This is a genomic window from Virgibacillus sp. FSP13 (assembly GCF_054048505.1).
The window spans coordinates 112,054-154,951 of sequence record NZ_JBSVKG010000007.1 but is presented as its reverse complement, the minus strand read 5'-3'; the positions used below and the strand labels follow the sequence as shown (position 1 = coordinate 154,951).

The 42,898-nt window shown below is 38.4% G+C and carries 40 protein-coding genes (1 of these 40 cut by a window edge); 26 read left to right on the top strand and 14 right to left on the bottom strand.

Going from position 1 to position 42,898, the window contains the following annotated elements:
• The first annotated feature begins 451 nt into the window (after positions 1–451).
• From ACW2QC_RS08750 to ACW2QC_RS08740, 3 genes are all read left to right on the top strand, one after another.
• Positions 452–1,003: a GbsR/MarR family transcriptional regulator gene (locus tag ACW2QC_RS08750; protein ID WP_457543581.1), complete on the top strand. Its 552-nt coding sequence runs from the start codon at positions 452–454 to the stop codon at positions 1,001–1,003.
• A 159-nt stretch (positions 1,004–1,162) separates the two neighbouring features.
• Entirely contained in the window at positions 1,163–2,110 is a 948-nt protein-coding gene (yhaM, locus tag ACW2QC_RS08745) for a 3'-5' exoribonuclease YhaM (RefSeq protein ID WP_457543595.1), read from the top strand.
• Between the two features lie 55 nt (positions 2,111–2,165).
• Positions 2,166–2,354: a sporulation YhaL family protein gene (locus tag ACW2QC_RS08740; RefSeq protein ID WP_457543580.1), complete on the top strand. Its 189-nt coding sequence runs from the start codon at positions 2,166–2,168 to the stop codon at positions 2,352–2,354.
• Positions 2,355–2,437: 83 nt separating this feature from the next.
• On the opposite strand, the gene ACW2QC_RS08735 is transcribed toward ACW2QC_RS08740, so the two are convergent.
• The 3 genes from ACW2QC_RS08735 to ACW2QC_RS08725 all read right to left on the bottom strand — a co-directional run bounded on the left by ACW2QC_RS08735 (position 2,438) and on the right by ACW2QC_RS08725 (position 5,033).
• Positions 2,438–3,337: a peptidylprolyl isomerase gene (locus tag ACW2QC_RS08735; RefSeq protein WP_457543579.1), complete on the bottom strand. Its 900-nt coding sequence runs from the start codon at positions 3,335–3,337 to the stop codon at positions 2,438–2,440.
• A 114-nt stretch (positions 3,338–3,451) separates the two neighbouring features.
• Positions 3,452–3,640 (bottom strand): hypothetical protein, encoded by a 189-nt coding sequence (locus tag ACW2QC_RS08730; protein ID WP_106498102.1) that lies wholly within the window; start codon positions 3,638–3,640, stop codon positions 3,452–3,454.
• Between the two features lie 847 nt (positions 3,641–4,487).
• Entirely contained in the window at positions 4,488–5,033 is a 546-nt protein-coding gene (locus ACW2QC_RS08725) for a DUF3267 domain-containing protein (RefSeq protein WP_457543578.1), read from the bottom strand.
• A 167-nt stretch (positions 5,034–5,200) separates the two neighbouring features.
• Between ACW2QC_RS08725 and ACW2QC_RS08720 the strand changes: the two genes are divergently transcribed.
• On the top strand, positions 5,201–5,542 hold the full coding sequence (locus ACW2QC_RS08720; protein WP_457543577.1) for a DUF1878 family protein: 342 nt from the start codon (positions 5,201–5,203) through the stop codon (positions 5,540–5,542).
• A gap of 117 nt (positions 5,543–5,659) precedes the next feature.
• Here the strand turns inward: ACW2QC_RS08720 and ACW2QC_RS08715 are convergent, their stop codons facing one another.
• Positions 5,660–6,154, bottom strand: coding sequence for a GbsR/MarR family transcriptional regulator (locus tag ACW2QC_RS08715; protein WP_457543576.1), 495 nt, complete (start codon positions 6,152–6,154; stop codon positions 5,660–5,662).
• A gap of 446 nt (positions 6,155–6,600) precedes the next feature.
• Between ACW2QC_RS08715 and ACW2QC_RS08710 the strand changes: the two genes are divergently transcribed.
• The 3 genes from ACW2QC_RS08710 (at position 6,601) to ACW2QC_RS08700 (ending at position 9,680) form a co-directional block, all read left to right on the top strand.
• Complete coding sequence (locus ACW2QC_RS08710) at positions 6,601–7,815, top strand: quaternary amine ABC transporter ATP-binding protein (RefSeq protein WP_457543575.1); 1,215 nt, start codon at positions 6,601–6,603, stop codon at positions 7,813–7,815.
• Positions 7,808–8,644 carry an ABC transporter permease gene (locus ACW2QC_RS08705; RefSeq protein WP_457543574.1) on the top strand — a complete coding sequence of 279 codons (837 nt, stop codon included), beginning with the start codon at positions 7,808–7,810 and terminating at the stop codon, positions 8,642–8,644. The genes ACW2QC_RS08710 and ACW2QC_RS08705 overlap by 8 nt, the downstream gene beginning before the upstream one ends.
• Positions 8,645–8,726: 82 nt before the next feature.
• A complete protein-coding gene (locus ACW2QC_RS08700) occupies positions 8,727–9,680 on the top strand; it encodes a glycine betaine ABC transporter substrate-binding protein (protein ID WP_457543573.1) in 954 nt (317 codons plus the stop codon).
• 459 nt (positions 9,681–10,139) lie between these two features.
• On the opposite strand, the gene ACW2QC_RS08695 is transcribed toward ACW2QC_RS08700, so the two are convergent.
• From ACW2QC_RS08695 to ACW2QC_RS08685, 3 genes are all read right to left on the bottom strand, one after another.
• Positions 10,140–10,511: a YtxH domain-containing protein gene (locus ACW2QC_RS08695; RefSeq protein ID WP_457543572.1), complete on the bottom strand. Its 372-nt coding sequence runs from the start codon at positions 10,509–10,511 to the stop codon at positions 10,140–10,142.
• Positions 10,512–10,796: 285 nt separating this feature from the next.
• Positions 10,797–11,318, bottom strand: a complete 522-nt coding sequence (locus ACW2QC_RS08690) for a tryptophan transporter (RefSeq protein ID WP_457543571.1) — start codon at positions 11,316–11,318, stop codon at positions 10,797–10,799.
• A gap of 118 nt (positions 11,319–11,436) precedes the next feature.
• Complete coding sequence (locus ACW2QC_RS08685; RefSeq protein ID WP_457543594.1) at positions 11,437–11,862, bottom strand: HIT family protein; 426 nt, start codon at positions 11,860–11,862, stop codon at positions 11,437–11,439.
• A 597-nt stretch (positions 11,863–12,459) separates the two neighbouring features.
• Here ACW2QC_RS08685 and ACW2QC_RS08680 point away from each other — a divergent pair.
• Positions 12,460–13,203: an ABC transporter ATP-binding protein gene (locus ACW2QC_RS08680; RefSeq protein ID WP_457543570.1), complete on the top strand. Its 744-nt coding sequence runs from the start codon at positions 12,460–12,462 to the stop codon at positions 13,201–13,203.
• Positions 13,196–14,407, top strand: a complete 1,212-nt coding sequence (locus ACW2QC_RS08675) for an ABC transporter permease (protein WP_457543569.1) — start codon at positions 13,196–13,198, stop codon at positions 14,405–14,407. Before ACW2QC_RS08680 ends, ACW2QC_RS08675 begins: the two co-directional genes overlap by 8 nt.
• A 96-nt stretch (positions 14,408–14,503) precedes the next feature.
• Here ACW2QC_RS08675 and ACW2QC_RS08670 read toward each other — a convergent pair whose 3' ends face one another.
• Complete coding sequence (locus ACW2QC_RS08670) at positions 14,504–15,676, bottom strand: M20 family metallopeptidase (RefSeq protein ID WP_457543568.1); 1,173 nt, start codon at positions 15,674–15,676, stop codon at positions 14,504–14,506.
• Between the two features lie 116 nt (positions 15,677–15,792).
• On the bottom strand, positions 15,793–16,227 hold the full coding sequence (locus tag ACW2QC_RS08665; protein ID WP_457543567.1) for a ferritin-like domain-containing protein: 435 nt from the start codon (positions 16,225–16,227) through the stop codon (positions 15,793–15,795).
• Between the two features lie 110 nt (positions 16,228–16,337).
• On the opposite strand from ACW2QC_RS08665, the gene ACW2QC_RS08660 reads away from it, so the two are divergent.
• From ACW2QC_RS08660 to ACW2QC_RS08645, 4 genes are all read left to right on the top strand, one after another.
• A complete protein-coding gene (locus ACW2QC_RS08660) occupies positions 16,338–16,991 on the top strand; it encodes a phosphatase PAP2 family protein (protein WP_457543566.1) in 654 nt (217 codons plus the stop codon).
• Positions 16,992–17,074: 83 nt separating this feature from the next.
• Positions 17,075–17,818: a cell wall-active antibiotics response protein LiaF gene (liaF, locus tag ACW2QC_RS08655; RefSeq protein ID WP_457543565.1), complete on the top strand. Its 744-nt coding sequence runs from the start codon at positions 17,075–17,077 to the stop codon at positions 17,816–17,818.
• Positions 17,819–17,832: 14 nt separating this feature from the next.
• Positions 17,833–18,870 (top strand): histidine kinase, encoded by a 1,038-nt coding sequence (locus tag ACW2QC_RS08650; protein ID WP_457543564.1) that lies wholly within the window; start codon positions 17,833–17,835, stop codon positions 18,868–18,870.
• 16 nt (positions 18,871–18,886) lie between these two features.
• Entirely contained in the window at positions 18,887–19,516 is a 630-nt protein-coding gene (locus tag ACW2QC_RS08645) for a response regulator (protein WP_457543563.1), read from the top strand.
• A gap of 75 nt (positions 19,517–19,591) precedes the next feature.
• Here ACW2QC_RS08645 and ACW2QC_RS08640 read toward each other — a convergent pair whose 3' ends face one another.
• Positions 19,592–20,092: an antibiotic biosynthesis monooxygenase family protein gene (locus ACW2QC_RS08640; protein ID WP_457543562.1), complete on the bottom strand. Its 501-nt coding sequence runs from the start codon at positions 20,090–20,092 to the stop codon at positions 19,592–19,594.
• Positions 20,093–20,274: 182 nt separating this feature from the next.
• On the opposite strand from ACW2QC_RS08640, the gene ACW2QC_RS08635 reads away from it, so the two are divergent.
• From ACW2QC_RS08635 to ACW2QC_RS08615, 5 genes are all read left to right on the top strand, one after another.
• On the top strand, positions 20,275–22,452 hold the full coding sequence (locus tag ACW2QC_RS08635) for a transglycosylase domain-containing protein (RefSeq protein ID WP_457543561.1): 2,178 nt from the start codon (positions 20,275–20,277) through the stop codon (positions 22,450–22,452).
• Between the two features lie 148 nt (positions 22,453–22,600).
• A complete protein-coding gene (gene hemE, locus ACW2QC_RS08630) occupies positions 22,601–23,635 on the top strand; it encodes a uroporphyrinogen decarboxylase (RefSeq protein WP_457543560.1) in 1,035 nt (344 codons plus the stop codon).
• A gap of 47 nt (positions 23,636–23,682) precedes the next feature.
• Positions 23,683–24,624, top strand: coding sequence for a ferrochelatase (hemH, locus tag ACW2QC_RS08625; protein ID WP_457543559.1), 942 nt, complete (start codon positions 23,683–23,685; stop codon positions 24,622–24,624).
• Positions 24,621–26,018, top strand: coding sequence for a protoporphyrinogen oxidase (gene hemY / locus ACW2QC_RS08620; RefSeq protein WP_457543558.1), 1,398 nt, complete (start codon positions 24,621–24,623; stop codon positions 26,016–26,018). Before hemH ends, hemY begins: the two co-directional genes overlap by 4 nt.
• A gap of 85 nt (positions 26,019–26,103) precedes the next feature.
• Complete coding sequence (locus ACW2QC_RS08615; protein ID WP_457543557.1) at positions 26,104–26,442, top strand: hypothetical protein; 339 nt, start codon at positions 26,104–26,106, stop codon at positions 26,440–26,442.
• A gap of 23 nt (positions 26,443–26,465) precedes the next feature.
• Here ACW2QC_RS08615 and pepF read toward each other — a convergent pair whose 3' ends face one another.
• Positions 26,466–28,283 carry an oligoendopeptidase F gene (gene pepF, locus ACW2QC_RS08610; RefSeq protein ID WP_457543556.1) on the bottom strand — a complete coding sequence of 606 codons (1,818 nt, stop codon included), beginning with the start codon at positions 28,281–28,283 and terminating at the stop codon, positions 26,466–26,468.
• 272 nt (positions 28,284–28,555) lie between these two features.
• The gene (yhfH, locus tag ACW2QC_RS08605) at positions 28,556–28,684 is read right to left on the bottom strand and encodes a protein YhfH (RefSeq protein ID WP_106498078.1); all 129 of its coding nucleotides are present in this window, start codon (positions 28,682–28,684) and stop codon (positions 28,556–28,558) included.
• A 97-nt stretch (positions 28,685–28,781) separates the two neighbouring features.
• Here yhfH and ACW2QC_RS08600 point away from each other — a divergent pair, with 97 nt between their 5' ends.
• The 4 genes from ACW2QC_RS08600 (at position 28,782) to ACW2QC_RS08585 (ending at position 33,082) form a co-directional block, all read left to right on the top strand.
• Positions 28,782–29,513: an MBL fold metallo-hydrolase gene (locus ACW2QC_RS08600; RefSeq protein WP_457543555.1), complete on the top strand. Its 732-nt coding sequence runs from the start codon at positions 28,782–28,784 to the stop codon at positions 29,511–29,513.
• A 78-nt stretch (positions 29,514–29,591) separates the two neighbouring features.
• A complete protein-coding gene (locus ACW2QC_RS08595) occupies positions 29,592–30,587 on the top strand; it encodes a lipoate--protein ligase (RefSeq protein WP_457543554.1) in 996 nt (331 codons plus the stop codon).
• A gap of 237 nt (positions 30,588–30,824) precedes the next feature.
• Positions 30,825–32,378 carry a fatty acid--CoA ligase family protein gene (locus ACW2QC_RS08590; RefSeq protein ID WP_457543553.1) on the top strand — a complete coding sequence of 518 codons (1,554 nt, stop codon included), beginning with the start codon at positions 30,825–30,827 and terminating at the stop codon, positions 32,376–32,378.
• Positions 32,379–32,557: 179 nt separating this feature from the next.
• Positions 32,558–33,082, top strand: a complete 525-nt coding sequence (locus tag ACW2QC_RS08585; protein WP_457543552.1) for a competence protein ComK — start codon at positions 32,558–32,560, stop codon at positions 33,080–33,082.
• Here ACW2QC_RS08585 and ACW2QC_RS08580 read toward each other — a convergent pair.
• Positions 33,030–33,419 carry a hypothetical protein gene (locus ACW2QC_RS08580; RefSeq protein ID WP_457543551.1) on the bottom strand — a complete coding sequence of 130 codons (390 nt, stop codon included), beginning with the start codon at positions 33,417–33,419 and terminating at the stop codon, positions 33,030–33,032. The two genes, ACW2QC_RS08585 and ACW2QC_RS08580, sit on opposite strands and share 53 nt — an antisense overlap.
• A gap of 220 nt (positions 33,420–33,639) precedes the next feature.
• On the opposite strand from ACW2QC_RS08580, the gene ACW2QC_RS08575 reads away from it, so the two are divergent.
• The 4 genes from ACW2QC_RS08575 (at position 33,640) to addA (ending at position 42,694) form a co-directional block, all read left to right on the top strand.
• The gene (locus ACW2QC_RS08575; RefSeq protein ID WP_457543550.1) at positions 33,640–34,302 is read left to right on the top strand and encodes a TVP38/TMEM64 family protein; all 663 of its coding nucleotides are present in this window, start codon (positions 33,640–33,642) and stop codon (positions 34,300–34,302) included.
• 55 nt (positions 34,303–34,357) lie between these two features.
• Positions 34,358–34,909 (top strand): signal peptidase I, encoded by a 552-nt coding sequence (gene lepB / locus ACW2QC_RS08570; RefSeq protein ID WP_457543549.1) that lies wholly within the window; start codon positions 34,358–34,360, stop codon positions 34,907–34,909.
• Between the two features lie 561 nt (positions 34,910–35,470).
• Positions 35,471–38,962 carry a helicase-exonuclease AddAB subunit AddB gene (addB, locus tag ACW2QC_RS08565; RefSeq protein ID WP_457543548.1) on the top strand — a complete coding sequence of 1,164 codons (3,492 nt, stop codon included), beginning with the start codon at positions 35,471–35,473 and terminating at the stop codon, positions 38,960–38,962.
• Positions 38,963–42,694 (top strand): helicase-exonuclease AddAB subunit AddA, encoded by a 3,732-nt coding sequence (gene addA, locus ACW2QC_RS08560; protein WP_457543547.1) that lies wholly within the window; start codon positions 38,963–38,965, stop codon positions 42,692–42,694.
• A 128-nt stretch (positions 42,695–42,822) separates the two neighbouring features.
• Here the strand turns inward: addA and ACW2QC_RS08555 are convergent, their stop codons facing one another.
• A protein-coding gene (locus ACW2QC_RS08555; RefSeq protein ID WP_457543546.1) for a spore germination protein crosses the window boundary here: on the bottom strand, positions 42,823–42,898 show its 3' end. 167 nt of this gene lie beyond the right edge of the window; the window shows 76 of its 243 coding nt (coding positions 168–243); its start codon lies beyond the right edge, outside the window — the gene reads right to left on this strand; its stop codon occupies positions 42,823–42,825.

Genomic DNA, 42,898 nt, shown 5'->3' with positions numbered 1-42,898 from the left:
CATTTAGAAAATACTGTTCGCATTTCTTGATAAATAATGATAAACTATTTCCAGATAATCATTATTTTTATATGCTTTAAGAGGTTGTTCAAAAAGTCACCAAATAATAAGCGGGCAAATCTCTTCGTTGGCTTTCAAGGAACTTCTGCTAAAACCACCCACGTCAATAGCCAACGCAGAAGTCAGCACGTCCTGTGCAAGCCCCCTTCTCATGTACCTATTTATGTACACTCCGGGGCTCAGGAGCTATGCCGTCTCGACCTTTGACGCACAGGACAAGGAAGGCTACGAGAGCGATACATCGCACGAAGAAAAAGTGTATTTCTTTTTCGAGGATGTGCAAATGTCGACGTTGGCTATTGACATGACGTTCTTAGTAGATCTTGCTTCAAATTGGCAACTTTTTTGAACATGCACTTTAATGATTAATAACCAGGTGGAGGGAAATCCATTGTCAGAGGAACAGGTATCAAAGGATTGGGAAAAGTATGAGGAAACAATTGAAAAGTTCATTCAGGTTATCGCCAAAAACATGAATTTGTACGGCATAACTTCATCTGTTGGACGATTATATGGCGTGTTATACTTTGCGGAAAAACCATTGACGTTAGATGATATGCGAGAAGCTCTAAAAATGAGTAAAACAAGTATGTCAACAGGTGTTCGAGCGCTTTCAGAGATGAAGATGGTAGAATCAACGTTTAAAAAAGGTATCCGCAAAGATTTATATCAAACAGAAGATGACTGGTATAAATCATTTACATCCTTGTTTGGCAACAGATGGCGTCAACATACTGAAACAAACATTGAAGAAGCGGATGAAGCAGTTGAAGAATTAGAAAACATTTTGCAGGCAACAAATGATGAGTCATTAAAAATAAAAATTAACGATGATATTGATCGGCTGCGTTACGCACAAAATTATTATAAGTGGCTGATGAAGTTCATCCGGGTGATGGAATCAGGCGAAATTTTCAACTACATTCCAAAAAATAGTGAATAAATAATCTGGAAGGATTGACAGTAAAGCAAACGATTTTAGCAACTATTGCCTGGCGTCTGTTTAAGGTCAATCCTTTTATATTTTAAGATTATAGCATAAGAATAACTTCAGCGCCCACTAGACGAGACAAATGCTGATTTTTCTGGGGGAGGAAGAATGATGGCAAAAGGTATAGGATATTCGAATATAGGTGACTCGATTGATGACTTCATGCTCATTAAAGATGCAACAAGGGGTGTTACGAGTAATGGGAAGCCATTCCTTACACTAATTTTACGTGATGCTACAGGGGAAATTGAGGCGAAATTGTGGGATGTGTCAAAAGAAGATGAAGCACTATATATTCCAGAACAAATTATTAAATTAAATGGGGAAGTCAATCAATTCCGCGGGAAACCCCAATTGAAAATTATGGGAATTCGCATTGCACAAGCGACGGATGGTGTGCAAGTTTCCCAATTTGTTGAAAAGGCCCCCGTTGCTAAAAATGAACTAATGGAGAAGCTTACAGAGGCAGTCTTTGAAATGAAAAATCCAGCAATGCAGCGAATTGTGCGAGCTTTTATCAAAAAATACCAGGAAGCATTGTTAACTTATCCTGCAGCATCCAAAAACCATCATGAATATGTTTCAGGGTTAGCACATCATATCGTCAGTATGCTGGCACTCGCAAAAGAAGTACATAAATTGTACCCAGATGTAAACAAAGATTTATTATACGCCGGAATTATTTTACATGACTTAGGCAAATTGAAGGAATTATCAGGGGTTGTCACGACAAAATATACGATTGAAGGAAAATTACTTGGGCATATTCCGATGATGGTTGAGGAAATTGGTCATGTTGCAAAAGAATTGCAAATTGAAGGGGAAGAAGTACTGATTTTGCAGCATCTTGTTCTAAGCCATCATGGCAAAGCAGAGTGGGGAAGTCCAAAGCCACCGCTGGTTCGAGAAGCAGAAATATTACATCTAATCGATTTAATCGATGCTAAAATGAATATGCTAAATCGATCCTTATCGAAAGTTAAACCTGGTGAATTTACCGAGCGATTATTTGCTATGGACAATCGGCAATTTTATAAACCGTTGTTTGAAAATGAATAATTCCAACCCTTTGTACATATACATGTGGTAGATGATGGACAAGGGGGACAAGTAAATGATCGCTGGAGTGCCTTGGTGGGTATTTATGATAATTCTTTTTATCTTTTTGAGCGGATATATGGCCTTTCGAGCAATACGTGCCGAAAAGAAGTTGGAGCATCAATTTATTGAGCGTGAGGGAAATGTGTATATAGAACGAATGGAAGCAGAGCGAAAAAATAAACAGCAACGAAATATGTCCTAAGAACGAATTAGATCTCATATATTTTTCTTCTCACTCACATAAAAAGGAGGCAGTGCATCGTAGCACTTGCCTCCTTGTTTGTTTTATTTATCTTCTTTTTTTGAATCATCTTTTTTGTCGTCAGCACTTTTGAAGAGCCCTTCAAATTGTTCATCTTCTACTTTAATATCTGCATCTTCAAGCAGACCAGAAATTTTCTCTTGTGCTTTCTGTGGATCAACTTTTTGATTTAGAATTTCACGACGAATATCGTCTTTATTATCTTTAAATTTGCCAATGTCCTCATCTTTTTTACGCTTGTCCGTTACTTTAATGATATGGTAACCGAATTGTGATTTAACAGGATCACTAATTTTACCTTTTTCTAGGCTATATGCAGCATCTTCAAAAGCGGGATCCATTTTACCAACTGAGAAGTAACCAAGATCGCCGCCTTTCTCAGCAGTTGCTTTATCGGTTGAATATTCTTTTGCTAATTTAGCAAAGTCTCCACCCTCATCAAGCTTTTTCTCCACTTCTTTTGCTGTCTTTTCATCATCAACCAAAATGTGTTGTGCTTTTATTTCCGTTTTCATACGTTCATAACGCTCTTTTAATTCCTCATCGCTGATTTTAATGTCTTCTGAAATTGCAGCTTCTTGTAAAAGGCTTAGGCGCAATTTGTTACGGAAATCATCTTCGTCTTTAATTCCTTGTTGTTGTAAGGCCATTTCGAATTGATCACCTAATTGATCTTTTGCCTCTTTAACTTGCTTATCTATTTCCTTATCCGATACATCATATTTATCCTCTAAAACTTTTTCTGTTACCAACTGGTTTAATACAACGTCACCGTATTCGTCTTTTAAGGCTTGGTAAAACTCATCTTTTGTTACATTGCCTGCGTCTGTTTCAACAACAGCTTCTGAATCATCACCGTTTGAACAGGCAGATAAGCCAAGGACGCCAGCTGAAAGTGTAAGTGCAATTGCTAATTTTTTCATTAATCGAACACTCCTAATCTAATTGTTTCCATTGATTTTTAAAGCTAATGATAAATATACCACATTTTAGTCCAAAAAAAAAATAGTCCTGCAGTTCGATTTTTTTAACTATACTTACACACCAACCACATTTAATACTTTTACATAAGAAGAGATGAGTAAGACAATAATCATAATATTTATCATTCGAAAAACACGGGATTGTTTATGTTGGTTCATTTCCATCTTTAGGCAAAAACTATTTGTTAATGAATTGAAAATCAACAGAATAAATAGTGCATAAACTGCAAAAGCAATAATCACATGTAAAACCTCCTAATAAGACATAGCATATGTTACGAATTATGTAATTATAGTATCATATTTATAACTGTACCAAAATATAGCCGCTCTGAACAGTATAGATTGTCCATTTTCCCGAGTAAAAAGAAGCGTTGTTATTTTGGGTAACGTATTCGATACAAAGTTGAAATGATATGCTTTATCTGAAGGGCTGTCTGCTAAAGGCTCTTTTTAATGTTTGTTGCTTTTAAAATTTCGTAGTTGATATAAAATGCGACACAACTTGAAATGATGGTTGGTGCGTTTACCCGCTCCGGAAATACACTACGCTTTCCGCGGGTGGCTGCTGAGCCTCCTCAGGCCAACACGACGTTGGTCACGAAGGCGTTGCCACAGGACGTGGCGATCTTAGCCTTTGTTCCCCTTTCGCTCTGCGGGGTCTCACCTAGGCCTTTTCTCCCGCCGGAGTCTCCGTGTATTTCCTCCGCTAGTGTTGCATTTACTAACTATAGTAGTACGTGTTCTATAAAGTCGCATCCTACCACTTCACTAGTCCGGGGGAGCGGAGGGTGGTGACTCCTGCGGGAACAGCACGTGTCCGAAGACCCCAAAGAGTGGTTGGAAAAGGATGGTCGACTAATACCGTCCTTTGCGGACAACGTCGACATACCCCTCGCCGGGGCAAGGAGGCTGAGGCCGTGCCCGCGGAAAGCATCCACCCGGAGCGATCCCGGACGGCGGGAAATGCACGTACTTATAGAAAAGAGCCCAGCAGTTACGTCGCATTTTATATCTATTGTGAAAAAAACAACTATTAGAAAACAGCCATTCCAAAAAAACAGGACCTGCAATCACGTTGCAGATCCTGTTAATCTTGTGCTTTTACTAATATGGCAAATCCATCATGTTCATTTTCGATAAATGACTTTTTTGGTGCTTTTATAATATGAACAACGTATAAAAAGTCAGTAAACGATATACCGATATGAAAGGACGTAAATATTAAAATATAAACATAATAATCAACAAAATAATAGCTAGCTACAATACCTGGTATCGTAACAAAAAGAGTTGGTGCTAAAGAAACAAACAAAGATAATGGCTTTGATAAATATGCGATTGGATGGTACGTTAACTTTGGTAACAATATTTTTTTTGATTTAAAATTCTTTTTTGTTCGTTTATTGGTTAGAATTAGTGGTAAAATATGCATAAACGAATGTATGATAGGCAACATGATTAAAGCAATGCTGAATGGAATAATACCAGCTTCATTAACTTTCGTTGTTCCATGGATAATGGATAATGGTACATAAAGGAAAATAAACGCCATTATACTGATCAAAAATGAAATAAAATAGATACGGGTTAATCCGAACTCTTTCTTTAAATTAATTGATTTCCAGCAGTTCATTTTTGACCCCTCCTTGCTAAACATTCGTGAAAAATCATCGTAAGTCCACGAAGAATAATAGTATGTTTTTACATAAAAAGCAATAGGTTTTTAACATAAATTTTATCTTTTTTTTCTGCTGATTTCACTCAATCATTTCCTGGTATAAAAAGGGGGAGAAATAGCGATTGAACAACTTAAAAAAAGACGATACGACAGCCTTTCATTTGCAGTTATTATCAAAGCTTATTGACATTAATCAATATCCCTTTATTAAATTAATCATTGAAAATAATATTACGTATCGGGAGTACTATGAACTTTTTCAATTATTAGATATGTTGAATGAAAAATTCACCTTTCAAAAGGAGGAGGGGTTTTTAGATTTCACTTCACTGCTGATCCATTTTGCTGGAATGCTTACTGAAAAATTAGATCCTACTAAAACTATTTTTGCATTAAAAAAAGAAGGCTATTTTCCTTCTCTCATGAATGAATTTATTCGAATTGTAGAATGTGATGATATATAGTATAGGATGGAGTGTCCCAAAAGAGGGAAATTGCGGGTGAAAACGGTTCCTTTTGGGACATGCTGTTTTATTATCTATATTCATGCGTGGCGATTCATAATTTTAAACAAATTTTGTTTATGTATCCTCATTTTTCATGTCCCTAAATGCTTTTTCAATTTGTTGATGAAATTCAATAATATGAGTTAATTGATTTTCAATGGAAACGAGTTCTTTATTTCCTTCCTGGTTTACTAGTTGTGATTTAACCCCCTCAACCATTTCTTCCAATGAATCACGCTGATGGTTCGTGGCATCAATCCATTTGGTTATGGAAGCATTCATAAATGATTTAAATAAATGTGTATTTGCTTGATATAAATCTTTTCGTACCCCTTTTCTCCACACACGTGTAACAAGATTCAAATCTAGTAAACTTCTAACACTTGTACTCATAGATGTTTTGCTTTTTCCTAATGCCTCGCTCATTTCATCCAATGTCATGGGATGCTCTTTCAAATATAAAAAAGCGAACAGACGCGCTTCAGATGAAGATAAATCAAACATTTCGATTGTTTTGGCAAACTCACTGATAATTTTATTTGTGATTGCTTCATTTCGTTGTTCGAACATAAAATCCTCCTAAAAGCGTTGCTATATAAAAGGTTACAACAAAATGAAAAATATTGAAAATAGACAATTGGATAGGAAATGGGAGTAATTTTAAGTAATTAAAAGGAATCTCAATAAAAAGTCCGTACAGAATAAACTGTACGAAAAAAACATACAAAATCAGCGGAATTTAATGTTTGAAATGATGAAGGGTTTAGATATATAGTATTAAGAGTGAACGATGCGGCATCGATAATTCTATTCGAGGGTGCTTCATGTTCAAATCTAATAGAAAAGTTTTAAGACTATTGTCCTTTATTTTAAAAATAGCATTAAAACAGTTCTTTAGTAGGGGTCAAAATTTACTTGAGTTTTTAATAGCAGATAAACAACTACTGTTTTCTGTATTCTTTGAAAACTACTTCTTCAAAGTAAAACTAGAATTATAGAATTTGTGAGGTGAAAAAATGAGTAAAATTAAGGTTAATAACTTAACAAAGATTTTCGGCAAGCGTCCGAAACAGGCCATCAAATACCTTGATCAAAATAAAACAAAAGATGAAATTCTTGGATTAACCGGGATGACAGTTGGTGTTAATCAGGCATCATTTGAGGTTAATGATGGCGAGGTCTTCGTTATTATGGGGCTGTCTGGAAGTGGTAAATCTACACTTGTCCGCATGCTTAATCGCTTAATCGAGCCAACTTCAGGTGAGATTTGGCTTGGTGATGAAAATGTGGCGAGTATGAATAAAGAGCAGCTACGGAATATGCGCAGAAAAAAGATGAGTATGGTTTTTCAAAATTTTGCTCTCCTTCCCCATAAGACGATACTAAGAAATACTGAATATGGATTGGAGATACAAGGGGTAGATAAAGAAGAACGTGAGAAAAAAGCGCGTGAAGCACTTGAACTGGTTGGTTTGGGAGGTTATCTGGACAAATACCCAAATGAACTTTCCGGCGGCATGCAACAGCGTGTTGGCTTGGCAAGAGCATTAGCAAATGATCCGGATATTCTTCTAATGGATGAAGCATTTAGTGCACTGGACCCATTAATTCGGAAAGATATGCAGGATGAGTTAATGGATTTGCAGCAATCCGTGAACAAAACAATCATCTTTATTACACATGATTTAAATGAGGCATTACGTATCGGTGATAGGATTGCTTTAATGAAAGACGGTTCCATCGTACAGGTCGGTACAGCCGAAGAAATTTTGATGGATCCGGCCAACGATTATGTTGAACGCTTCGTTGAGGATGTTGATCTTTCAAAGGTACTTACGGCAGAACATATTATGAAGCGTGCTGAAAGTATATCTGTTGATAGAGGTGCAAATGTTGCACTAAAACTGATGAAAGATAATGGTGTTTCGACAATTTATGTTGTTGATAAGAAGAAAAAGTTACTTGGCTATGTAACGGCAGACCAGGCAGCTGATGCCACTAAAGGGAATATGAGTTTGAAAGATGTTTTGACAACGGACATACCGACAGTTAAACAGGATACATTGCTATCTGATATGTTTGAACCGATGTCTAATGATAAGGCGCCGCTTTCCGTTTTAGATGACGAAGGAAGACTGGTCGGAATTGTTGTTAGAGGTTCCGTTATTGGTGCGCTTGCTGGTAATGGTCAAGTGTTAAACGGAAATGGGGGGGAAGAAGCAAATGGATAATGAAGGAGCACTATTTCCAAAGCTCCCATTAGATGAATGGGTACAATCATTAGTTGACTTTTTGACTACTTACTTGGCGGCCTTTTTTGACACCATTTCAGCAGTTGTTGAATTTATCACGGAGAACTCTGTTTGGTTGTTGGAACTTGTACCTGCGTTGGTGTTAATTGTGCTAATTGCATTGCTTGCATGGTGGGTTGTAAATTGGAAACTTGGTCTATTTGCACTTATTGGTCTTGGTCTTATTAATAACCTGGGATATTGGACTGAAACGATTGAAACAATTTCACTTGTTGTTGTCTCCGTTATCATTTCGATGATTATTGGGATTCCAATTGGTATTTGGATGTCACAAAAAGCTACAGTTCAGTCGGTTATCACACCTATACTTGACTTCATGCAGACAATGCCTGCATTTGTCTACTTAATTCCGGCTGTTGTCTTCTTCAGTCTTGGTATGGTGCCTGGTGTTGTTGCAACAATTATCTTCTCCATGCCACCGACAGTTAGACTGGCGAATCTTGGGATTAGGCAAGTTGATGCAGAGCTGATTGAAGCGGCAAATGCATTTGGTTCTACAACTGGACAAAGGTTGACAAAAGTTCAGATACCGCTTGCCATGCCAACAATCATGGCCGGTATTAATCAAACTATCATGCTTTCATTATCGATGGTTGTAATCGCCTCAATGGTAGGAGCTCCAGGGCTTGGAACAGTTGTATACAGAGCGGTAACACAAGTTGCAATTGGACCTGGATTTGAGGGTGGACTTTCCCTTGTTATATTGGCGATATTATTCGACCGAATAACGCAAGGGATTAATAAATAATAGCAGTTTTAGAGTTTTCCAGGCAATAAAGCCAAGAACTCTTAACTATATAAAACATTAAATTTAGAAGGGGGACATTCTTATGTTTAAGAAGTTCAGATTTTTAGGATTGCTAGCAGCGCTTGTGCTGGCTGTGACATTGGCAGCATGTGGCGGAGAAGATGAGGGAGATTCCAGCGCTGACGACAGCGGTAATGACAGTAATGGTGACAGCGGTGTGGAACTCGGTGAAAAAGAACTAACTGTACCATATGTCGCTTGGGCTGGAGCACTTGCACGTACGCCTTTAGTTAAACAGGTACTTGAAGAAGTTGGATACGATGTAGAAACTACACAAGTTGAAGCAGGCGCTATGTGGTCAAGTGTTGCGAATGGTGATGCAGCGTTCATGACGGCTTCATGGCTACCGGCAACACACCAATCTTATTGGGAGAAGTACGAAGATGATGTTGAATCTGTTGGCGAATTCGTTGCAAAAGCTCCGCTTGCCTTAACGGTTCCATCCTATATGGAAGATGTTAATTCCATTGAAGATCTTAAAGACAATAAAGATCTAGGCGAGTCAGTGGATTGGACTGTTGTTGGTATTGATCCGGGTGCCGGCATTATGCAGAATACTGTAAAAGCTTTAGAAGAATATAAACTGGAAAACTGGACTCTTCAGGAAAGTTCTGAAGCGGCTATGCTTTCCGAACTGAAATCTAGAATTGCTGATGAGGAACCAATCATTGTGCCACTTTGGAAACCACACTGGGCATTTGCTGAGATGGATTTGAAAATGTTGGAAGATCCTAAAGAAATCTATGGTGGTGATGGTGACCGTATCGAAGCTATAGCAAATAAAAACTTTAAAGAAGACTCACCTGCTGCATATGAAGTAATGCAGCGTTTGACAGAAGATTACAATGAGGAAATAGAAAACGAGCTGCTTGTTGCCATTAACGGTGGTGCTGCTGAAGATGAAGCTGCAAGCCAATTCCTTGAAGACAATCCTGACCTACTTAAAAAATGGACAGAAGGTTTAGGTGACAAGTAATCTTTTAAAGAATGAAACAAAAAGCTAGACTGACTTGATATGCTCCCCTCAAATGCAAATTTGTTTATTTGAGGGGAGCATTTTTATGTCAAGAAGATGTATAGCTATTGAAAAGAAAAGCTTAGAATCCGGAAGCCTAATGGAAGTGTCATTCTATCTCTAATGTTTGTTCACTAGTACATATATCTGAAAACACATTTTAAGTTTGGTGATACAAGGATGAAAATGTAAACCTAAATTCAAAGCCAATCGTTCGAATGAAAAGTGGGTGAGTAAGTAAGGACACTCACGTATGTAAGTCATATTTGAGTGCGATCTAGTACTTTTATGACAAATCTAATGTTAGGTATTTTGTTGAAAAACTTTTTTTCGTTTAGGAAGGATATGAGGTAATTGTTCCTTTTTACATATAATATATCTAAAGAACCGGCTATCTTTGCTAAAGACAGCCGGTTCTTTTTAATATTTTTCTTGCTGATTTTGCATTTTATCCTCGAGGTCTTTTAAGCTGGATTCGATCTGTTCTAAGTATCGTTGAATATTTTCTTGATGTGGCCCAACTGATTCTTTCCAATCCTGGACTGAAACCATCATTTCTTTTGTTAACTCTTTAACTAATGTTGCCCCCTCTTTTGAAGTAGAGGTAATTTGTTCTTTCAATCGCATTCCATCTCGTCTTAAATTAGCAAGCATCTGTTTCCATTCAACACCTTGCTGTTTTGCACGGATTCGCAAATCTTTACCAGAGGAAGGTGTACTTAGTAGTGTAGCAGTAGTACTAACGACGCCTCCAACTACAAACCCTAATAATAATGACCTGCCATTAGCCATAACGTGAATACTCCTTTCAATTAACAAGTTTAGTATATGTTTTTCTCTTTTCAACTGATTAGTAAACGTGAAAAGAGATAATATGCAAAGTATACTTTTATTATAAAGGTTTTCTGAAAAAAAGTATAAGAAAAAGGGGAGACTGATCCAAATTTCCAGGATCCCTTCAACTATTATCTATTCTTTCAGTCCGTACGTCGCTAAACGGGCGCTTACGCTTTTGTTCGTAAAAAAACCCCTGACAGGCTTGTGCCAGAGGATTATTAAAGTTCAGTCTCAAATAAATTACGAAATAGTAATTAGATGTGTTCTTTTTAGGATTCGTTGGACAACTGGATAAATAACAATCATGACGATTGTGTTTACCACAGCAGTAGGCAAAACAATAGTTAAAAATAATGCCGTAAACGCTCCATCCATTAAACCAACAATGTAAAGTGCGGAACTTATGAAAATAGATCCACTAATAATGGTACCAACTGCTGTAAGGAAAGGGGCACTAATATTACCATTCATTTTATTTCTTATGAATAAGAACAAGCCAAAAAATAAAAGTGCTGTGATTGGTTTGTCAATCATATTAGCTACTTGCCCACCAGGTACTAATGTTGTCAAAGCAGATAATATCCCCGTTACAATTGCTAACAGGACAACATATTTAGTCTTCGGAAATAACATAATTCCTAGGAACATCATCGTTAACAACATATCTGGCTTCATTCCAAATAGAATCGCGGGTACTACTGCGTGCAGAACTGCACCAATTCCTACAAGTAATGATAAAATAACTAAAACTCTTGTATTCACTTGTATCTCTCCTCTACTCAGCTAATGCTAATTTACTTCCCAACTGTGCGCTCATCGCCAGTTGCAGAAACTTATCATTATTATACCAAATAACATACTAAATAAAAAGCATCAATTTCTAAATACCTTCATTAATTTCCTTAGCTATTTGCTGCAAGTCATCTGGTGTATAATCGTCTTCATGTGTTGTCCAGCCCAAATCATAACCATCACCTTTTCCATAGCGCGGAATGATGTGAATATGTAAGTGAAATACGGATTGTTCAGCTGGTGCTTCATTGTTGTTCAATAGGTTCATCCCAATAGGCTGGTATACTTCTTTAATCGCATTGGCAATTTTCGGGATACGGGCAAATAATTCCTTGGCAACTTCGGGTGGTGTCTCATAAATATTTTTTGTATGCGTTTTTGGAATAACTAATGTGTGACCTTTTGTTACTTGACTAATATCAAGAAAGGCATACACGTGATCATCCTCATATACTTTTGCTGAGGGAATTTCTCCATTAATGATTTTACAAAAAATGCAATCTTCATGTGGCATCATGATTCCTCCTTCATTTCGTTTCTCTTATTGTATATAGGAACAGTAAAGTATGTAAAGTTTTCTGTCTTTTTATAGGCGAAAATTAACCCAAAAAACAAACAGGACTAGCCCTTGGCGGGGCTAGCCTGTTATTGAAGAACGAGGATATCGATATGATCTAACGTTGGGGACTTTAGTAATGTTCGTTAATTGGCCGCTTGGCTTATAACTTGATTACAAAAACCTTTTTGTCAGCATCTCAAGGAAGTCCTTGGGATGAATTCTGGCAGAAGGGTTTTATATCATTAGAATATCTTTCACCAACACCTCATTTTTGTGTTAATATACAAATTCATATTAGTGTTCCCATCACCAACACCTCATTTGTTTTCACACGAAAATTTTTTGTAGTGAAGCATCCCCGTTCTTCAATAACTATTTTGTGCCGATATTAATTTTTTATACACATCTTTTTTAAATTTTTTTGTCGAATTTCCTTGCACAGTTTGTTTTGGCTTTAGCAATGATAAATGGTAAAATTTTAGGTAGGCGATTGACGTCTGGCGTGGGTGGAATTTGCCTGCTTCGCGCTTATTGAAATAGGAGGAAGTTTTAGTGAAACCTTTGCTGCATATTGAAAACCTTCATGGTGGCTATACACATAAAAATGTATTGCATGGCATCTCATTTGATGTTTTTCCAAAAGAGATAGTTGGATTAATCGGTTTGAATGGTGCCGGTAAAAGTACAACAATTAAACATATTATTGGCTTGATGCAGGCTAAAAAAGGGACAGTTTCGGTCAACGGCAAAACATTTGAACAAAATCCGGAAGTTTATCGGAACCAAATGGCATACATACCAGAAATGCCGATATTATATGATGAATTAACACTTTATGAACATTTACGCTTAACAGCAATGGCTTATGATATCCCAGAAGACTTGTTTGAAAAAAGATTGCAACCACTCCTAAAGGAATTTCGAATGGAGAAAAAATTAAAATGGTTTCCGGTTCATTTTTCCAAAGGCATGCGGCAAAAAGTAATGATTATGTGCGCGTTTTTAATTGAACCGCCATTATACATTGTTGATGAACCTTTTGTAGGATTAGACCCGCTGGGCATTCAGTCGTATCTCCAATTAATGGACGAAATGAAGGCAAATGGCTCAGGCGTCTTAATGTCAACGCATATTTTAGCAACAGCGGAGCGCTATTGTGATCGATTTGTTATTTTACACGATGGCAAAATTCGAGCAATTGGTACGCTGGCTGAGTTGCGAAAGAATTTTCAAATGCCTGATGCAACTTTGGATGATTTATATGTTCAATTGACAAAGGAAGAAAGCCATGTTTGATTCGCATGCATTTTTTAAAAAGCGGTTTTCTACTCATTTAAAAGAGACAAGTCGTTACCTAAAATATATATTTACTGGACATATGGCGGTTGCTATGCTGTTTTTTATTTCAGCATTTGCCTACTATTATCAACAATGGTTAACTGATTTGCCAGCAAATTTTCCAACAGCATGGATAATCGGAATTGTACTTGGTTTATTGGTGAGTTATAGTCCTGTTCGAACATTGCTACAAGAGCCAGATTTAGTTTTCTTAATTGCGGCGGAACATAAGATGGGTGCTTATTTTCGCAATGCGTTAATTTATAGCTTTGTTATCCAGCTGTACTTAATTTTGCTAACAGTAGCAGCGTTTGGACCACTTTATTTTGCATCATATCCGGATCGTAGTGGTCAGGTTTATTTAATTACAATTGCTGTGGTGCTGATCTTTAAAGTATGGAACCTTTTGGCAAACTGGTGGATGCTGAAGATAAGAGAGCCAGGGGTCAGACAGGTCGACACCTTGGCACGGTTACTGTTAAATTGTGCGGTGTTTTATTTCTTTCTTCATGGGGATATGATTCTTGCCTCCATTGCAACGATTCTGTTTATCTGTGTGTTTTTGTATGACTTACGTGTTTCTCGAAAACAAGCAGGTATCGTCTGGGATTTGTTAGTGGAAAAGGATCGTAATCGGATGCAGTTTTTTTACCGGATTGCCAATATGTTTACGGATGTCCCACATTTAAAAAATCGGGTGAAGAAAAGGCATTGGCTTGTGTCACTTGTTGATCGAGTTCCTTTTCAGCAAAAATCTACCTTTGATTATTTGTATCGCATCACGTTCATCCGTAGTGGTGATTATTTGGGAATGTACTTGCGTTTAATTGTGATTGGTGGACTAGTCATTTATTTCGTGCCAAATGGCTGGGTGAAAATTATTTTTGCGTTATTATTTTTATATATGAGTAGTTTTCAGATGATGACATTGTATCAGCATCATCGGACGAACATTTGGCTTGATCTTTATCCCGTTTCTAAGCAGTACAGACAACAAGCTGTTCTAAAATGGCTGTTTCAGCTAACATTTATTCAGACATTTATCTATGCAGGCATTTTCTTATTCTTTGGCGATTACCAAGGATTTGGAATCACGTTAGTTGGGGGATTATTGTTTAATTACCTGTTTATTACGGGGTATGTAAAACAGAAATTAACGTAGGCTGTTTTTGCATTGTTTGTTGCTATCTGCAGCTCGTATTAACGTAAAAAAAGAGGTTATCTCAGATGTATTGTGTCTGTGATAACCTCTTTTTGTCTAATTTTGTTGTTGATATTTGAAATATACTTCTATTAATGTTTTCGCTGCAATCGGCAATGCTCGTTCATCAATATCAAATTTCGGATGATGGTGAGGGTATGGGTTGCTTTCTTTTTTGGCACCGGTAAAGAAATAAGCACCAGGGCGTTCCTGCATATAATAGGCAAAATCCTCACCACCCATAACGGGTAACACATATTCACTTCGGTTAATTTCGCTAATTTGTTTGCTTGCTTCGATAACCAACCCCGCTTCATTTTCGTGATTTACTAATGGGGGATAACCTTTTTCATAATTTAGTGTAAAAGAAGCATCATGCGCTACACAAACTCCTTTGGTAATCCTCTCTATTTCCGTAATAATTCGTTCCTGAATAGCCGTATCAATGTGGCGAACTGTGCCGACCAACCTTGCCTTATCAGCGATGATATTGAAGGCGCTACCTGCTTCAAATATACCAACTGTGACGACAGCTGTTTCTAAAGGGTCTATTCGTCTTGAAACGATTTGCTGGAGTTGTGAAATAAGTTGTGTGCCAATTACGATCGCATCATTTGTTTCGTGTGGATAACCACCGTGTCCGCCTTTCCCTTGGATCGTTATTTCAAAGCGATCGGCTCCAGCCATAAAGGTATTTTTAGATGTTTGGAGAACGCCAAGTGGTGTTGTTGCCCATAGGTGTGTACCGAAAACGGCGTCAACACCGTTTAGTGCTCCTGCCTCTATCATTGGTTTTGCCCCACCTGGTGCATATTCCTCAGCGTACTGGTGTAAAAAGACAATCGTACCGGGAATGTCTTGTTGAAAAGGTAGAACAGCCTTAGCAAGTGTTAATAATGTAGCTGTATGGCCATCATGTCCACATGCATGCATTACACCATCAACAGTCGATTTATACGGTACATCATTTTCTTCCTGAATCGGTAGTGCATCGAAGTCAGCTCTTAATGCAATTGTTTTACCGGGTTTTCCGCCTTTTAATGTGGCGATAACACCATTGCCACCAACGTTCGCTTGGTAAGGAATCCCTAATCCTTTATAAAAATTTGCTATGAATTTTGCAGTTTCTGTTTCTTGGAAGGATAACTCGGGATGTTGATGCAAATATCTTCGTGTCCTTACCATTTCCGGGTAAAGATCGTCAATTGCTTTATGTATTTTTTTTAACATGACCATAATTCCCCCAATTTTTAGATTTATTAATATTATAGCATTTTTTTGAAGTGAAAGAGTAAAAAAAGGACAGCCTGTAAAAGCTATCCTTTAAAAAGGGGAAAAGATATGTCTTATGAAAATCTTGGATCAGCAAGTAAGCGCTCTACTTCTTCTTTATGATGTGTTTCATCAGCTATTAAATCCTCAAGTTTCACTACAAGCTCCGTGTAACCTAAATCAGCAGCTTGTTGCTTACGCTGTTCATAGCGCTCAATTGTGGCACTTTCTGCTTTTAATGTCGCTTCCAGTAAAGCTTTTACTTCTGTTGGTTGTTCAACTTCAGCAGATTTTGTTGTTGGTGTTCCGCCTAGTGCACTGATTTTTTCCGATAAGTATGCAGCATGTCCCATTTCATCGTTGATCTCACTTTCAAAAAATGGTTTTAAAGCCGATCGGTATAATCCTGATACCACTGATGCACTATACGTGTATTGAATTGCTGCGCCATATTCATGTGATAAGTCTACATTTAATCCGTCAATTAGTTGTTTTAAATCTTCATTCATTATTAATCCCAACCTTACATAAGTATTTTATTTATATAATATAGATTCCCGAAATCAAATAGTATAAACATCTTTTTTGGAGTATGATGGGAATTAGGAGGTTTCGGGTTATGTCCAATAAAAAAAGACGCTATTTCTATCTTTTTCTAATCGTGCTATTGTTATTCACATCTTTACTATGGATAGTAAAGATTAAAAATGGTGTAGTCCCATATGTTGATCAATGGACACGCGACTTTGTGGAAGGATTAGATAAAACCAATTTATATTTCTTATTTCGTTGGCTAACGGAACTTGGATCGGGCAGTTTTCTGATGCCGTTCACCATATTCGCAGGTGCTCTATTATGGTGGATTTATCGTAATTGGTTTGTCTGTTTCATGTTTGTTGGAGGTATACTGCTCAGCTACATGATAAACATCGGCATAAAAATAATTGTTGCACGGGAACGCCCACGTATTTTTGCGGCGGCTGAAGCAGAAGGGTATAGTTTTCCGTCTGGACATGCAATGATTTCGATGGTGTGTTATGGCTTGTTGATTTATTTTATGACGCAAAAACTGAAGACTGCAAAAGCCGTTATCGTCTTACAAATCAGTGGAACTATCCTTATATTTGCTATTGGAATTAGTCGTTACATGATCCGTGTGCATTATTTAACCGATGTGTTAGCGGGTTTTGTATTTGGTTTTGCTTTCTTGGTTCTGTGGATTAAGGTTTACGAATATGTACGAAAATTCCGATTGCAAATATATCCGACTTAAGACGGAGGTAAAATCAAGCCAGGGTTCATTATTCAATTTTATACGATGTGGTAGGATAAAGATTAACCGGGAGGTGTTCCATAATGTTTCGCTATATATTGGCATTCGGACTAATAATACTTGGTGCAGTTTTAGTCTTGACAAATATTGGAATTATAGATTTTCGGATTGATGATTACTGGAATCTAATTATTCCGCTGATTTTGATTCTACTTGGCTTGAAATTGTTTATTGATAACTTTAAACATAAAAGCGGCAGTTGGATTTTTGGCTCGTTATTCGTTATCTTTGGGGGGCTCTTACTTTTAGGAAAATTAGCAATTATTGATTTTACATTTTCCGATATTGTAAAGCTTTGGCCATTATTAATTATTTATATTGGTTACAGTATTATTAAGCCGGGAAGTAAACATAAGCTTCATGTTCACGTGAAAGATGATAAGAAGGAAACTTATAATAAGCAGACACATCGTTTTTCAATTGGTGATTATGAATTTAAGAAACAAAATTGGAAAGTGGAACCAATGGATTTATGGAATGCGGCGGGAGATTATTATATTGACTTTTCCAAAGCATTTATTCCCGAAAAAGAGATTCCGATTACCATCAACAGTTGGGCTGGTGATGTGCAAATTTTGTTACCGGAACATGTCGCTTTTCGCGTTGATGCATCAGTGAAAGCCGGTGAAATTAATATCCTTGACCAGACAACTGATGGGAATAACCGCAGTATTTTATATGAGTCAATGGATTACGAAAAGGCGATCCGCAAGTTGGATATCAAATTAAAGTTAAAAGCAGGATCCATCCGCGTTGATGTTGTGTAAAGGGGGAAGAAATCATGATTAAACGGTTTAGTAGCATACGCTTTAGTTATATTCGCTCCCATTTATATGGTTTGTTTTTGACAATGATTACACTTTTATCATTGTTATTGTCGATATATGTGTTATTTGCACCAGTTTGGTTAAACGCAACAAGTATTTTTGTTTATGTATTATTGTATATTTTTCTAGGAATTATTATCTCCTTTTATGCCGGATTTAAATCTAGTAGTGATATGAAGGAACGAGTCGATTACCTTTCAGTGTTGATTACGCAATTTGCTAACGGAAACTATCATTCACGGATTTATTTTAACGAAGATGACGAAATTACGAGAATCGCTAATGAACTTAATGCGTTAGGTGAAAAACTGCAAAACCAAGTAAAATCCTTGCAGCGGATGGCCGATGAAAAAGCAGATTTTGCAAAATCAGCACATAAAGCTGCAGTTATTGAGGAACGTCAGCGATTAGCACGCGACCTTCATGATGCTGTTAGCCAGCAATTATTTGCGCTGACGATGATGTCAGAAGCAGCGGTGAGGCAAATGGAGAAAAAGCCGGAAATTGCTAAAGAACAGATGCAGGAGGTAGCGACTGCAGCCCTAAAAGCACAAACAGAAATGCGGGCATTGTTGTTACACCTTCGTCCTGTACATTTGTCAGGGGAAGCGCTTTCCTCAGGTGTGAAAAAACTAATAGACGAATTGAAGCAAAAAAGTACGATCGATTTCTATTTGTTCATTGATGATGACTTGACTTTATCCGAAACAACGGAAGAACATGTGTTTCGAATTATTCAAGAATCACTCTCAAACATATTGCGTCATGCGAATGCGACCGAAGTTACCTTACAGTTGAACAAGAGAGAGAATGAATTATTTTTGCATATTGGTGACAATGGTGCTGGTTTTACTATGGAACAGGATACGGTTCGGAAAACGTCATATGGACTAAAAACTATGAAGGAACGTGCAGAGGAATTAGGTGGTACGTTTGTTGTACGGTCAAACGAGGGAGAGGGCACCTATATTGATATCCGCATTCCTAGTTAATAAGGGGGGAAATAGTATGATTCGAGTGGTAGTCGTTGATGATCATGAAATTGTTCGTAAAGGAATTATAGCCTATTTACGAACAGATGATGAACTTGATGTCGTTGGCGAGGCAGCAAGCGGAAATGAAGGGGCAAAACTTGTGCTGGAGACAAAGCCGGACGTTGTCTTAATGGATTTAATCATGGAGAATGGAACGGGTATTGAAGCAACACAACAAATTATGGACGAATTACCTGATTGTAAGATTATTATTCTTACAAGCTATTATGACGATGAGCAGGTTTTCCCAGCGATTGAAGCAGGAGCATTCAGCTATATTTTAAAAACTTCTTCAGCTGAGGAAATTACAGAAGCGATCAAAAAGGGGGCTAAGGGTGAAACAGTGATCGAATCGAAAGTTGCTAGCAAGATGATGACAACTTTTCGCACGATACCAAAAAAGCCCCACGAAGATTTGACAGACAGGGAATTGGAAGTACTTCTTTGTATCGGTAATGGAATGACCAACCAGGAAATCAGTGAGAAATTGTATATTGGTATTAAAACAGTGAAAACGCACGTTAGCAACATATTGGGGAAATTAGCTGTTAACGACCGTACACAGGCAGCGGTTTATGTGCATCGGAACAAGTTGATACACTGAATTAATAATTTAGAATAAAAATGGCTGCACAATTATATGTGAAGCCATTTTTGTTCATATTTTGTCTGCCATAAGCTAGATTTTATCCGGATCAATCATATGATAACTCGTAATAAATGGTTTATCTGCAAAAAATGCGGGCGGTTTTGTAGGCCCTGCTTGATGCTGTTTTTTAAATGAATCGGAGTTCTTCCAGTTGTTGAAATCGTTCTCTGAAGCCCATTGTGTTAAAACAACATAAGTGTTTCCTTTTTTAGGTCGTAATAAACGGAATGCTTGGAAGCCAGGCGTTTTATTAAGTTCACTTTGCCGCTGTTTAAAGCGCTCCTCAAACATGGCAGTCCCATCATCAGTTACTGGAATATTGTTCATCACTATAAATCCGCTTTGCTTGATCTCTCCGCTAGTATCGATAGCTTCAAATTCCCGGCCGGCAGCAAAAACATCTTTCTGTTGGCCTTCGTAATAGGCAAGTGTACTCGAACCACTGGACATGTAAAAGAAGTTGATCTTTGGATATTTCTCCTGTAGTTTTGTTAAAAAGTCATACGTTCCATTTGTCATATATGCATTCACGTTTCATTCTCCTCCCGAAAAAAATGTTTCGTCCCCATTATACCCTTTACAATTGGTGATTAATCCACTACATAATTATAATAATTATTATCTGATAGTAAATATTATTGCTTTCGATTTGCTGAAATATGTCGTATACTATACAAAGCGATTGCAAGTTGCAATCATTATAGGGGTGAACTATGAACAGTAAGGATAACACGGTAATGAATCGGCTGAAAGCAATACCGGATCATATAAAGTGGCCGACTTTCATTGTTGGATTTATTGTATTCTTTGGATTACTTGGCTACCTTGTTATTTTATTCGGTGGAAGCCTGGTCGTGGATGAACAAGATTTGCTGCTGGATTCGACGACAATAATTGAGACGCAAGATGGGGAAGTTATTGCTTCATTATATCATGAAAACAGAAATTTGATAGCAATTGAAAATGTACCTGATCATGTAAAAAATGCGTTTATCGCCATTGAGGACAGACGATTTTATGAGCATGCTGGTGTCGATTTTAAATCAGCATTTCGGGCTGTATTTAAAGATATTATCGCAATGAGTAAGGTTGAAGGTGCGAGTACGATAACCCAGCAAGTATCCAAAAATTTGTTCTTATCCAATGATAAAACATGGATGCGCAAAACAAAAGAAGTCATGGCAGCAATATACTTAGAACGCAATTTTTCAAAAGAAAAAATACTGGAATTATATTTGAATCAAATGTATTTCGGTCGTGGTGTCTATGGAATTGAAACAGCATCACAATTGTTTTTTTCTAAATCAGCTGCAGAGTTGTCTGTAACAGAAGGCGCACTTTTAGCCGGGATGGCAAAGGCGCCAAATGGTTATTCCCCAATTGATTATCCAGAAAAAGCTTTAACACGAAGAAATGTCGTATTAAAAGCAATGGATGATGCAGGAATGATGTCGACAAAAAAACGTGTTCAAGAGCAAGGAAAAACATTAGGGCTGCATGTGAAAAAACAAACAGAAAATCCGTCTGTTGACAGCTATGTTGACTTAGTGATGAAAGAAGCTGCACGGGAACATCAACTGTCAATCAATGAACTAAAGCGTGGCGGGTATCGAATTGTGGTGAATATGGACGAGACAGCCCAACAAATTGCCTATGACCAATTCAAAAACGATGACTATTTCCCGGGAAATACGACAGGTGTACAAGGTGCTTTTGTCATGATGGATCAAAATAACGGAGAAATTGTTGCGGCGATAGGTGGCAGGGATTATCAATTAGGAGAGCTAAATCGCGTGACAGTTAAACGTCAGCCTGGTTCCACAATGAAGCCAATTGCAGTGTATGCACCAGCGATGATGAAAGATAACTATCAACCATATTCCTTGGTACCCGATCAAAAAATCGAACGTAACGGGTATATTGCAACGAATTATGATGACCAATATGATGGAGCGGTGTCGATATATGAAGCACTTGTCGAATCAAAAAACGCTCCTGCTATCTGGCTGCTTGATCAAATTGGTATACCGTATGCAAAAGATTATCTGGAAAAAATGGATATTTCGCTACCAGATGATGGTTTAGCTATTGCGCTCGGCGGTTTGGAACAGGGGCTGACACCACTTGACATGGTAAAAAGCTATCGTACCTTTGTCCATGATGGAAAAACAATTGAAACTCATTCGATTGACCGGATTTATAATCAGGAAGATGAATTGATTTTTCAAGCAGAGCCTTCTGAAAAAGCGGTATTTGACGCACAAGTTGCTTGGAATATAACCGAGATCTTACAGGAAACCGTTGATAATGGGACGGCAAGTAAGGGTGAATATGCAAATGCGCTAGCCGGAAAAACTGGTTCAACGCAACATCCATATGTTGAAGGTAAGGATAAAGATGCTTGGTTCGTTGGATATACACCGCAGTATGTTAGTGCATTGTGGATGGGATATGATAAGTCGGATGAAAATCATTATCTGACTGGTGGAAGTGAATATCCCACAGAACTGACAAAAAAGATATTAAGCGAACTAGATAAGCAAACGTCATTACAAACAACTTTCAAGAAACCGGACAATGTGGAAGCTGTACCAAGGCCAATTAATTTGCCGGAATCTATTATCGCTAAGGCGGATTATACGTTTGGCGGTTTTTCGCTTGTGAAAGGGAGATTATTGTGGTCTGGTGCTGAGGACGAACGGGTTGTTTACCATATTTACAAGGAAAACGAGGAAGGAATCGATAAACGAATTGGTGTTGTGGAGGATAGCAACGAATTCATTATTAAGAATATGTCCCTGCTTCGATCCGAACATTATTATGTGGTTCCATATAATCCACTAACAAAAGTCGAAGGAAAAAAATCGAATACGGTTGAACTGGCCTTATAATTAAGACAAATTAATGACAATTAACGTGCTTCGCTATACAGAAAGACTGGAAATCGCTATAGTAAAAGCTAGATGTTCAATAGGTCACAATGTGTATTGGAATAATTTCCGTTAATTGCAAGCTAAAGATGTGAAAAGGATGAATAAAATGTCAAAACAGATGAATGACACGATAATCAGAGCGTATCAAGGTGAAAAAACGGATTATACACCGGCATGGTATATGCGGCAAGCTGGTAGGTCCCAGAAGGAATACCGGGAACTAAAGAAAAAATATTCGTTATTTGAAATTACCCATCAGCCTGAATTATGTGCCTATGTAACACGCCTACCTGTCGAACATTATAATACAGATGCGGCAATCTTATACAAAGACATCATGTCACCACTGCCAGCTATTGGTATCGATGTCGAGATTAAAAAGAATGTAGGACCAGTTATTCATAATCCAATCGAAAATTTTCAAGATGTTGAGAAGCTGGGTGCTATCAATCCTGAAGCAGATGTACCATATGTACTGGACACGATTCGTTTGCTTACGGAAGAACAGTTAAGTGTTCCATTAATCGGTTTTAGTGGTGCTCCATTTACGCTAGCAAGCTACATGATTGAAGGTGGCCCATCGAAAAATTATAATAAGACAAAGGCTTTTATGTATAAAAGTCCTGAAGTTTGGTTTCCACTAATGGATAAATTGGCTGATATGATTATTGCATATGTTAGAGCACAAATACGTGCAGGTGCAAGATCGATTCAGATTTTTGATTCGTGGGTAGGTGCACTAAATGCAGCTGATTACCGAAAATATATCAAACCAGTGATGCAGCGGATTTTTACAGAACTAAAACAGGAAAATGTCCCGTTAATTTTATTTGGTGTAGGTGCAAGGCATCTACTTTTAGAGTGGAATGACCTGCCAGTGGATGTGATTGGATTGGATTGGCGAACATCTATTACAGAAGCAAGACAAATGGGTGTCACCAAGGTTTTACAAGGTAATTTGGATCCAGCAATATTGCTTTCTGATTGGCAAACAATTGAAGAACGAACAAAAGCAATTTTAGATGAAAGCAAGAATGTTGGTGGTCATGTCTTTAACTTAGGTCATGGTGTAACACCAGATATTGAACCAGCAACACTGAAAAAGTTAACTAAACTTATTCAAACATATTCACGTGTGTAACCAATATGGGATAGTAGTTGGTATATAGATTAGGAAGGATGTAGAAAATGGAAAGAAAGAAAATGGGATTACTAGTTATGGCATATGGAACACCGTACAAAGAAGAGGATATTGAACGATATTATACCGATATTCGACACGGAAGAAAACCGACAGATGAAATGCTTCAGGATTTAAAGGATCGCTATAAAGCAATTGGTGGTATTTCTCCATTAGCCAAAATAACCGAGGAACAAGCAAAGGCACTGGAAACGAATTTAAACGAATCCCAGGAAGAATATGAGTTTCATGTTTATATTGGATTAAAACATATCGAACCATTTATTGAAGACGCAGTGGAACAAATGGCAAACGATGGGATAGAAGAAGCTGTTTCCCTTGTTTTAGCACCACATTATTCGACCTTTAGTGTTAAATCATATAACGCAAGAGCAAATGAAGCAGCGAAAAAGCACGGTAAACCTAACATAGTTTCTGTGGAAAGCTGGTATGACGAGCCAGGCTTTATCGACTTTTGGGCAATGCAAATTAATGCTGTCTATGACAAGATGCCAGCAGATCAGAAAGAAAATGCTGTTTTGGTTGTTTCTGCTCATAGCTTACCAGAGAAAATTTTACAGAATGGTGATCCATACCCAGATCAATTAAAAGAAACAGCAAAATTAATCTCAGAGCGTACAGGGATAAAGAATTATGAAATCGGCTGGCAAAGTGAAGGAAACACGCCGGATCCTTGGCTGGGACCAGATGTTCAAGATCTAACAAGAGAACTTTATGAACAAAAAGGATATCGTACATTTGTCTACGCACCAGTAGGATTTATCGCCAATCATTTAGAAGTTTTATATGATAATGATTATGAGTGCAAAGTAGTCTGTGAAGAATTAGGTGCTAACTATTATCGTCCGGAAATGCCAAATGCGCATCCGAAATTTATCGATACACTAGCTGATGTTGTGATGAAAAAAGTAAGAAGTGAAGCGGAATGAGCGATCATAAGCAAATCGTCATTGTAGGTGGCGGCATTACAGGCTTAACCGCGGCTTATTATTTACAAAAAGAGATTGAGGCAAATAAATTGCCATATAATGTGAAATTAGTGGAGGCAAGTCATCGATTAGGCGGGAAAATTAAAACGTATAGACGTGACGGATTTACAATTGAACAAGGTCCAGACTCGTTTTTAGAGCGAAAGAAACCCGCCGTGAAACTTGTCGAGAATCTTGGTATTCGTGATAAACTTGTACGAAATGGGACAGGTCAATCCTATATTCTGATAGGTAACAAACTTCATAAAATGCCAAGTGGGTTTAGTATGGGGATTCCAACGCAAATTCGTCCGTTTCTTTTATCTGGAATGTTTTCCTGGAGAGGAAAAATGCGTGCTAGTTTGGATTACACATTGCCAAAAGGGAAGGAACAGGCGGATCAATCACTTGGTCAGTTTTTCCGACATCGGTTCGGCAATGAATTACTTGAGAATGTGATTGAACCACTATTATCAGGAATCTATGCTGGGGATATTGATGACATGAGTCTAATGGCAACTTTTCCTAATTTCTATCAGTTGGAGCAACAGTATGGTAGCTTGATAAAAGGTTTAAGGGAAACATCTCCTAAATCATCTAAGAATAAAAAGAAAAAGCAAGGAATGTTTTTATCGTTTGACGGTGGATTTGAGACATTGATTGAAAAACTTCAATCACAGTTGGGTGATATCGTTTCACTGAATACCGCAGTAGATCATATTGAAAAGAAAGATCATGGTTATCATGTATTGCTCAGCAATGGGGAAGTATGTAAAGCTGACGCAGTTGTAATGGCAACACCGCATTATACGGTACCAAAAATGTTTAGCCAATATGATTTCTTTAAGATATTTAATGATATCCCAGCAACCTCCGTCGCAAATGTCGCCTTAGCTTTTGATCAATCAGCAATTAAAAAAGACATTGATGGTACTGGGTTCGTTGTATCACGTAATAGTGATTTCCGAATTACTGCCTGTACATGGACACACAAAAAATGGCCAACATCAACACCAGATGGAAAAGTTTTATTGCGCTGTTATGTTGGAAGACCAAATGATCAGTCAGTAGTCGATTTATCGGACGAGGAAATCGTTGATATAGTGCTAAAAGATTTGAATAAGACAATGAATATAACGCAAGAACCCGATTTCAGTGTCATTTCCAGATGGAAAAATGCAATGCCGCAGTATACAGTTGGGCATAAAGAACGAATCGCCGAAGTTCGTGATCAAGCAAGTGAGCAATTGCCTGGTGTGTTTTTAACTGGCAGTTCATATGAAGGTATCGGTGTACCTGATTGTATTGAGCAAGGTGAGAAAGCAGTTGCAGATGTGTTAACATTTTTGAAATAAGATGACAGCAGCATTTTAATAGGTGCTGCTGTTTTTATATGTTTAGGTGAGGGACGTTTTAGGAAGAGAGAGCTACGGCGCTAGAGTGAGAAACATCGGCGGGAGAACCGGAACATCGGCGGGAGAGCAGAAACATCGGCGGGAGAGCAGAAACATCAGCCCGAGAGCAGAAACATCGGCGGGAGAGCAGAAACATCAGCCCGAGAGCAGAAACATCGGCGGGAGAGCAAAAACATCGGCCCGAGAGCAGGAACATCGGCGGGAGAGCAGAAACATCGGCGCGAAAGCAGGAACATCGGCGCGAGAGCAGAAACATCGGCCCGAGAGCAGGAACATCGGCGCGAAAGCAAAAACATCAACCCGAGACCGAAGAACATCTCCCCAAAAAACAATCCCATCTAATAAAGGAAATCTCCTTCATTAAATGGGACAACTTCATTTTACAATTCAGTCATAACTTTTCTCTAACTCATCCACAAGTTTTCCAACATATGCGACTGCATTTCTGATTGCATCTGGTTTAGACATATCGACACCAGCTTGTTTGATTAAATCAAGTGGCTTTATGGTTCCACCTGATTTTAAAACGTTTAACCAGCGATCAACAGCAGGTTTTCCTTCCTCTTGAATCATCTGCGCCATGGCCGTAGAAACAGTTAGTCCGGCTGAATAGGTGTATGGATAAAGCCCCATGTAATAGTGTTGCTGGCGCATCCATGTTAAGCCTGCACCTTCATCAACTTTAACTGTATCACCCCAGAAATTTTCGATTGCTTCTATCTTCTGTTGGCATAAGACACTTGCGGTTAATGGCGTGCCAGCTTCAGCAAGAGCGTAAATACGGCGTTGAAATTCTCCTTCAAGTAAATGGGTAACAAAATTATGATAGTAGGTGCCAAGTAGCTGGCTGATTACCCAACGTTTCATCCGTTTGTCATCTGACTTCTCGATTAAGTGATTGGCAAGCAATAATTCATTCAATGTTGATGGTGCTTCGACAAAATAAGTTGATGGGCGCGTATTAACGAGCGATTGGTTTTTCCCGGCGAGGTAAAAATGACCGGCATGCCCTAACTCATGTGCTAATATAAACGTGCCACGCATCATGTCTGTCCACGTTACTAAAATATATGGGTGTACACCGTATGGGCTCGAGCAAAATGCCCCATTTGCTTTTCCAACGTTATCAGAACGGTCGACCCAACGATCATTGATCCCTTTCTTTATGATCTCACTATATTCAGGTCCCATAACTTGTAATGCCTCAACAATTGTCGATGTAGCTTCTTCATACGTCGTTTTTGGGTTGAAAGTCGGATCAAGTGGTGCTTTTAAATCGCAATAACGCATTTCTTCCAAACCAAGATCTTTTTGTTTTAATTTCGCAAATTTACGCATGTGTGGCGCTAATTCTTTTTGAATGACATCTAATTGATTGTGATACATTTCTTGCGTGACTTGCTGTCCATGTAATAGCATATCAGTCACTGAATCATATCCTCGTAACCGTGACATGGTTACCTGTCTAGTAACTTCGGTAGCATATGTTGCAGCATATGTATTTTTGTATTGATTTAACGTGTTGGTAAATGATTGATAAGCTTGTCTGCGAACATCCGTATCAGCTGTAAATTCATAACGATCTTCATAAAGTGCAGCCGACATTGGCAGTTCATTTCCATCCTCATCCTGAATGGAAGCAAACTCCATATCTGATGATTTGCTGCGTTGATAAATCATGTATGGCGCATCATGAACTTCGCTAAGAGCCGCTAAAGTTTCCTCAATTTCGGGTGTAAGGGTATATGGTTTCTTTTCTTGCAAATCCGCTAACTTTTTCTCAAATGTTTTCAGTTCCTTTTTCTCCTGCATAAATTGTTCAATTGTTGCTTCTGGTAACGTTAATAATTCGGAATCAACAAACGCTAATTCAGCCCCAATTGCTGCTAGTATAGACGAAACTTTTGCAGAGTTAGCTTGATTTTCGGGATCTGATCCATCAGCACTTGCACGTAAGTTAGCATAGGTCGCTACACGAATAATTCTTTTTTGGATGTTCTCAAGTGCTGTAAGTCCGTTAAACAATGTTTCAGCATCAGCACCTAATTTGCCTTTGTAACTAGTAACGTTAGGAATATCTGATTGGATAGCTGTTAATTCGTCTTCCCAAGCTTGTTCTGATGAAAATAAATCGCTCAAATCCCATGTTTGTTCATTAGGAACTTCGGATCGCTGCAACCTTTTTGCGCTAGTTGTTGTTGTCATATTCTTTTCCCCTTCCAATACTATTATTTCGATACTCTAATTAATAGTATAATACAAAATTAACATGAATGGTATGATTTTTCACACTTTGGGGAAAGTAAAAAAAATAGAGTGAAGTGTTCGTACTCACTATAGTCGAGGTAAATGTTTAGTTTTTCTAAGAAACTAATCAAAAAAAGAAACAGCTAAGGGATAGCTGCTTAGTAGAAATGGTTAGAATGTTATAGTACAGTTGTAATACATGATTTGTTTATTATTGCGATTATTTAATACTAACGTGCTGGATGATCACATTCGTCGCAGATGTTGCCATAGCAATCTGCCTTTTCGTTGATATCGCCACCACATTGTTGGCATTTCTTCTTCGGTAAGTTTTTATAAAATTCAACGATGTTTTCCATGTTCATCCTCCTTTGTATTAGTAACTGTATTGTATTATAACAGTATGCGAGTTGTCAATAGTGTGTTACAACAAATTTTGAATTTGGGGTGTTTATAATGAAATTAACTGTTTTAGGTTTTTGGGGTGGATACCCTGCAGCAAATGGTGCGACATCCGCTTATATGGTGGAAAAGGATGATTTTACATTATTAATTGATGCTGGAAGTGGCTCCTTAGCTAAACTACAAAATTACAAAAATGTGATGGATCTTGATGCGGTGGTGTTATCCCATTATCATCATGATCATGTAGCAGATATTGGTGTGTTGCAATATGCCTGGCTTGTCCAATCGTATTTGCGTGAAGAGAAGGAAATTTTACCAATTTATGGTCATATGGAGGATCAGCAGGGATTTGCATCATTAACGCATGAGTGTACAGAAGGCATTGCTTATGATCCGAATAAAGAACTTAGGGTAGGGCCGTTTTCCATTACGTTTTTCAAAACAGACCATCCTGTTCCATGTTATGGTATGCGAATTACTGATGGGGAAAATGTGATCGTATATACCGCGGACACAACGTATAAAGCAGAGTGGAGTGATTTTGCCAAAGGTGCAGATTTGTTGATTACCGATTGTAATTTCTATGCCGATCAAGATGGTTCAAATGCTGGTCATATGAATAGCAAGGATGGTGCCACAATCGCAAATGAGGCTGGTGTTAGGGAACTGATGTTAAGCCATTTGCCACATTATGGAGATGTAACAGAATTGGCTCGTGAAGCTAAACAATATTATAACGGTACAATTCAGCTAGCTGATGAAGGACTCGTTTGGGAAAAATAGTACGTATCTATCTTTTGATTGCCCGCCAAAATTGGATTACAATGGATTTGGACAAATATTTGAGGGAGGGTTTAAGCAATGAAATTTATTGACAACAAAGGAATTACAGACGCAAGTATCAACTTGGCGTTAGAGGAATATATTTTACAAAACTTCGGCGAAAAAGATACATATTTGCTTTTTTATATTAACAGTCCATCGATTATCATTGGTAGAAACCAAAATACAGTGGAAGAAATCAACACCAATTACGTTGACGAAAATGGTATAAAAGTAGTTCGTCGCTTATCTGGTGGTGGGGCTGTTTACCATGATGAAGGGAATTTGAATTTCAGCTTTATTACAAAAGATGATGGGGATAGCTTCCAAAACTTTGCGAAATTCACGCAGCCAGTAGTAGAAGCACTGAATAAGATAGGTGTTCCAGCAGAGTTAAAAGGAAGAAATGACCTTGCAGCTGGCGGACGTAAAATTTCCGGTAATGCCATGTTCTCAACAAAGGGGCGCATGTTTAGCCATGGAACGTTAATGCTTGACTCAGAAATTGAAAATGTTGTTTCTGCATTAAATGTGAAACAAGAAAAAATTGAATCAAAAGGGATTAAATCGATTCGCAGTCGTGTTGCCAATATTTCTGAGTTTCTTGATGAAAAAATTACCATGGACGAGTTTAAAGAGCTGATTCTAAGGTATATTTTTGATGTAGAAGATGTTAAAGATGTGCCCCGATATGAATTAACAGAAGAAGACTGGGAAAATGTTTATCAAATTTCCAAAGAACGGTATCAAAATTGGGATTGGAATTACGGTAAATCACCATCATTTAACGTTCAAGCATCACATAAATTTGCTGCTGGGCTTGTCGATGTTCGATTAGATGTTAAAAAGGGTATCATTGAAAACTGTAAAATTTTTGGTGATTTCTTCGGTATCGGTGAAGTATCAGAAGTGGAAAAGAAATTAATCGGTGTTCGTCATGAGCGGAAGGCGATCGAAGAAGCCTTAGCTGATGTTGATGTACCGCATTATCTTGGGAAAATATCAAAAGAAGATTTTGTTAATTTGCTATATTAAGTTACCAAGGGCCTGTCCTTCCGTGTTTGGAAGACAGGCCTTTTTACTGGATTTTGTCCCAGCTGTATGTGTGAACATTGCCAAAAAGTATTACCTAATTTGGTTCATAGTCAGACTATGGACCTCCAACTGGAACTGCTTACACTTGAAAAACGATTGTCTGTATTTTATAATTAATATGAATTTTATCGCATACGGTGAATGATTACTCATTCATAATATTGAGGAGGCTTAAAAGTGAATTTAAGTGATCAATTAGCAATTACAGCAAGAAACCATCCAAAGAAAACAGCATTTGTATTTCAAGACAACAAGACAAGCTACCAGGAACTAGAGGGGGCAGTGTCTAAATTTGCATCTCGTTTATATGAGCTAGGATATCGAAAAGGTGATCATATTGCTCTCGTAGTAGGCAACAGTCCGTATTACGTCATTGGATTGTATGGTGCACTTCGTCTTGGTGCAGTTGTTATTCCGATAAATCCATTGTACACCCCACATGAACTAACCTATATTTTGAAGAACGGTGACGTAAAAGCAGTCATTACAATGGATGTATTATTGGACAAGTTTGTGGCAATCGCGGATGGTTTACCAGATGTCTCACACTACATATCTTGTGAAACGAACCCAGAGATAACGCTTGAAGGTAGCCCACTGCAAACTAAATTGAAATCGTTTACACGGTTGATTGAAGAAGGCAGCCTTGAATTCTCCGCTTCTGAGCTTGATGAGGACGATATGGCGATTGTTTTATACACATCTGGTACCACTGGAAAGCCTAAGGGGGCAATGTTAACCCATAAAAACCTCTATTCCAATGCGAAAGATGTAGCAGATTATTTAACAATTAATGGAGAGGATCGTGTTATTGCAGCACTACCAATGTTCCATGTCTTTTGTTTAACGGTCGCACTGAACGCACCGCTGATGAATGGCGGGACAGTAATTATTATGCCGAAATTTTCACCTCAAGAAGTGTTCCGAATTACAAAAGAACATCAACCAACAATTTTTGCCGGAGTACCAACAATGTATAATTATTTACTCCAAACCGCAAAAGGGATGAAGGCAGAAGGAAATAAGATAGATTTAGATGGAATTCGTTTATGTATTTCTGGCGGTTCTGCAATGCCTGTTGCGTTACTAAAGGAATTTGAAAAAGAATTTAATGTTGTTGTTTCAGAAGGATATGGCTTATCTGAAGCATCTCCAGTTACATGTTTTAACCCATTAGATCAGCCAAGAAAACCTGGATCAATTGGAAGAAATATTGTTAACGTTGAAAATAAAGTAGTGGATGAATTTGGCGAAGAAGTGGAAGTTGGTGAAGTTGGTGAGTTAGTTGTTCAAGGCCCTAACGTGATGAAAGGTTACTATAAAATGCCTGAGGAAACGGCTGTTACATTAAAGGATGGTTGGCTTTATACAGGAGATATGGCACGAATGGATGATGAGGGTTATTTTTACATTGTGGATCGTAAAAAAGACTTGATTTTAGTTGGTGGATATAATGTGTATCCACGTGAAGTTGAGGAGGTGTTGTACGAACATCCTAGTATTTCAGAAGTAGCGGTTGTTGGTACGCCAGATCCAGATTCAGGCGAAGCGGTTATTAGCTTCGTCGTAGCAAATGACCCTTCTTTAACAGAAGAAGCACTACATGAGTTTTGTGAAAGTCACTTGGCAAAATATAAAGTTCCGACAAAAATAGTGTTTTTAGAGGAACTTCCGAAGAATACAACAGGAAAAATTTTACGAAAAAACCTTAGAGAAAAGGTCGAAATGTAATAGATTCGATGCTCTGGATAGTATTTTTCCAGAGCATCGTTTTGTTTTTGGACTAATTTGTGAACAATTTGTGAACTTTTGTGAAAATTAACTTTTTTAGTACCTTTTTACTACAAAATTTGCTAAATTAGTAAATAAGCCTCTTTCTTTTTCATTTAACATGGAAAGGATGTAAAAAAATGATGAATAATTATTACTATGAACCTGTATATGAAATTACTCCTCTAACAATGGCGGTGTTGGTGCAAAAGGGTGAAGCAGGGAAAGTTTCAACATGTATTTTAGAAGAACAAGAAGAAATCACCGCAGAACAAAGCCCCACAAAGATTGTTGATTACGCTTGTAAGTTCTTTGGAGCCAGTCTGAAAGGCAGACAAGACGGGACCAGAGATATTTGTGGTATTACACACAAAGCACCGATAGCAATTGATCCAGCTAGTGGCATGTATTTCTTTCCAACAACATCACCGTCAAGTCCTAAATGTTCATGGATTGCACACTCCCATATTGACCAAGTAAATAGAGCTTCAAATCAACACACAGAATTGTTGTTTAAAACAGGCAAAAAAGTTATTTTGGATATTTCATATGGTTCGGTATTGAATCAGGTACAACGAACAGCACAATTTCGTTACTTACTGGATAATCGGTTCAAGTATTTGCGGAAGCATGCTGTTGATATCGTAGCAGAACCTTATGCATAAGTTCATGAATGATTCCTTCAACCTTTTTACGAATTGCTGGATTAAAATAGTTTCGTTGCTCTTCATGACCTTGACAAACGAAAAGGTAAGATGAAAAAGAATCATTGTGGTTTAAGGTAACGATTGTAATATTCTTTTTCGTCATCTCATTGCGTAATTTTCTTCGTTCATTTGTTGCTTCAGTAGTCATCTTCTCCAATAGTTTTAAGTAGGGCTCCTTAATTTTAAACGCCCCTATCTGAATATGCTGAACATCTTGTTGAATCACGATAATTGCCATTGACAGAAACAGAAAGCGCGAAGCAACCTCTAATTCTTGATCACTAAGATAGCGCAAAAAATCCCCTCCACATGGAACGTTTGTTCTAACCTATTATATGTTAAAATGAATTAAAAATACAATTTAAAACTGGAAAAGTTGTTAATAATGGAAAGAAAGAGGCTAAAAACGTTTAATTTTGCTATGCATATTTCACTGTTTACATTAAAATAAAAGTATGTAAAGTCAATAAATAGTAAAATTCAGGCGCGTAAAATGTGTGAGGGGATTTAACTAAATGTATGTATTAAACATCAGCATAGCTAATTGGAGAATGATAATTGAAAATGATTTATTAGATGATTATATTGAACAACTTTTGAGTGATTATGAAAAATTAGGACCGTTACCAGGTGTTTTGTTGCCATTTCTTGAAGCTTTTTTGCCGTTTTTACCGTTAGTTGTCTTTGTCTTTGCAAATTCTGCTGCGTATGGTCTATTAGAAGGCTTTTTATTATCTTGGTTAGGGTCCAGTCTTGGAGCAATTCTTGTTTTTATGATCGTTCGCAGACTTGGTGATAAGCGGATATTTAAAGCAATACGAAAAAACAAACAAGTACATAAAGTAACAAATTGGTTTGAAAAGCATGGTTTTGGGCCATTATTTTTACTTATGTGTTTCCCATTTTCACCATCATCGGTAATTAATATTGTATCAGGATTATCAAAAATCAGTCTGCAGCAATTTGCCTTAGCCGTCATATTAGGAAAATCGGTGATGATTTTTACGATGGCATATGTTGGTGTAAGTATCATGTCGTTTGCTGAGAACCCAGTCAGGACAATAGTTGTTGGGATATGTATTACATTGTTTTGGATACTTGGTAAATATATTGAAAAAAGGTTACAACATAAAACCAGTACCATAAGGGAATTTTCTAAAAGGGATAATGATGATTAAATAATTTCTAAACAGGGTATGATGTAGAAAGAGAATAACCCTGGAGGAAACAAACATGAAAAAGTTTAATTATCGTAGAATTATTCCAGTTGTTTTCTTTGCTGTCGTTTTAGCGATTGTTTTTCGTACTGTGTTATTCGCTAGCTATGTTGTCGATGGTGAATCAATGGAACCAACACTTTACGATGGAAATTTGTTAATGGTCAATAAAGTAATTTATGATTTAAAAGATGTTGATCGTTTTGATGTCATCGTTTTTCACGCTAATAAACAAGAGGATTATGTGAAACGAGTAATAGGGCTACCTGGTGATAAGATAAAATATGAAAATGATAAGCTATTTATCAACAATGAATATGTTGAAGAGGACTTTCTCTATCCTTTTAAAAACGCTAATGGAAAAAAAACGTTTACTGAGGATTTCTCATTAATGGAAACGACTGGATCAAGGCAAGTACCACACGATAAATTGTTCGTGATGGGGGATAACCGGGAGAATAGTTTAGACAGTCGAGCATTCGGCTTCATCTCGGTTGAACAGCTTGTCGGAAAAGTAGACATCAAATACTGGCCACTCTCCCAAGCAAGTTTCAGCCTTGGCAAATAGAGTCAAAAGCGAAAGTGCCCGGGCAGCGACGTATAGACTGGACTGAACCGTATGAGATAAAGGAAACACGAAGAGCGGTAGCGATTCGATGTTGACTTATCGTAAGGAGGAGAAGGAAGTCTACTAGTCGTTGGGCACTGCAGCTGGATGTGGCTCGTTCTGAAAATGAGGTCATTCCCAAGCAAATTTTGTTCTTGGCAAATAGAATCAAAAGCGAAAGTGCCCTGGCAGCGACGTATAGACTGGACTGAACCGTATGAGATAAAGGAAACACGAAGAGCGGTAGCGATTCGATGTTGACTTATCGTAAGGAGGAGAAGGAAGTCTACTAGTCGTTGGGCACTGCAGCTGGATGTGGCTCGTTCTGAAAATGAGGTCATTCCCAAGCAAATTTTATTCTTGGCAAATAGAGTCAAAAGCGAAAGTGCCCGGTTAGTGAAGTTTAAAGCCTTGGCAAATAGCTATAATAAAACTCCTTTCTCTGATAAAATGAGAGAGGAGTTTTATTTTTGTCTAAAAAAGTAAATTCAGATAGATAGATGCATGTAAGGGGGATTTATAGTGGGGATCCGTTTTGTATTGGGGAAAGCCGGTACAGGTAAAAGTGGCAGGATACTTGATGAAATCAAACAAAAGCTGGCAGACGATCCACAAGGGTCACCAATTTTTTATGTTGTTCCTGATCAAATGACTTTTCAACAGGAGTATGCTTTGTTTCGTGATGACATGGTTCAAGGAAGTACACGTGCCCATGTTGTAAGTTTTTCACGTCTTGCTTGGCGTGTTTTACAAGAAACTGGTGGAGGAACAAAACAGTTCATTAGTTCAGTCGGTGTGCAAATGATGTTACGGAAAATAATTGAAGAAAAAACATCGGATTGGCGCGTCTTTCAAAAGGCGATGGAAAAGCAAGGGTTTCTTGAACAATTAGAGAAAATGATTACCGAATTTAAGCGGTACAGCATTACCCCTGAAATACTAAGAATGGAAATGGAACAAATCAATCAGTTTAGTCACAAACAACCAGGTGAAGTGGCGTTAACGAATAAACTTGAGGACTTAACATACCTCTATGAAAAATTAGTGATATACCTGCAAGATAAATATATTGATAGTGAAGACCAACTACAATTATTGGCTGAAAAAGTGAAGGAAGCACCATTACTGAATGATGCAGAGATCTATTTTGATGGATTCCATCGCTTTACCCCAAAGGAATTGTACGTTGTTGAAGCTCTGATGAAAAAGGCTAAGCATGTAACGGTTTCCTTAACAGTAGATAACCCAGAAGATGCGGCTGTTTCGGAATTGGATTTATTTTATCAGACAAAAGAGACACATCAGTTATTAAAAACGATCGCTCAAGAAAATCAAATTCCGCTTGAAGAGTCGGTCGTACTAGATCCGGCTCAGGGACGTTTTAAAAAGAGACCTCACTTCGCACATTTAGAAACAAATTTCGATGTGCGTCCAGCCCCTGAATTTCAAGGCGATGTACCAATCCAAATTGCTGAGGCAGTCCATCCGAGGGCTGAAGTGGAGGGAGCCGCTCAGGAAATTATTCGGTTGGTACGAGAAGAAAATTATCGATTCCAAGATATAGCTGTTTTTATCAGGCAGACGGACAGTTATCACGATTTGATTGATACGATCTTTCGTGATTATGATATCCCAGTCTTTATTGATGAAAAGCGCACAATGCTTAACCATTCACTAATTGAACTCATTCGGTCAGCATTGGATATCGTGGAAGGGAATTGGCGTTATGATGCAATATTTCGGGTGTTAAAAACTGGATTTATTCCATCATCCGACAAAACGTATCCATTAACCAATGATGCAATCGATGAATTAGAAAATTATGTTTTAGAGTATGGGATCCGTTCAAGAAGTAAGTGGACAAGCGATAAGGACTGGGAATTCAGGCGATTCCGCGGTTTTGACCAGGCTGCCCAAACAGATGCGGAAAAAGAAATCGAGCAACGAATGAATGCGTACCGTAAACAAGTTGTCCGTGCATTAGGGCCATTTGATGAGCAAATTCGTCAAGTGAAGACGGTAAGGGAGATGTGTCAGGTTCTCTTTGAATGGTTGGAGAGACTTCAGGTTCCGCGAAAGTTGGAGACCCTTCGCGATCGTTTTGATGAAGCTGGACAGATTGAAAAGGGACGTGAGCAAGACCAGGTTTGGAATGCTGTTATCCAGTTGTTTGATGAAATGGTTGAAATTGCTGGAGATGAAACGATGTCATTAACGACATTTCGTTCCACATTGGATGCAGGGTTTGATTCGCTGAAATTTGCTCATGTGCCGCCAAGTATTGATCATGTTATTGTCGGGACGATTGATCGTTCGCGGATTAGTGGCATGAAGTGTGCATTTTTACTCGGCGTTAATGATGGTGTTTGGCCGATGAAACCGTCATCTGATGGAATGATCAATGAGCGGGAACGTGAACTGCTTGCTGAGCACGGGATGCAACTAGCGGATAGCAGTAAACGGCAGCTGCTTGACGACTGGTTTTACATGTACCTTGCTTTTACTGCGGTAAGTGATCAAATGTGGATTAGCTATCCGTTAAGTGATGAAGAAGGAAAAGCTAAAATGCCATCCCAGCTTATCAAACGCATAGAGGATTTATTCCCGTCCTGTTGTGAGCACTTGTTATTACAGGATCCAGATGAATTAATCGAAGCAGATCGTTTTATTACCACGCCGGTTAAAACTAGATCCGCGTTAACAGCACAACTTGCCCGTCATCGAAAAGGGTACCCAGTGCAACCGATTTGGTGGCATGTGTTAAACTGGTATATCACCAATAACAAAAAACACAGGACAACTTATACCATTTTACAAAGTTTGTATTACCAAAACAGGCCGATTAATTTATCACAGGAAACAACCGAAAAACTGTATCCGAAACAGGTGAAAGCAAGTGTTTCCAGACTTGAAATGTATCATCGTTGTTCCTACCAACATTTTGCTAAGTATAGTCTTGGGCTTGAAGAGCGAAAAACGTATAAATTGGATGCACCGGATATTGGCCAGCTTTTCCATGAAGCATTGAAAAAGATTACCGAATGGATCCAAGCAGAAGGCAAGGATTTTGCTAAGTTGAGTAAAATGGATACCGATAACTATGCACGCAAAGCCGTTACCAATTTGGCGCCGATTTTACAGCACCAAATATTGCATAGCTCCAATCGGTATAAATATATCCAACAGAAATTACAGGAAGTTATCGCGAGGGCTGCTTATGTATTAAGTGAGCAAGCAAGACAAAGCAGTTTTTCACCAGTTGGACTGGAACTTGGCTTTGGTGAGAATCAAACACTCTCACCGATAACATTATCATTGCCGAACGGTTTTGAATTGATGCTGCGCGGGCGAATTGATCGAATTGATAAGGCAGTAGATCAGGAGGATTTATTTTTACGAATTATTGATTATAAATCTAGTGCTAAAGGATTGAACCTTGTTGAAGTCTATTATGGGCTTGCATTACAGATGCTTGCGTATTTAGATGTAGTGTTATCCCAGTCAGAGCAATGGCTCGGTGTAAAAGCAACACCAGCAGGGGTACTATATTTTCATGTGCACAATCCAATGATTTCCGCTAAACAAAAGATGTCGGACCAAGATATTGACCATGAAATTTTTAAGAAATATAAAATGCAAGGATTACTTCTGTCAAATGAAGATGTCGTCAAACTAATGGATACATCACTTGATTCTGGGACAAGTCAAATCGTTCCTGCAGGAGTTAAGAAAAATGGTGGATTTTACAACAGCTCAAAGGTTGCGGATCAGGATACGTTTCAGGTTCTTCAAGGTCACATCCACCAGTTGATGGTAAACGCAGGGATTGATATGACTGCTGGCGGGGTGCATTTAAACCCTTATCAGCACAAGCAAAATGTTGCATGTACATTTTGCCCGTTCCATTCCGTTTGTCAATTCGATCCGATTTTGGAGGAAAATAATTACCGGAAATTAACGGATTTGAAAGATGATGAAATAATTGAAAAGCTGCGTAAAAAGGAGGGGAAATAAATGGTTGACTGGACAAAGGAACAAGCAGAGGCAATTTACACCGATGGAAGTGATGTACTTGTTGCAGCAGCGGCAGGATCGGGAAAAACAGCTGTGCTTGTGGAACGGATTATTCAAAAGTTAATTAAACAGGACAATCCAGTTGATATCGATACATTACTCGTCGTTACCTTTACAAATGCAGCAGCACAGGAAATGCGCAATCGGGTAGGGCTTGCATTAGAACAAGCCCTTGCTGAAAATCCAACATCCAATCATTTGAAAAAGCAATTGTCCTTATTGCAACGTGCCTCGATTTCGACGTTACATTCCTTCTGTTTGGATGTCGTGAAACAATATGCGTACCTGCTTGATATTGACCCAGGCTTTCGAATTGCCAATGATATGGAAGCAGATTTATTGAAGCAGGAAGTAATCGCGGACTTATTTGAAGAATGGTATGGCAAAGAAGGGGACGAGCAAGGACATTTCTTTGCTGTTGTCGATCGTTTTTCCAGTGATCGAAGTGATGTGGACGTGGAAAATCTGGTGCTTGATTTGTACACTTTTGCCGTACAAAATCCATGGCCAGAAGTATGGCTTGACAGATTAGCTGATGTCTATAATGTGCCAGAAAACTGGACAGAGGATGAATTACCATGGCTTGGGATCATCAAAAGAGAAATGAAAGGTCAATTGGCAGCAATGGAAGAAGAGATGGAGCTTGCCTTAAACCTAACACGAGAAAGTGATGGCCCATACCATTATGCAGACGCAATTGATGCGGACAAGGAAAATTTGCAAAACTTCATCGCACACCTTGAATCATGGAATGATCTACAAGCATTTATGCAGGGAAGCTCGTTTGTAAAATTATCATCCAAAAAGGTAGACTGCAATGAAGAGAAAAAGGCAAAAGTCAAAGCATTGCGGGATAGCTACAAAAAACGCTGGAACGATATGAAGCAAAGCTGGTTCACAAGAGATTTGGCAAGTCACATTGAGGACATGCAAGAACTTGCACCAGTGATTAAACAGCTAACTGAATTGGTCAAACAATTTAAAGCTCGGTTTACAAAGCAAAAGCGCGAAAAGGCGATTGTCGACTTTTCCGACTTAGAACATTATTGCTTGCAGTTATTGATTGACGAATCATCAAGCGTTGATCAGCCAATCCCATCTAGTGTTGCCAATCAGTTTAAAAGCAAGTTCACCGAATTATTAGTGGATGAATATCAGGACACGAACCTTGTTCAGGAGACCATTTTGACATTGATTAGTGATCAGGAAGGTCCTGGTAACATGTTCATGGTTGGTGATGTGAAGCAAAGTATTTATCGCTTTCGCCACGCTGAACCATCGTTGTTTATTGAAAAATATAAACGCTTTGCTACTGCAGAGGATCAAGCAAAACGAATTGACTTGGCAAGTAATTTTCGCAGTAGGGAACAAGTTTTAAGTGGTGCCAACTATATTTTCAGGCAAATTCTTGATGAGGATGTAGGGGAGATCGACTATGACAAGGACGCTGAGCTAATCTATGCAAATAACATGTATGAAACGCAAGATTTTCCTGATGCTGATCCGGAGTTATTGATTATCGATCGTGAAGCACCGGAAGAGACGGAGGCAGTGGTAGATGAAGACGAAAATTATCAAGACTTGGAGAAAGCACAATTAGAAGCGCGCGCATATGCAGAGAAAATCAAAGGCTGGATTGGTCAAAAAGATAACCAACCCCTACAAGTTGTTGACAAAGCAACACAAAGCCAACGCGATCTGCAATATCGTGACATTGTCATTTTACTGCGGTCCATGACATGGGCGCCAACAATTGCTGATGAGCTGAAAAAACAGGGAATTCCTGTTTATGCAGAGCTATCTACAGGTTACTTTGAGGCAATTGAAGTAAAAATCATGCTAAGCTTACTGAAAATAATTGATAACCCAAGACAGGATATTCCGCTCGCATCTGTTCTACGCTCCCCAGTTGTTGGGCTAAATGAAGAGGAATTAGCGTCGATTCGATTAGCGGATAAACGCCATACGTATTATGATGCGCTGAAAAAGTTTTATAAGCGTGAAACGGGTGACACAGCGGAAAAAGTTACGAACTTCTTGGAACAATTGGAGAGTTTCCGGGTTGCTTCCAGGCAAGGGGCATTATCAGAATTAATCTGGCAAATTTATCGGGAAACAGGTTTTTATGATTTTGTCGGCGGTATGCCTGGTGGAAGGCAACGCCAGGCAAATCTAAGGGCATTATATGATCGAGCGCGCGGTTATGAAACAACCTCGTTTCGTGGGTTATTCCGCTTTTTACGGTTTATCGAACGTATGGAAGAGCGAGGGGAAGATCTTGGTGCAGCCCGAGCACTTAGTGAACAGGAAGATGTTGTTCGCATTATGACAATTCATAAGAGTAAAGGTCTTGAGTTTCCGGTCGTTATTTTAGGTGCGATGGATAAACAGTTTAATTTGCAGGATTTAAAACAACGATACTTGCTGCATAAAGACCTTGGATTTGCTAGTAAATATATTGATCCAATAAAGCGTATCACATATCCGACGTTACTGTTTCATGCATTCCAAAAAGAAAAGCTACGGGAACTTTTAGCGGAAGAAATGCGGGTTTTGTATGTTGCTTTGACGAGAGCCAAGGAAAAATTGGTGATGGTTGCAAACGTTGCATCATTTGAAAAGAAACAGGCGAAGTGGCAAAAAATTGTTGATCATGCTGGATGGATTTTACCAGCACACTTCAGAATGGAATCGAAAACCTATTTAGATTGGGTGGGCCCTGCGTTAATCCGTCACCAGAAAAATGACGTTTTGCGAACGGAAGAGCTAAGTGACGCGGTATTGGATGAAATTAAAGTTGATCCTTCATCATGGAACGTTTCGATTGTCCATGGTAGTGAATATGCTAATTTGGATGAAGTAACAACAGAGGCGGATGTGAAGTTAAGAGAAACGATTGTCAATTGGCAGCCATTAACCTTAACGGACGACAATTTGGCAGAAACAGTTGATAACCGACTTTCTTATCAATATCCGTTCCAGCAAGCTCAAACGGCAAGGGCAAAACAAACAGTTACTGAACTAAAGCGGCAACGTGAATTGAAGGATGAATATAGCAGTGAACAACTTGTCCAGACCTTTCAAGCGCCGATCGTTAAGCGACCAAAATTTATGCAACAGGAGAAGACCATTTCAGCTGCTGAACGCGGAACGGCTATGCATACCGTTATGCAGCACCTTTCACTTAAAAAAGCGTTAAATAATGTTGAGCTAGAGGAATTTGTTGAGGTACTTGTTGAAAAAGAAATACTCACGAACGATGAGGCAGCGGTTATTGATTATCATGCGATCGCACAGTTTTTTACAACGGAAATTGGTCAATACATCCTATCGGTTACCAAACATCATCGGGAAGTACCCTTTAGCCTCTCATTACCAGCGAGTACGGTATATGCATCATGGACGAGCGAGACTGACGAACAAGTACTTGTACAAGGTGTCATTGACTGTATTATTCCTAAAGATGATGGCTGGATCATTTTAGATTACAAGACAGATGCAATTGATGGGGATGTTACAGAACAAGTGAAAGCAAAACTTATGAAGCGGTATGCGACGCAAATGAATCTATATAGACAAGCAATTGAAACCATTTGGAAGCAGCCGGTAAAAGAAACGTATCTTTATTTCTTTGACAAGCAACTCGTCTTGAAGGTCCCGCCTATTTCATAATGAAACTTTAACAGACCTGCTCCATTCATTGGAGCAGGTCTGTTTAGCTTTGGGAATATATATAAATGAGTCCGATCCCATCAAATCTGGTGATCACTCTTTGGTGCATTCGCTTAAATGGCGCAAAGCTAAGGTTGATAAGGATTTGATATCGTTGGACTCCCTCCTGAATCTTGATCATTTGCATCGTTATCTAGCCAGCCG

What these genes read in the sequence shown, in the direction of transcription:
- ACW2QC_RS08595 (WP_457543554.1), top strand. Translation starts at nt 29,592, where the DNA reads ATGAAATTTATTGACAACAAAGGAATTACAGACGCAAGTATCAACTTG.
- ACW2QC_RS08645 (WP_457543563.1), top strand. Translation starts at nt 18,887, where the DNA reads ATGATTCGAGTGGTAGTCGTTGATGATCATGAAATTGTTCGTAAAGGA.
- ACW2QC_RS08705 (WP_457543574.1), top strand. Translation starts at nt 7,808, where the DNA reads ATGGATAATGAAGGAGCACTATTTCCAAAGCTCCCATTAGATGAATGG.
- liaF (WP_457543565.1), top strand. Translation starts at nt 17,075, where the DNA reads ATGTTTCGCTATATATTGGCATTCGGACTAATAATACTTGGTGCAGTT.
- ACW2QC_RS08740 (WP_457543580.1), top strand. Translation starts at nt 2,166, where the DNA reads ATGATCGCTGGAGTGCCTTGGTGGGTATTTATGATAATTCTTTTTATC.
- ACW2QC_RS08635 (WP_457543561.1), top strand. Translation starts at nt 20,275, where the DNA reads ATGAACAGTAAGGATAACACGGTAATGAATCGGCTGAAAGCAATACCG.
- ACW2QC_RS08735 (WP_457543579.1), bottom strand. Translation starts at nt 3,337, where the DNA reads ATGAAAAAATTAGCAATTGCACTTACACTTTCAGCTGGCGTCCTTGGC.
- ACW2QC_RS08700 (WP_457543573.1), top strand. Translation starts at nt 8,727, where the DNA reads ATGTTTAAGAAGTTCAGATTTTTAGGATTGCTAGCAGCGCTTGTGCTG.
- ACW2QC_RS08715 (WP_457543576.1), bottom strand. Translation starts at nt 6,154, where the DNA reads ATGTTCGAACAACGAAATGAAGCAATCACAAATAAAATTATCAGTGAG.
- ACW2QC_RS08670 (WP_457543568.1), bottom strand. Translation starts at nt 15,676, where the DNA reads ATGTTAAAAAAAATACATAAAGCAATTGACGATCTTTACCCGGAAATG.
- ACW2QC_RS08685 (WP_457543594.1), bottom strand. Translation starts at nt 11,862, where the DNA reads ATGCCACATGAAGATTGCATTTTTTGTAAAATCATTAATGGAGAAATT.
- yhaM (WP_457543595.1), top strand. Translation starts at nt 1,163, where the DNA reads ATGGCAAAAGGTATAGGATATTCGAATATAGGTGACTCGATTGATGAC.
- addA (WP_457543547.1), top strand. Translation starts at nt 38,963, where the DNA reads ATGGTTGACTGGACAAAGGAACAAGCAGAGGCAATTTACACCGATGGA.
- hemY (WP_457543558.1), top strand. Translation starts at nt 24,621, where the DNA reads ATGAGCGATCATAAGCAAATCGTCATTGTAGGTGGCGGCATTACAGGC.
- ACW2QC_RS08695 (WP_457543572.1), bottom strand. Translation starts at nt 10,511, where the DNA reads ATGGCTAATGGCAGGTCATTATTATTAGGGTTTGTAGTTGGAGGCGTC.
- hemH (WP_457543559.1), top strand. Translation starts at nt 23,683, where the DNA reads ATGGAAAGAAAGAAAATGGGATTACTAGTTATGGCATATGGAACACCG.
- ACW2QC_RS08600 (WP_457543555.1), top strand. Translation starts at nt 28,782, where the DNA reads ATGAAATTAACTGTTTTAGGTTTTTGGGGTGGATACCCTGCAGCAAAT.
- ACW2QC_RS08675 (WP_457543569.1), top strand. Translation starts at nt 13,196, where the DNA reads ATGTTTGATTCGCATGCATTTTTTAAAAAGCGGTTTTCTACTCATTTA.
- ACW2QC_RS08710 (WP_457543575.1), top strand. Translation starts at nt 6,601, where the DNA reads ATGAGTAAAATTAAGGTTAATAACTTAACAAAGATTTTCGGCAAGCGT.
- ACW2QC_RS08725 (WP_457543578.1), bottom strand. Translation starts at nt 5,033, where the DNA reads ATGAACTGCTGGAAATCAATTAATTTAAAGAAAGAGTTCGGATTAACC.
- ACW2QC_RS08665 (WP_457543567.1), bottom strand. Translation starts at nt 16,227, where the DNA reads ATGAATGAAGATTTAAAACAACTAATTGACGGATTAAATGTAGACTTA.
- ACW2QC_RS08650 (WP_457543564.1), top strand. Translation starts at nt 17,833, where the DNA reads ATGATTAAACGGTTTAGTAGCATACGCTTTAGTTATATTCGCTCCCAT.
- yhfH (WP_106498078.1), bottom strand. Translation starts at nt 28,684, where the DNA reads ATGGAAAACATCGTTGAATTTTATAAAAACTTACCGAAGAAGAAATGC.
- hemE (WP_457543560.1), top strand. Translation starts at nt 22,601, where the DNA reads ATGTCAAAACAGATGAATGACACGATAATCAGAGCGTATCAAGGTGAA.
- pepF (WP_457543556.1), bottom strand. Translation starts at nt 28,283, where the DNA reads ATGACAACAACAACTAGCGCAAAAAGGTTGCAGCGATCCGAAGTTCCT.
- lepB (WP_457543549.1), top strand. Translation starts at nt 34,358, where the DNA reads ATGAAAAAGTTTAATTATCGTAGAATTATTCCAGTTGTTTTCTTTGCT.
- ACW2QC_RS08585 (WP_457543552.1), top strand. Translation starts at nt 32,558, where the DNA reads ATGATGAATAATTATTACTATGAACCTGTATATGAAATTACTCCTCTA.
- ACW2QC_RS08660 (WP_457543566.1), top strand. Translation starts at nt 16,338, where the DNA reads ATGTCCAATAAAAAAAGACGCTATTTCTATCTTTTTCTAATCGTGCTA.
- ACW2QC_RS08575 (WP_457543550.1), top strand. Translation starts at nt 33,640, where the DNA reads ATGTATGTATTAAACATCAGCATAGCTAATTGGAGAATGATAATTGAA.